This is a genomic window from Kitasatospora sp. NPDC058406 (assembly GCF_042722765.1).
In the GTDB taxonomy this organism is placed as follows: Bacteria; Actinomycetota; Actinomycetes; order Streptomycetales; family Streptomycetaceae; genus Kitasatospora.
In genome coordinates, this window is sequence record NZ_JBHXKE010000049.1 from 1 (window position 1) to 42,628 (window position 42,628).

The following is a 42,628-nucleotide window of genomic DNA, read 5'->3' on the forward strand; positions in this document are numbered from 1 at the left end:
GCGCCCACCCCCGGGACTGGGCGCCGTACCACCCGCCCCGGCTCCCCTCCCTGGTCGTCCAGGCTCAGCGGGTGATCACCCGGGCCGGGCACAGCACCAGCCTGGACACGGTCGGCCCCGACCTCGCCGCCACCCTGGACCGGGCGCGGGAGAACAACGAGGTGAGCCTGCTGCTGCTGGATCCCTGGGCCGTCGGCCGGGAGCCGTACCGGCAGGTGCTGCGCGAGTTCGACGGGCAGAACCACCCGGTGACCGGTGTCCTGCTGCCCGACGGCGCCGACGACCCGCCGGACGGACCGGCGCGCGCCCAGCTCTGGGAGGGCGTGCGCGAGGTCTTCCCGCGCAACTGGTTGCACCGGTCCGGGCCCGATCCCCTCTTCCGGGTCAGGGTGGCGCGCGAGACCTTCGAAAGAGTGCTGGTCGAGGCCCTTACCACGGCGCAGAACCGCCTGTTGGACCAGATCGACCACGACCCGGCCGCGGTGCGCACGCAGTTCGGGCTCGGGCCGGCGGCTGCGGCCCTTCCCGGGCTCACCATCCCGGCCTGGCCGCCCGTGCCCGTGCCCGCGAGCCCTGCGGGCAGCGGCGGCCCGGCCTCTGCGCCCGTGCCCCCGCGACCGGCCCCCCGGCGCTCCGGGAGCCCCGCCAAGGAGACAGCGAACGATGACCACTGAACAGGTCGCCCTCACGGACGCCGAGTCCGCGGCCCCGACCACACCCGGTACCGGAACCGGCACGGTGGTCACCTTCTACTCGTACAAGGGCGGCACCGGCCGCACCATGGCGCTCGCCAACCTGGGCTGGATCCTGGCCAGCCAGGGTCTGCGGGTCCTGGTGGTGGACTGGGATCTGGAGGCGCCGGGCCTGCACCGCTACTACCACCCGTTGCTGGTCGATCCCGAACTGCACGCCACCGACGGCCTGATCGACCTGCTCCGCGCCTATGTGGACCAGGCGCTTCCCGGCGCCGACGGTGTGCCGGGTGCCGGCCCCGGCGAGTGGCTGGCCGCCCCCGGCCGGCTGGACGGTTACCTCTGCGGCCTGGCGCTCGACCTCCCGGCCGGCGGCCGGCTCGACCTGATGCCGGCCGGGAGACAGAACGCGGCCTACTCGGCCGCCGTGACCAGCTTCAACTGGCGCACCTTCTACACCCGCCGGGACATCCGGGGCGCAGAGTTCCTGGCCATCCTCAGGGAACAGTGGACCGGCTCCTACGACTATGTGCTGATCGACAGTCGGACCGGAGTGAGCGACACCTCGGGCATCTGCACCGTCCTGATGCCCGACACCGTCGTGGACTGTTTCACCCTCGGCGCCCAGAGCATCCGCGGCGGCGTCGACGCGGCCCGGGCCATCGTCGACGCCGACGAGCGCGACATCCGGGTGCTGCCCGTCCCGATGCGGGTCGAGGACGCCGAGCGGGCCGGGCTCGCGGCCGGCCGCGACCTCGCGCACGACGCCTTCGCCCCCTACCTGGACCGATGGCTCGGCCCCGAACGCCGGGCCGAGTACTGGCGGGACGTCGAAGTGCCGTACAAACCGTTCTACGCGTACGAGGAGGTGCCGGCCACCGTCGTCGACCGGCCGCAGCAGGACCGCAGTCTGCTCGGTGCCTTCGAGCGGTTGGCCGGATGGCTCACCGACGGCCGGGTCCGTGCGCTGCGCCCCGTCCCCGACCGCGCTCGCCGCCGCCTCTACGCCGCCTATCTGCGCACCGGCCGCACCCGCTCCCGACAGGTCTGCGTCAGCTACGCGCCCGGCGACCGGATCTGGGCCGAGTGGGCCGCCGCCGTCCTGGCCGGCTTCGGCTACCTGGCCACCCTGCACAGCGCCGGCGCGCCGCTCGAGCCCGGTCCGCCGGACCGGGCTCCGCTGCCCGAGGCGGCGGGGCCGCTGGACGGCGACGGGAGGGTGCTCGTGCTGCTCTCGCCCGAGTACGCCGCCCTGCCACGCGGCCGCGAGCTCTGGCGCCGGCTCACCGGGGCCGGGGAGGAATCCGGTTCGGGCGCGCTGCTGGCCGTCCGCCTCACCGGACCGCAGGGGCCGCTGCCTGCACAGTCCCCCGCACAGACCTCCGCGCCGCTGCCCGCGCCGTTCGCCGGCCACCGGGTCGTCGAGCTGGCCCGGGGACCGGCGGCGGCCGCCGAGAACCAGCTGTTCGAACTGATCGGCCCGCCGCCCGGCGCCGGCCGATGGCTGGACACCGGTGAGGAGGCCACGGTCGTACCCGCTCGCTTCCCGGTCGACCGGCCGGTGCTGTGCGAGCTCCCGCCGCAGCTGGCGGCCTTCACAGGGCGGGGCGGCCTGTTGGAGGCCCTGCGCGACGGTCTCACGACCGGCCCGGCCGTCGAGCCGGTCCAGGTCCTGTACGGGATGGGCGGGGTCGGCAAGTCGCAGACCGCGGTCGAGTACGCGTACCGTTTCGCCCCCGGCTACGACGTCGTCTGGTGGGTCCCGGCCGAGGACCCGGCCGGCATTCCGCAGCGGCTCGCCGAACTCGCCCCGGGCCTCGGCCTGGAGAACGACGGCGACGTCGTCCGGTCTGCCCACGCGGTGCTCGACGCACTCGGCCGGGGCCGGCCGCACCGGCGATGGCTGCTGATCTTCGACAATGCCGGGGACCCGGAGCAGCTGGCCCCTTGGCTGACGGCCGCCGGCGCCGACGGGCACGTTCTGGTCACCTCGCGGGACCGGCGCTGGGCCCGGCACCGGGGCCGGACCGAGGTGGATGTCTTCGACCGCGCTGAGAGCGTCCGGCTGGTTCGGCACGTCAACACCGGGGCCACCCGCGCCGAGGCGGAGCGGATCGCCGAGCTGCTCGGCGACCTGCCGCTGGCCGTCGGACAGGCCGCCGCCTGGCTCCAGGAGACGCCGATGCCGGCGTCCACGTACGCCGACCTGTTGGACGAGGCGCTGACCGAGATCCTCGACCGGCCGGTGCCGGCCGGCACCGGGGAGCAGCCCGGATCGGGTGAGCCGGGCGGGCAAGGTACGGAGGACCGTTTCCGCCCGAACGTCACCGCTGCCACCTGGCGGATCGCCGGCCGGGACCTGCGCCGGATCAACGCCCCGGCCGCCCGGCTGCTGGAGGTCTGCGGCTTCCTCGGCCCGGACGCCATCCCCATCGGGCTGCTCTACAGCGCCCCGGTGGCCGAGGTGATCGGCCTGCCTCAGGGTGGTTCGGACGACCGGATCGCCGTCGGCGAGATCCTGCGCACCGTAGACCAGTTCAACCTGGCCCGCTACGACCGGGCTGCCGGCACACTCGGCGTGCACCGGATCGTCCAGGCGCTGCTCCGCGACCAGGTGGTCGAGGTCGACCGGGAACGGGTTCGGTCCGCGGCCCGGAGCGCGCTGGCCCTGGCCGACCCGGCCGATCCGGACGACCCCGCGACCTGGTCCCGGTACGCCGAACTCCTGCCGCACCTGCGGCCGTCCGGCGCGTCCGACTCCACCGACCCGGCGGTCCGGCAGTGGATCGTGCACACCGTCCGATACCTCTGGCACCGCAGCCTGCACACCGTCGGCCGGGACCTCGCCGAACACGCGCTCGCCCGCTGGCGGGACGCGGCCGGACCGGGCGTCGAGGACGACCTGACGACCCTCCGGCTGCGGGTCCAGCTCGGCAACATCCAGCGGAGCCTCGGCGTCGTCCGGGACGCGTACGAGACCGACCGGGACGTGCTGGTCCGGTTGCGGGCCGCACTCGGTCCGAACCACCCGTACACCGTCGCCGCGGCCGGCAGCCTCGGTGGCGACCTGCGTCACCTCGGCCGCTACCGGGAGGCCCGCGAGCTCGACCGGGAGACCCTGGCCACCGGACTGCGGGTGCTCGGACCGGACCACCCGCGGACCATGATGGCTGCCAACAACCTGGCCGTCTCCACTCTGCTCGACGGCGACGTCGCCGAGGCGCTCGACCGGCTCGCGCAGTCCCATCAGCGGGAGTACGAGGTGCTCGGCCCGCGCAGTCGCTACACGCTCAACGCGGCTGCCACACACGGCCGGATGCTCCGCGAGGCCGGCCGGTTCCCCGCCGCGCTGGAGCTTCTGGAGACCGCCGTCGCGGAGTGTCGGGAGGCCTTCGGCGAGGAGCACGACGACACCCTGCGCGCCCGCCGCTACCTCGGGGCCACCCTGCGCCGCCTGGGCCGGTACCGGGAGGCGCTGGACAACGACGAGGACGTGCACCGCCGGCTCCTCCGCCGCAACGGCGCCGGTCACCCGGACACGGCCGCGGCCGCCGGGAACCTGGCCGCCACCCTCGGCGCTCTCGGCGAGTTCGGCCGGGCCGTACCGCTCGCCGAGGAGGCCCACCTCCACCACCTCGACCGGCTCGGCCCGGCGCACCCCACCACGGCCACCACGGGCGGGAACCTTGCCGTGCTGCTTCGCCGGGCCGGACGCACCGAGGAGGCCCGGCGACTCTCCGGCGCGGCGCTGGCCACCCTGCGCGCGGCGCTGGGCGACCGGCACCCGTACGTCGGCCTCGCCCTGGTCAACCATGCCCACGACTCCGCCCTGGCGGGAGACCGGGCCGCCGCCCTGGCCCTGGCGGAGGAGGCCCACGGGTTGCTGTCCGGGCGGTTGGGCCCGGACCATCCGGACGCCCTGGCGGCGGCCGGCTGCCTGGCGCTCGCCCTGGCGGCTGCCGGGGCGGGGGAGCGGGCGGCTGTGACGGCAGAACGAGCTCTCGGACTGGCCCGGCAGGCGTTGGGCCAGGATCATCCGGTGACCCGGGCGCTCGCTGCGGGGGACCGGCTGGACGGGGAGGTCGAACCGCCGCCAGTGTGAGCCCGGCGCCGCTCCGCCGGGCGGCCGTGCGCCGGGCAGGTGTCGCGATGCGACCGCCGAGCGGGTGAACTTCGGCGCGATCTCGCGGCCTGCCGGGGGTAGCGGTGCGAACGGCGGGTCCGATGGGACGGCGCCGCCGCTGCGGTGGCACTACATTTGGGGCGAGGAGGCCGGGACTACTACCCGGCATCGGCAATCTCTAATCCCCTTCGTGGAAGAGAATCGAACATGACATCCGCACTGGACGCCCGCCCCACTGTTGAACTGACGCATCGTCAGGACACGTCCGATCGGGCCAGTCTCGCAGATCTCGCCGAGCTCGGGACGGCGGACCTCGACCGGCTGATCCGACGCGCACTGCCCGGGGCCGATTCAGGCCTCGTGCCGGTCGCTGCCTTCAACTCGTCCATCTGACCAGCCGATCCATCGTCGTCTCCGGCTGAAACCGAGCTGAACCCGAATGGCCATGACGCGCAATCCGCTGCCTTTCACGCAGTTCGTGGTGAAGGTCCACAGTCGGTGCGATCTCGCCTGCGACCACTGCTACGTCTACGAGCACGCTGACACCAGCTGGCGGTCCAGGCCGAAGACCGTCGCCGACGCCGTCCTGGCCAGGGCCGCCGAACGTGTCGGCGAGCACGCGGCCACGCATCGGCTGCCGTCCGTCCGGGTCGTCCTGCACGGGGGGGAACCCCTGCTGGCCGGCCCGGAACGGCTGCGGCGCGCCGCCGAGGAGTTCCGGGCGGCCCTGCCGCCCGGCTGTTCCCTCGACCTGCGGATCCACACCAACGGTGTGCTCCTGAGCCCCGCCTTCTGCGACCTCTTCGCCGAACTGGACGTCAGGGTCGGGATCTCGCTGGACGGCGACCGTGCCGCCAACGACCGCCACCGGCGCTACGCCGACGGCCGCTCCAGCCACCCGCAGGTGCTCCGCGCGGTGGCGCTCCTCCGCCGACCCGAGTACCGGCACCTCTACGCGGGCCTGCTCTGCACCGTCGACGTCGAGAACGACCCGGTCGCCGTCTACCGGGCGCTCGCCGAACTCGAACCCCCGGCCGTCGACTTCCTGCTCCCGCACGCCACCTGGGAGCAGCCGCCGAAGCGCCCCGCCGGACGTGGTCCGGCCCCGTACGCGGACTGGCTGCTCACCGTCTACGACCACTGGGAGGCGGACGGCCGCCCGTTCGCCGTCCGGACCTTCGACTCCGTCCACCGCACCCGGCACGGACTCTCCAGCCTCACCGAGTCGCTCGGTCTGGAACCCTCCGCCCTGGTGGTCCTGGAGACCGACGGCACCTTCGAGCAGGCCGACAGCCTGAAGACCGCGTACGACGGAGCCCCCGCCACCGGGTTGGACGTCTTCACCCACAGCCTCGACGAGGTCGCCCTCCACCCCGGGATGGCCGCCCGGCAGACCGGCCTGGCCGGACTCGGCGCGACCTGCCGGGCCTGTCCGGTGGTCCGTTCCTGCGGGGGTGGTCTGTACGCCCACCGGTACGGCGGCGGCAGCTTCGACCACCCGTCCGTCTACTGCGGGGACCTCATGAACCTGATCAACGGCATCGCCGACCGGTCCGACGGCCCCGACCGTCCGGGTGGTCCCGACCGTCCTGGCGGTCCCGGCGCCACCGTCCCCGCGGCCCTGCCGGTGCAGGCCGGCGCGCCGGAGGTGCCGGCCGGGCTCACCGGGGCGCAGCTCGACGAGCTGGCCCGCGGCCACGGCGGAGCGGACACCGTCCGCGCCCTGAACCGTTCCCAACTCGCCATCACACGCGCGATGCTGGCCGCCGTGCGGAGCACCTCCGGGCTGGCCCGCTCGGCCGCCTGGGAACTGCTCGCCGAGCTCGACTCGGCCGCGCCCGCCGCGGTGGACGCGGTGCTCGCCCACCCCTACGCCCGCGCGTGGGCCGCCCGGCGGCTGGGCGGCGACCCGGCCGCCGGGCTCGGGCCGCTGGCCGGGCTGGCCGCCGCCGCCGCGGTCCGGGCCGGGCGCGGGGACGCCGTCGCCGTCCCGCTCCGGGACGGCGCGCTGCACCTGCCCACGCTCGGCCGGCTGGACCTCGGTGCCGGGGCCCGCGAAGCGGTGGTCACCGGCGGGGCGCGGGGGTTCGCCGTCCGCGCCGACGACGGTTCGTCCGCCCGCCCCGGTGAGGGGGACCCGCGCTGGCGGCCGGTCCGCCGGGTCGCGCTGGCCGGTGGTTGGACGCTCGCCCTGGAGGACGTCGACCCGCAGCGGGACAGCCACCAGTGGCCGGTCTCCGACCGGTTGGACGATCCCGAACTCACGGCCTGGAGCTGGGCGTTGCGGGAGGCCGTCGAACTGCTGGACCGCGACCTCCCCGAGTACGCCGTCGGCCTGCGGGCCGGCCTGACCACCGTCACCCCGTTGCGTCCGGGCCCGCCCGGCAGGGACGTCAGTGCCGCCGCCCGGCAGGCCTTCGGCGCGGTCGGGATCGCCCGCCCGGCGACCGCGCCCACCCTCGCGCTCCTGCTGGCGCACGAGTTCCAGCACGTCAAGCTGGGTGCGGTGCTCGACCGGGCGGACCTCTACGACCCGGCCGACACGGGGCTGTACGACGCTCCCTGGCGGCCCGACCCGCGCCCGTTGGAGGGGCTGTTCCAGGGCACCTACGCCCATCTGGCGGTGACGGCGTACTGGGGGACGAGGGTCCGGGCCCACGACGGTCTGCCCGGTTCGGCCGCCGACCACGCCCGGGCCCAGTTCGCGCTGTGGCGCCGGTACACCGCCGAGGCGGTGGAGCGGCTGGCCGGCTCCGGCTCGCTGACCGCCCTCGGCCTGCGCTTCGCCGAGGGCATGGGAGCGACCGTAGGCCCCTGGTCGGCCGTCCCGCTGCCGCGGGCAGCCGAGGAGGCCGCCGACCGGGCCCGCCGGGACCGCTCGCCGACGGTGGCGGGCTGACCGCCCGGTCGGTACCCGGCGGTGCCCGGTGCCCGGCCTGCCGGGTGCCCGGCCCGCCCGAGGCCCAGCCCGCCCGACGCCCGGCCCGTCGGACGCCCGGCGCACGCCGGGGCCCGGACGCCGGGCGCCGGTGCCCCGTTCCCAGCCGCGCCCCCGCCCACTACCCTGGCCGCGGATCCCCCGTCCGTGGCCGTCACCCCCGGGACATGCCATGACCACCGAGACCCGCGTCGCCGTCGCCCCCGCGACCGTGACCGCCCCCACGACCGCCCCCGTGACCGCCCCACCCCCGCACGTCGTGACCGCCGGTCGCGCGGCGCCGGCCGACGCGCCGCCGCCGACCCGCGACCGGCTCGCCCGCCGGTTCGCCGCGCTCGGGGTCCGGCCGGGCGGCGTCCTGCTCGTACAGGCCTCGCTGCGGGCCCTCGGCCCGGTCGACGGCGGCGCCGCGACCGTCACCGACGCCCTGCTGGACGCCCTCGGCGGACCGTCGCACGGCACCCTCGTCGCCTACACCGCGACCCCGGAGAACTCCTCGACCTCCCGCCTGCACCTGGCCGCCGTGGCCGGACTCACCGAGGCCGAGGCCGCCGCGCACCGGGCCCGGATGCCGCGCTTCGACCCGGCCACCACGCCCTGCTCGCCGACCGTGGGCGCGCTCTCCGAGGAGATCCGGACCCGGCCGGGCGCCCGCCGCAGCGCCCACCCGCAGACCTCCTTCGCCGCGCTGGGCGCCCGGGCCGAGGAGATCGTCCGCCGTCACGACCTCACCTCCCACCTCGGGCCGGACTCCCCGCTCGGCCGGCTGTACGAGCTGGACGCCCGGGTGCTGATGATGGGTGTCCCGATGTCCCGCTTCACCGCCTTCCACCTGGCCGATCTGCGGATGCCCGGCGTCCGGCTGCGCGAGTACCGCTGTTCCGGCCCCGACGGCTGGGTCACCTTTACCGCGCCCGACCTGGACGACCTCCACTTCGCGGAGCTGGGGGCCGAAGTGCTCTCCCGTGCAGCGGGGCTGACGGAGCGCCGGATCGGCGGCGCGGACTGCCGGCTGGTCCCGGTGCGCGAGGCCGTCGACCTCGCGGTCGAAGCGCTCCGGGAACTCCGCGGCCGGTAGGCGGGGTGGCACCCGCCGGGGATTCCCGGGCAGCCACCGGGCGCGCCACCGGAAAGGCCACCGACCGAGCCCGGAGCGCCCGGAGCGCCCGGAGCGGACAGGCCGGCGAGGCGTCAGGGCGACAGGCGGTGCAGGTCGCGCGGGAAGAGGGTGCTGGACCGGATGTTGTCGGACCGGGTGAGCCGGGCGGTCCACCGTTCGAGGCCGAGGGCGAACCCCCCGTGCGGCGGCATCCCGTGGGCGAAGGCGCTGAGGTAGCCCGCGTACGGCTCCGGGGACTCGCCGCGGGCCGCGAGGGCGGCGAGGTAGTCCTCGTGCCGGTGCAGGCGCTGCCCGCCGGTGACGAGCTCCAGGCCCCGGAACACCAGGTCGAAGCTGTTGGAGTACGCGGGCCGTCCCGGCTCCGGGTGGGTGTAGAACGGGCGCTTGCGCATCGGGTAGCCCACCACGAACAGGAACTCGCTGCCGTGCTCGCGCAGCGCCCACGCGCCGAGCTCGCGCTCGTGGGCGGGGGAGAGGTCCGGCTCGTCGGCGCCCAGCACGCGCATGGCCTCCGCGAAGTGGATCTGAGGGATCTCCGCCGGGACCTCCGGGAGGTCCACCGCCAGTGCGCCGACCGCCCCGGCGGCACGCGAGGCCACGGCGGCGACCATCCCGGCGACGGCCTCGCGGACGACGGCCATCACCTCGCGGTGGTCGGCGATGAAGCCCAGCTCGGCGTCCAGGCTGGTGTACTGGGCCAGGTGGCGGGCGGTGTCGTGCGGTTCGGCCCGGAAGACGGGACCGGTCTCGTAGACCCGTTCGAAGACCCCGACCATGGTCTGTTTGAAGAACTGCGGGGACTGCGCGAGGTAGGCCCGCTCGCCGAACCAGTCCAGGGCGAAGACGTTCGCCCCGGACTCGGTGGCCGAGGCGACCACCTTCGGGGTCTGGATCTCGGTGAAGCCGAGGCCGTCCAGCGTCGACCGGAAGCCGGCCACCGAGGCGGCCGAGATCCGGTGGACGGCGCTGAGCCGCGGGTGCCGCAGGGCCACCGGCGCGTGGTCCAGGACGACCGGCAGCGTGGCCGGCACCGTCGGCCGGAACAGGCTGAACGGCGGGGGTTCGGCGAGGCTGGACAGGACCTCGATCTCCGGCGAGGTGAGTTCGACCCCGGCGGGCGCCTGGGAGTTGACGGTGACCGTCCCCCGAATGCGCAGGACGGTCTCCTCCGGGTAGTCGGCGCCGTTCCCGGCGGTCACGACCTGGGCGAGACCGGAGCGGTCCCGGAGGACGAGGAAGGTGACGGACTTGAGCCCGCGGCGGCGGTGCAGCCAGCCGCTGACTTCGACGGATTCGCCTACGCGGCCGGGTAGTTCCGCAGCCAGGACGCGGGTCGTCGGGTGGATCATCGCAGCCCTCCAGGGGCGTTGCCGTGATCCCTTCGGAGTGCGGGCGAGAAGGGGCAACTCGCGGTGCCACCGCACTTTCGCCGGCACCCCGGAGGGCGCCGGCCTCGTTCTGGCCCGGTGACGGGGGCCGGCCGACGGGGCATTTCCTCCCCGCACTCAGGAGTGTCTTCCCTCCGGGGCGTGAGGCCGCCTTCCCAGCTGCCGGCGGCTCTCTCGGCCCACGGTGACCCGGGGGTACTCGTCTCCGTCCACGTGTTCCGTCGAGGGTAGGTCGGGTCGGCCGCCCCCGGCAACGCGTTTCCCCGGCACGGCGTCTCCCCGGTGCCGACGGCCTCCCGGGCGCCGCGGCGCGCCTCCGGGCAGCGTGGCGCGTCGCCGGGGTCGTCGGGGGTGGGCGGGGTCGTCGGGGGTCGTCGGGGTCGCCGGGGGTGGGCGGGGGTTGTCCGGCGTCACCGGACGCCGGACAAGTGCTCCGGCCGCCCGCGCGTGCGTGCGACCGTGCGCCCCCGGTCGTTTCGGTCATGTCAATCCGGGTGGCCCTTCGTGCTATTCCCATGCCCCCCGGGTCGTTCCTACACTGAAGCCCCGCGAACGGGGACGCGAGGGGGAGCGGTTGCCGGGGGGCCAGGGGGAGGCGCGTGTGAACGACCATGGCTGGGACGAGGACGCGGCCCGGCCGTACTTCTTCCTCAGTTACGCGCACACCCCGAAGGCGGGCGCGCGCGGCGCCGGCGACCCCAACCACTGGGTCCGCCAACTCTACCGGGACCTCTGCGAGGCGGTGCTCCAGCTCACGGCCGTGCCCGCCGGCGTGCCGGTCGGCTTCATGGACGAGTCCATGCACCAGGGCGAGCTGTGGGCCGAACGGCTCTCCGAGGAGCTGGCCGCCTGCCGGGTGTTCGTGCCGCTCTACTCGCCGCGCTACTTCAACAGCATCCCGTGCGGCCAGGAGTGGCACTCCTTCACCCGCCGCCCGGTCTACCCGGCGACCATCGACGCCGAGCGGACCAGCGGCATCGTCCCGGTCCTCTGGGCGCCGATGAGCCGCTACAAGCTGCCCAAGGTGGCCGGCGAACTCCAGTTCAACCACGCCAGCTTCGGCCCCGACTACGCCACCGAGGGCCTGTACGCCCTGATGAAGCTCAGCTACTTCCGTTCCGCGTACGAGCTGGCCGTGCACCGGCTGGCCGCGCGGATCGTCGAGGTGGCGGAGGAGACGGTCATCCCGGTCGGGCGACCGCTCGACTTCAACGCCCAGCCAAGCGCCTTCGACGTCGCCGCGCCGACCAAACGCCTGCGGATCTCCGTCCTCTCGTACCACCGGAGCGAGGTGCCGGCCGACCGCAACCCGGACTACTACGGCACCCGCCGCACCGACTGGCACCCCTACCGGCCGGTCGCCAACCGCCCGCTCGCCGAGCACGCGGTGCGCCTGGCCCGGCAGCTGGGGTTCCAGCCGACCGTGCACGAGTTCGACGAGGAGGCCGAGGCGCTGCTCGGGGGCGGCGAGCCCACCGCCCCCGGACTGCTGCTGCTCGACCGCTGGGCCCTCTGCGACGAGCAGCGCCGCGAGCTGGTCCGGCGGTTCGACCGGTCGGACTCGGCCTGGGTGAGCGTGCTGGAACCCTGGAACGCGGACGATCCCGACTGCGTCGAACACCACCGCGACATGGCCGACCTCGCGGACCAGGTCCTGCGGTTGACCCACCGGGCGGCGCGCCCCAGCTTCCTCGGCGTGCTCGGCGGTACCCCCGGACTGGCCAGCCTGGAGGAGTTCGACGACGCGCTGCCCAGAGCCGCGATGAAGGCCAAGTACGCCTTCGAGGGCCGGACGAGGACCGAACCGGACGAGCCGCCGACCCCCCGCCCGAGCCTGCGCGGCGCGTTCCGGCCGCAGGGCGGACGGGCCGGCCCGGACCGGTACGGCGGGGACCCCTTCGGACCGGACGAGCCCTTCGGTGACGACGACCACCCAGCACGCCAGAGAGGCGACCGCCCGGACGACGGGACGCCCGGGGGAGGAACCACATGAGCGAGGACCGCACCAGGAACCTCCGCATCGGAGGGCTCACCGCCGAGGCGCTCGCCGCCCAGCGCGAGGCGGAGCGCGACCGGCACGGCCGGATCATCACGTTCTACTCGTACAAGGGCGGCACCGGCCGCACCATGGCGCTCGCCAACACCGCCTGGATCCTGGCCGCCAACGGCTTCCGCGTGCTCACCGTGGACTGGGACCTGGAGGCGCCGGGCCTGGCCAAGTTCTTCCACCCCTTCCTCGACCAGGCCGCCCTCGCCGGCACCACCGGGATGATGGACCTGATCGCCGAGTACCGGGAGGAGGCGCTGCGCCCCGTCGAGCACGCCGAGGGCTGGCACCTGGACTTCGCCCGGGTGCACCCGCACGCGCTCTCGCTCTCCTGGCCGCTCTTCCCGCCCGGCGGTAGCCTGGACTTCCTCTCCGCCGGCCAGTTCAACCGGGACTACTCCGAGGCCGTCACCCACCTCGACTGGGACATCTTCTACGACCGTTTCGACGGCGGGCAGTTCTTCGACGCCCTGCGCGCCGACATGAGCAAGCACTACGACTACGTGCTGATCGACTCCCGGACCGGCCTCTCCGACATCGCCGAGATCTGCACCGTCCAGATGCCCGACGACCTGGTCGTCTGCTTCACCCTCAGCGACCAGTCCATCGACGGCGCCTCGCGGATCGCCCAGCACATCCACGACCGCTACCGCGAGCGCGGCATCCGCATCCTGCCGGTGCCGATGCGGATCGACGAGGGCGAGAAGGAGAAGGCCGACGCCGGCCGGGCGCTCGCCCGGATCCGCTTCGACGGCCTCCCCGCCGGCCTCGACGGCGACGAACTCGCCCACTACTGGGGCTCGGTGGAGATCCCGTACCGGCCGTTCTACGCCTACGAGGAGATCCTCGCCACCTTCGGCGACCAGGGCGGCGCCCAGACCTCCATGCTGGCGGCCTGTGAGCGGCTCACCTCGGCGATCACCGAGAGCCGGGTCCGCTCGCTGCCGGCCGTCGACGAGGAGATCCGCCTCCGGTACGTGGACGCCTTCACCCGGCGCCGCCCGTCCGTCCCGGCCGACCTCTACCTCTCGTACGTCCCCGAGGACCGGATGTGGGCGGACTGGATCGAGTCGGTGCTCACCCGGGCCGGCTTCCGGGTGCTGCCCCGCGACCTCAGCGCCGGCGCCGAACCGCGCCAGGACACCGAGCGCGGCATCGACGCCGCCCACCGGACGGTCGCCGTCCTCTCGCCCGCCTACCTGCGCTCGCCGCAGGCCCGCGCGCTCTGGGAGTCGGTGGTCAGCTCCGACCCGTCCGGCACCCGCCGTCAGCTGGTCCCGGTCCGGGTCGGCGACGTCCGGCTCACCGCGCCGTTCTCCAACCGCAACCCCGTCGACCTCGTCGGGCGCGACGAGGCGCAGTCCGTACAGACCCTGCTCCGCGCGCTCGGCCGCGGCGACGTCGCCCTCGCCGAGGCCCCGGCCGGCGGCCCCCGGTTCCCCGGCAGCAAGCCCCAGGTCTGGGACGTCCCGCCCCGCAACCCCTCCTTCACCGGGCGCTCCGCCGTCCTGGAGCAGCTCCGCAACCAGCTGCGCGGCGGCATGGCGGCCGTCCTGCCCACCCCGCAGACCCTCTACGGGCTCGGCGGCGTCGGAAAGACCCAGGTCGCCCTGGAGTACGCACACCGCTTCATGTCCGACTACGACCTGGTCTGGTGGATCGACGCCGAACAGACCGAACTCGTCGCCCCCGCCCTCGCCGACCTCGCCCGCCGACTCGGCCTGCGCGTCGGCGACTCCGTCACCGAAGCCGCCGAAGCCGCCCGCGAGGCGCTGCGCCGCGGGGTGCCCACCTCGCGCTGGCTGCTGATCTTCGACAACGCCGACGAACCCACCGAGATCCGCCGCTTCTTCCCCGGCGGCTCCGGCCACATCCTGGTCACCTCCCGCAACCAGGCCTGGTCCGGCCACGCCGAGGCCCTGGAAGTGGACGTCTTCACCCGCGGCGAGAGCGTCGAACACCTCTGCCGCCGCGCCCGCGGCCTCTCCCGCCCCGACGCCGACCGCGTCGCCGAGGCGGTCGGCGACCTGCCGCTCGCCGTCGAGGTCGCCGCCGCCTGGCTCGACACCACCGGCACCCCGGTCGACACCTACGTCGCCCAGCTCCAGGCCGAAGCGGCCCGCGCCCTCGCCGGCACCCGCCCCGCCGACTACCCCACCCCCGTCGGCGCCACCTGGAACGTCTCCATCGCCCGGCTCCGCGAGCAGTCCCCGGCCGCCGTCCGGCTGCTCCAGCTCTGCGCGTTCTTCGCGCCCGAGCCGATCTCCATGAACCTCTTCTACAGCGACCAGATGATCCGTGCGCTCGTCCAGTACGACGCGGACCTGAGCGACAAGTTCATGCTCGGCAAGGTGATCCAGGCGATCGGCCGGTACGCGCTCGCCAAGGTCGACGCCGGCACCAACAGCTTCCAGGTGCACCGCCTCGTCCAGGCCGTCATCCGTGCCGAGATGACCGACGACGAGCAGGAGGTCGCCGTCCACGAGGTGCACCGCATCCTCACCGGCGCCCGGCCCTCCCTCGGCGACACCGACGACCCGGCCAACTGGCCCGCGTTCGACGAGATCTGGCCCCACCTGTCGCCCTCCAAGGCCCACAACTGCGACGAGGCCGACACCCGCCAGCTCCTCATCGACCGCGTCCGCTACCTGTGGAAGCGCGGCGAGCTCGACCGCGCCCGCGACCTCGGCCACGCCCTCGACGACGAGTGGACCCGCAAGCTCGGCGAGAACGACCGCCAGACCCTGCTGCTCCGCTTCCAGCTCGCCAACGTCCTGCGCTCGCAGGGCAACTACGCCGAGGCCCTGGCCCTGGACGAATCGACCCTGGAGCGTCAGCGGGCCCTGCTCGGCGAGCACCACCCCTACACCCTGATGACGGCGGGCTCCCTCGGCGCCGACCGCCGGGCCCTCGGCCGGTTCCAGGCCGCCCTCGACCTCGACCGCGAAATCCTGGACCAGTTCCGCGAGTTGTTCGGTGACGACAACCCGCGCACGCTCTCCATGGCGAACAACCTCGCCATCGACTACCGCCTCGTCGGGGACAGCGAAGCCGCCCGCGAACTCGACCAGGAGACCCTCGACCGGCGCACCGCGGTGCTCGGGCCGCGCCACCCGTACACCCTCTCCACCAAGTCCAACCTCGCCCGCGACCTGCGGGAACTCGGCGACTACCAGGGCTCGGTGGAACTCCTCCAGGAAGTCACCAACGACCTCGGCGGCGTCCTCGACCCGGACCTCCCGGAGAACCTGCGCAACGCCAAGTCCCTGGCCGTCTCCCTGCGCCGGATCGGACAGCTGGCCGAGGCCCGCCGGATCACCAAGGAGACCTACGAGCGCTACCTGGAGCGGTACGGCGCCGACGCCCCGGACGCGCTGGCCTGCGCGCTCAACCTGGCCGCCGACCACAGCGCGTCCGGCGACAAGGAGACCGCCCGCGACCTGTGCGCCACCGTCTACGAGGGCCACCGCCGACTGTTCGGCGACGAGCACCCGTTCTCCCTGGCCTGCGCGAACAACCTCGGCATCTACCTGCGCGGCAGCGGCGACGTGCCCGGGGCGATCGCCCGCGGCCTGGCCACCGTGGACGGCCTCACCCGCTCGGTGGGGCCGGACCACCCGTACACCCTGATCGCGATGATCAACCTGGCCAACGCCCACGGCGACGACGGTCGGACCGACCTCGCCGAGGAGCTCGGCCGCGCCGCGTACGAGGGCCTCTGCCGCCGCTACTCGGCGCGCCACCCCGACGCGGTGGCCTGCGAGGCCAACCTGGCCGTCACCCTGCGGGTGGCCGGCCGGCACACCCCGGCCGCCGAACACCGGGCCCGGGCGATCGCCGAGCTGATCCGCCAGTTCGGCGAGGAGCACCCCAACACCGTCGCGGCCCGGGGCTGGAAGCGGATCAACCGCGACCTCGAACCGCAGCCGGTGTGACCGGCCCGGGCGGTGTGCGGGTCGGCCGCACACCGCAGGGGCGCACACCGCCGGGGCCGGCCCTCGCGGAGGCCGGTCGCCGGCGTCGGCCGTCCGCGGTGCGCTCCGGCCCGCCGCGTATGCTTCGGGCCTGATGAACGAGCAGCCTCCGGTCCTGGTCACCCGCCGTCTCGCCCCCGGCGTCGTCGAACGGCTCACCGCGCACCACGCGGCCACCGTGCACGACTCCGAACTGCCGCTGCCGCGCGCCGAACTGCTGGCCGCAGTCCGCGGCCGGACGGCCGTGATCACCACCCTCGACGACGTGGTCGACGCCGAACTCCTCGACGCGGCCGGCCCCGGCCTCCGGGTGGTGGCCAACCACGCGGTCGGCCACCACAACATCGACCTCGCCGCCTGCGCCGACCGCGGGGTCCTGGTGACCAACACCCCCGGCGTGCTCACCGCCGCCACCGCCGACATGGCGTGGGCGCTGCTGCTGTCCGCCACCCGCCGGCTCGGCGAGGGCGAGCGCCTGCTGCGCTCCGGCCGGCCGTGGGCCTGGGCCCCCACCTTCATGCTCGGCCTGGAACTCGCCGGCACCCCGCTGGGCATCCTCGGCATGGGCCGGATCGGCCGGGCGGTGGCCCGCCGGGCCCGCGCGTTCGACATGCCCGTCAGCTACCACAACCGCCACCCGCTGCCGCCCGAGCAGGCCGAGGGCGCCGACTGGCTGCCGCTGGACGACCTGCTCGCCGCCTCCACCGTGCTGGTGGTCACCTGCCCGCTCGGCGACGCCACCCGGCACCTGCTGGACGCCCGCAGGCTCGCCCTGCTGCCGCCCGGCGCGGTGGTGGTGTCGATGACCGCCGGAGTCGTCGACGAGGAGGCGCTCGCCGCCGCCCTGGAGTCCGGCGCGCTGTTCGCCGCCGCCGTCGACAACTTCGAGAACGAGCCGGCCGTCCCCGCCGCGCTGCTCGCCCAGGACCGGGCCGTGCTCGCGCCGCACCTCGGCAGCGCCACCGTCCGCACCCGGCAGGCCATGGGCGGCCTCGCGGTCGACAACGTCCTCGCCGTCCTGGCCGGCGACCCCCCGGTGACGCCGGTCGCGCCGGTCACCCCCCGGTGACGCCGGTCACCCGCCGGGAGCCCGGCCCGCCGCCCAGTTGAGAGCCGTGGCCATCACCCGGAACGCGCCGAAGTGGGCGGCACCGGGTTCCAGGAACAGCTCGGAGCCGGGGATGTGGTCGGCCAGCCAGCGGGAGTGGTCGACGGGGGAGAACTGGTCGTCGGCGCCGTGCCAGAGCCAGGTCGGCACCCCGATGTCCCCGACCTGGAAGCCCCAGCCGGCGGTGAAGGCCAGCACGTCGTCGATCCAGCCGTCGGCGCCGTGCCGGAACGCCTCCCGGTAGTTGCTCTGCAGCATCCGCCGCAACCCGGTGTCGGCCACCACCTCCCGGTCGGTGGCCGGCAGTTCGGGCCGCAGCCCCTTGAGCAGGCTGACCGGGTCGGCCCGGATCTGCTGCGAGCGGAAGAGCATGCCGGCGGCGATCCGGTCGTGCCCGCGCTCGGCCTCCCGGTACGCCCGGACGTTGGACGGCGTCATCCCGCCGTACCAGTCCAGACCGGCGGCGTCGCGGGGGGCCAGGCCGACCAGGACGGCGGCCCGGGTGACCCGCTCCGGCAGCAGCGCCGCGCAGGCCAGCGCGTGCGGACCGCCGCCGGAACGGCCGAGCACCGCGAAGGCGTCGATACCGAGATCGTCGGCGATGGTCCGGACGTCCACGGCCGCGGCGGCCACCCGGCGGCCGGGCAGCCGGGTGGAGTCGCCGTACCCGGGCCGGTCGAAGGAGACCAGCCGGACGCCGAGCCGGTACAGCACGGTGCTGCGCGGGTGCGGGCCGACCCGGCTGCCGGGCATGCCGTGCAGCAGGAAGACCGGGCGACCGCGCGGGTCGCCGTGGGTCTCGACCGCGAGTGCGCGGCCGTCCGCCGCCTTGACCATCCGTAGCGCCACGCACGACCTCCTCGGCTCTCGGGGTCCGGCCGGTCGGCCGGCGGCCCCGGTCGGCGGGCCGGCCCGGATCAGGTGGGTTGATCCCCGGGCGGCCCCGGCGGGTCGATCCGGGCGCCGGGCCCGGTCGACCGCCCGTTCAGTGGTCCCGGTCGGTCGTGCCGCGGACCTCGCGGCGGGCCTGCCAGGTGGTGTGTTCGCGGGAGACGGCGTCCTCGGCGTCGCGGGCGAGCCGGGCCCAGAGCTCCTCGGCGTCGGCCGAACCCACGTCCAGCCGGGCGAGCTGGTTGCTGATCAGCTCCAGCTCGTGGGCGGCCAGGCCGTACGCGGCGGCCAGCGGCCGGTACTGGCGCAGCTGCGCCCAGGCGGCGACCGAGGCGGCGACGGCGGAGACGGTACCGAGCGCGTCGTAGGAGAACTCGCCCATCGCCCGCAGCGCCGCCAGCACCAGGCCGAGCAGCGGCAGCACCACACCGAGCACACCGGCCCAGAACCCGGCCCGGGCGCAGTACCGCGCCTTGGACCGGTACCAGTCGTGCTGGACCCGTATCCGCTCGCGCAGGTAGACGTCCCGGCGGACCGCCAGCGGCTGGTCCCGCAGCCCGCGCATCGCCTCGGTGATCTGGGTGTCGGCGGGCCGGGTGCCCAGGCCGGGGCCGACCGCGCGGCTGTCCCGGAAGGCGTTCAGCACCCGGCCCAGCTGGAAGCCGTAGAGGCCCTCGGCGTCCGGCAGGCTGCGCGGCGGCGGCTGGAAGGCGTCGGCCCGGACGGCGAACTTCCAGGCGAGGGTCTTCACCGACTCGGCGGCGGCCCGGCCCTCGTACCAGAGGCCCTGCGGGTTCTGCCGGCTGATCACCACGGCCAGGCAGATCGCCCCGAGGTAGGCCGCGGCCGCGAGCCAGGCCCAGAGGCCGCCGTCGGCGGAGCCGGCCGCGGCGGCGGCGATCAGCAGCACCAGTTCCCAGGCGGAGAGCCGGACGGCCCGCCGCTGCCCCTGCCGGGAGGCCGAGTCGGCGGCCCAGAACAGTTCGGGCAGCAACTCGCGCTCCTGCACCCGGGCCAGCGGCCCCGCACCCGACGCCATGCTCGGCCCCCACCAGTCGCTCCGGTCGCACGCTGTCCTGCCCCGGCGGCCGGGCCGGTACGCCTGCGCGGGCCCCGGCCCGTCCGCTTTGGCCGGGAAACCGCCGGAGTTTGTCCCGTATATCGGTGCTCCCGCGACCGCGCCGGCGCCCGGGAGCCGCATCTCCCGGGCCCGCGCCGGGCCCGCGCGCCGGCCGGGCCGGCGCCCCCGGGCCCGCGAGCGCCGGAGCCCCGACTCAGTAGGTGTAGAAGATCCGGTCCGTGTTGTCGGCCATCTGCTTGGCGTTCCACTCGGTCCCGCCGGGCACGTTGCCGGAGCGGAAGAGCGGCGGGGCGGCGCCGTCGCCGGCCGCCGCGGCGTCGGCCAGCCGGCCCACCGCCGAGGCGACCACGGCCTGCATCAGCGCGCTGGTGACGATGGTGGAGACCGGCCCGAAGGTGGCCTCGGCGCCCGGGTGGGTCAGCTCGCCGTCGCCCACCGCGATCTTGTTGTCCAGGACGACGTCGCAGTGGTCCTTCAGGTAGGTGCCCGACGGGTGCGCCGAGGGGACCTCGCCGGGGTAGGCGAGCGAGGTGAGCCCGATCACCCGCAGGCCCCGGCCGCGGGCGTGCTGCGCCAGCTCGACCGGCATCACCTGGCGGCCGGAGAGCGAGATCACGAAGAGCAGGTCGCCGGCGGTGGCGGGGGTCAGGTCCAGGGTGGTGGTGGCCAGTCCGGAGACCCGCTCCAGCGCGCTGGAGAGCGGTGCGGGCATCACCGTCACCCCGGCCATCCCGGGGACCTCCAGGAGGTTGATGGGAACCAGCCCGCCGGCCCGGTAGACCACGTCCTGGGCCGCCAGCGAGGAGTGGCCGGCGCCGAAGGTGAAGATTCTGCGTCCTTCGGAGATCGCCGCGGCCAGCAGGGCGGCAGCCGCCTCGATGGTGTCCGCCTCCTCCGTCCGGACCCGCTGGAGGTGGGCGATCGCGGCGTCGAAGTACCGGCCGACCAGCTCGCTCATCTGCTGCCTTCGCTCTCTGCCGGTGGGGGAGCCGGCCGGGTGGGGCGGCTCCGGAGGTCCGGGCCGCCGATGGAGAAAGCTACGGCGAGCACCGTGCTGCCTCACCGGGGCCGCTGTCAACAGCCACGAAACCCACGCCCGGGACCCTTGCGCGGGCCCGGTCGTCGGCCCGGTAGGTCAGAATTGGCGATGAGGACACCGAGGAACGGAGCCAGCGGCGATGTCTGGGCTGATCGACACCACTGAGATGTACCTTCGCACCATCCTGGAACTGGAGGAGGAGGGCATCACCCCGATGCGCGCCCGGATCGCCGAGCGCCTGGAGCAGAGCGGCCCCACCGTGAGCCAGACGGTCGGCCGGATGGAGCGCGACGGACTGCTCCAGGTCGCGGGCGACCGCCACCTCGAACTCACCGAGGAGGGACGACGGCTCGCGGTGCGGGTGATGCGCAAGCACCGCATCGCCGAGTGCCTGCTGGTCGACGTGATCGGACTGGAGTGGGAGCAGGTGCACGAGGAGGCCTGCCGCTGGGAGCACGTGATGAGCGAGACGGTCGAGCGCAAGGTGCTCGCCATGCTCGGCCACCCCACCCAGTCCCCGTACGGCAACCCGATCCCGGGTCTGGAGGAGCTGGGCGACGCCAAGGCCGAGGGCGAGGGCTTCGACGCCGGGCTCGTCCCGCTCGACTCGGTGAAGCCCGGGGACGACGGCGCCAGCGTGATCGTCCGCCGGATCGGCGAGCCGATCCAGATGGACGGCGACCTCATGCGCACGCTGCGCCGGGCCGGGGTCCGGCCGGGCTCCACGGTGCGGGTCACCGCCGGGGTCGGCGGGGTGCTCGTGGGCTCCGGGGAGAACGCCGCGGAGCTGGGCAAGGAGATCGCCGCGCACGTGTTCGTCGCGCAGCCCTGACGGGGCGCCCCGGCGGGGCGTGCGTCAGCCCGGGCCCTGTCGGCCCCGTCCCGGTTGGTCCGGGACGGCCGACAGGGCCCGGTGCTTTCCCCGAGCACCGGGCCCTGCTGGTCCCTCCCTCACCTGCCCTCCGTGCCACCGGCCTCCCCGAACCCGGCCGGTGACACGGCCCCCGCCTCCCTCCCGTCCCCTCCGTCCCTCCCGCTCCGCCTCGCCCGGCTTCCCCGTCCGAGCGCCCCGTCCTGCGGCCCCTCACAGGTGGATTCCTCCCCTCGGTCGATCATGGCAATCCTTGAGCGTTGTCACTCGTACGAGGGGCTTTCGCCTGTGACCAGCGGGTACACCGAAGCCTTATCCGGACATGCGTATGACGGGCCCCGACTCCGGTGGGAGACAAGGCCCGTCACTCGCGCGCGGGGTCTCGCGCATCGCGCGCCCTCACCCGATAGGCGTAGGGCGGCCGTTCGGGGGCGACCGGCGGGCGGCTCGGCCGGTCGGCTCAGCGGACCGCCGCCGGCTGGGCCGAGCGGTCCGGGAGCGAGGGCGCCTCGCGGCCGCACGCGTACGCCAGCGGACTGATCAGCTCGGCGGCGTCCGGCAGCCAGCGGTTCAGCGCGGAGGGCGAGCGGGCCCACTGGGCGAACCCGGTCGGGCCGACCCGGGACGGCGGGGCGACCGTCCAGTCCCCCTCGCCGCGGGCCACCAGGTCCAGCCGGCCGGTCGGCCAGCCGAGCTTGCGGAGCATCTCCGGCAGCTTGGCCGCCACGCCCGGCAGGACCAGGAAGTGCAGCCGCCGACCGTACCGCCCCGACGAGGCCGGGGCGACGACCACCGGGCCGAGCTGGAGGCCCATCCGCTCCATCCGGGCCAGCGCCAGGCAGCCCGCCACCTCCGGCACGTCCAGCACGTCGAAGGACCGGCCGGTGGGCAGCAGGATCGACGCCTCCGGCCGCTCCGTCCACCAGCGCCGCACCGCGCCCGGCCCGGCGCTCGCCTTGCGCGCCCAGTCCGAGTCGATCGGGTGGGCGCCGGGCAGCGGGCAGCGCGGGTCCGCGCAGGAGCAGCGGGCCGGTCCGTCACCGTCGATCAGCCAGGCGCCCGGCGCGACCTCCCAGTGACGGTTCTCGGCGTAGCCGACGGCTTCGATGAGCAGCGGGGGCAGTCCGGCGTTGCCGCCCTGGTCGGGGGAGTCGGGGGTGTCTTCCACGGGCTGCTCAACTACCGTGCGTGAGGCTGGTTACGGTCCGGTGCGGGACGTTCCGCCGGGCGGGGGCAATTCACCCGAACCGGTGAGGCGAACCGTGTGGAAGAGCGCCGGGGGGAGGCGAGGTGGGCGCAGTGGGGGCGCACGGGAGCATATTCCCGGGCGCGTGGGGGGTGGGGATCGTCACCGTGGGTATCCCGCTGGCGTTGCTGATCGCTAACCTGATGTCAGATTCCTTTGACGGTCGGACAGTCGGCAACAGAGATCAGCAGAAAGCGTCGCCCGCCGGCCGGACCGGAGGGTGTGGGGAGGCGAAGCCAATGGCCGCGAGACCACTTGTCGCACGACAGCCCAACGAGCGTCTGCAGCAGCTGATCCAGGAGGCCAGCTGCTCCAACGCCGGTCTGGCACGGAGAGTCAACCTCTGCGGTGCCGAACACGGCCTGGACCTGCGCTACGACAAGACCTCCGTCGCGCGCTGGCTCCGCGGCCAGCAGCCGCGGGGGCAGGCACCGGCGGTGATCGCCGAGGCGCTCGGCCGCAAGCTGGGGCGGAGCGTGTCGGTCGAGGAGATCGGCATGGCCGACGGCAAGAACCTCAGCTCCGGGATCGGGTTGCAGTTCGCGCCGACGCTGGGTGCCGCACTGGAGCAGGTCTGCGAGCTGTGGCGCAGCGACGTCGGCCGCCGGGACTTCCTGACCGGGGCGACGGTGGCGGCCTCCGCCCTGGTCGAGCCCAGCCGGGACTGGCTGATCACCCCGCCCGACCCGGTGGTGGCGCGGACCGGCGGCACGCGGGTCGGCCCGACCGACGTCGCGGCCATCAAGGCGACCACCGCGATGCTGGTCGACCTGGACCACAGGTTCGGCAGCGGCCACGTCCGCCCGGTGGTGGTGCACTACCTCAACAGCGTGGTCTCCGGCCTGCTCGGCGGTGCCTACCGCGAGGAGACCGGACGCCAACTCTTCGCCGCGGTAGCGCGGTTGACGGAGCTGGCGGGCTACATGGCGGTGGACACCGGCCAGCCCGGCCTGGCCCAGCGCTACTACATCCAGGCGCTGCGGCTGGCGCAGGCCGCCGACGACCGCGGCTACGGCGGGTACGTGCTGGCGGCCTCGATGAGCCACCTGGCGGCGACCCTCGGCAACCCGCGGGAGATCGCCCAGCTCGCCCGCGCCGCCCAGGAGGGCGCCCGTTCGGTGGCCACTCCGACGGCGATGGCGATGTTCCTCGCGGCGGAGGCGCGCGGGCACGCCCTGCTCGGCGACGCCCGGGCCTGCGAGGCGGTGGCCGCCAAGGCGCTGGAGATGATGGAGAAGCGCCGCCCGGAGGACGACCCGGACTGGATCGTCCACTTCGACGACGCCTACCTCGCGGACGAGCTGGCCCACTGCCACCGCGACCTCGAACAGGCCGGCCAGGCCGAGCACTACGCCCGCCGGGCGCTCGACCTGCACCCGCCGACCCGGGTCCGGCGCCGCGCGGTGGACCTGGTCCTGCTGGCGACGGCGCAGCTGCAGCAGCGGGACGTCGAACGGGCCTGCGAGACCGGGGCCCAGGCGGTCCGGCTGCTGAGCGGGCTGCGGTCCAACCGGGGCGTGGAGTACCTGGACGAGTTCCGGCGCAGGCTGGAGCCGTTCCGGGAGCAGCGGGTGGTCCGCGAGTTCCAGGCCCGGGCCGAGGCGGAGGCCGCCTGAGCGGAAGGTCGGCGGGGCGCGTGCAGGGTCGGTGAGGGACGGACCGCCCACGTGGTCGGCCGGTTCGTCGAACCGGTAGCGTGGGCGCGACGTCCAAGGAACTGTGATGCTCCCAAGAACCGACGAGATGTGGTCCGCCGTCAGCGCGCGGTCCTGCACAGGTGAGGAATCGCGTTGAGCCAGCGCCGCTCGTACCCCAACTCGGGTGACTTCAACCTGGACGACCTGTTCCGCCCGGAGCCCGGCCAGCAGCAGGGGCAGCAACAGGGCCAGCCGGGGCAGCCGCAGGGCCAGCCGCAGGGCCAACCCCCGGTGCCCCCGGGCCAGCTCGCCGGCCCCCCGCAGGGCCACCCGCAGCCGGGCCGGCCCTCCGGGCAGCCCGAGTACCTCGGCGACAGCGCGTTGCCGACCCAGGCCATCCCCGCGCAGTCGGGCACCTGGGGCGGTGCGCCGCAGCCCGGTTACCCCGGCACGCCGCAGCCCGATCCGGCCCCGGCGACGCAGTACCTGCCGCCGTACCCGACCGGCGGCCCGCCGGCGCCGGGCGGCTACCCGGCCGCCGGGCCCGGCTACGCCCCGCCGGCGCAGGCGTACCCGCACCAGCCCGAGCCGGGCTACCAGGGCTACCCGCCGGCCGCGCAGGACTACCCGGGGCAGGAGTACCGGGAGCACCCGACCCAGGAGGCCCCGGGGGGCCCGGGCGGCGGCCGTGGCGGGCGTTCGTCCACCAAGCTGATCGTCGGCGCGGTGGTGGCCGGTTGCCTGGCGGCGGCCGTCCTGGTCGCCGTGCTGATGGACAAGGACGAGCCGACCGGCCAGGAGCCGAAGGCCACCCCCGTGGCCACCGGCGGCGCCGCCGCCGGCAGCGCGGGCCCCACCCCGACCGCCGGTCCGTCGACGGCCACCGTCAGCCCCGAGGTCAAGGCCCAGGCGCAGGCGCTCTCCGACCTGCTGGGCACCGCCAACGACAGCCGCCAGGCGGTGGTGAGCGCGGTCGGTTCGGTGCAGAAGTGCGAGAAGCTGCCCGAGTCGCAGCAGGCGCTGACGGCCGCCGCCGGCCAGCGGCGGGAGCTGCAGACCAAGCTCGCCGCGCTGAAGACGGACAAGCTGCCCGGTGGTCAGCAGCTGGTCGAGCAGCTCAACGCGGCCTGGCAGGCCTCGGCGGGTGCCGACGACGAGTACGCGGCCTGGGCCGGGGACGCGCAGGGCGGCTGCGAGCCCAAGAAGACCGACAACCAGCACTACAAGAACGCCGTGCAGGCCAGTGGCACCGCCACCACCGCCAAGAAGCAGGCGGCCGGGCTCTGGAACACCGTCGCCGGTCAGACCGGCCTGCCGACCCGCACCGACGGCGACCTCTGAGCCGTCCGCGGCCGGACCGCCCCCGCCGGACCGCCCCCGTCGGCCCGCCCCGCGGCGCCCGGGCACGCCGGAGGGCCCGGACCGGGCGGTCCGGGCCCTCCGGGACGGGCGTGGGTCAGGCCGGCGGCTTGCCCCCGGTGAGGACCCAGCGCACGTCCACGAAGCCGGGCCGCTGCAGGGTCATCTGGCCGCCCTTGACCACCTGGTAGGTGACCCAGGTGTTCACCAGCCGGGGGGACTCGGTGCTGGGCAGCATGTTGGTGGTGCCCCAGTTCAGCGGCGGGGTGAGCCCGACGTCGATCTGCTCGCCGCTGTCCAGCAGCGCGGAGACGGCCTTGCTGCCGATCGGCCGGCCGGCCGCGTTCAGCCGCTCGGCGATCTGCCTGAACACCTGGTAGGCGACCCAGGTGGTCTGCACCCCGGGGTCGGCGGCGTCGATGGTCCGGCCGTTGGCGGTGTCGGCCTGGATCACGGCACGCAGGCCGTCCCAGACCTTGGCCGACTCCGGCGGGTACCAGCCGGTCACGAAGGCGCCGGACAGCGGGCCGGAGTCGCCGCCGGTGGAGTTGACCACCGACTGCTGCACGCTCCCGATCACCGAGGCGATCCGGGTGTTCTTCGGACCGACCCGGCGGTAGGCGTCGAGCAGGTTGCCGGTCGGCTCGGCGCCCAGCGCGCTGGTGACGCAGTTGCCCGGCTGGTCGGTGCCGATCGCCTTGCGAACGGTCGGGCTGTAGTCGTTGGACTTCTCCGGCGCCTTGACGTCCAGCAGCTTGATCCCGGCCGGCTTGAGCGCGTTGCCCAGGTACCCGAGCAGGTTGTCACCGGCCGGGGTGTCCGGACGGATCAGGGCGACCGCCTTGCAGCCGGCCTCCACCAGCTGGCGGCCGCTGCCGCCGATCAGGGCCGGCATGCCGCCGCCCACCGGGTAGGAGAGCGGGCTGCTGAACTCCGGCTGGGAGAGCCCGTAGCCGCCGATCAGCGGGATGCCGGCCCGCTCCAGGGCGGGCATGAAGTCGTCGCCGTACTGGCTGTAGGAGCCGATCACCGCGACCGCCTTGGCGTCCACCGCCTGCTGCGCGCAGGCCTTGGCCCCGTCGGAGCTGTTGTGCTCGTTGCAGGTGATCACACGGAGCCGGCGGCCGTGGAGGCCGCCCTTGAGGTTGATGTCCCGGCCGATCGCCTCGGCCAGGGCGGTCATCCCGGGGCGGTCGGCCGCGCCGGTGTCGGCCGGGGCCCACGTCATCACGGTGAGTTCGCCGCTGCCGGTGGCGGCGTCGGCCGGTCCGCCGCACGCGGAGGCCGAGAAGAGGGTTGGGAGCAGCGCCGCGGTGGTGGCGGCGGCAGCGATCGGGCGCCGGCGGCGCCGTCCCGCGTTCGGGTGCATGTCCTGGGACGAGCCTCGTCGGCCGGTCATCGGTCTTCCCTCCCTGGGCGCCGTACTGCGCACGGGGACCAGCCAAGCCTTGACGCCGCAAGCCGAGAGGGCCGAAAAGCGAACGGACGGGAAACGACAGCAGAACTCGGGGCACGGACGCGTGTAGAGCGGGAGTGGAGTACGAACGGTGGGGGAACGTACGATCGTCGTTCATGTCCGCCAGCACAGATTCTTCGTATCGGTCTGCCCGAAACCCTTCTCGTCCGGGCCACCGCTCCAGCACGATGGGCGGCATGTCGCTCAACGACCTGCCCTGGTGGCGCTGGCGGGCCCGCCTCCGCTCGGCGCTCCACATGCTTTCCGACCCCGGGTTCCAGCAGGACACCTGGCTGACCGGCCGGGAGGGGTACGGCGACGTGACCGACGCCGTCTACCGGCTGGTCGAGGACACCTGGCTGGACCGCTGGTCGGCCGAGAAGTACGTCGGAACGATCTTCCGGGACTCCGCCGAGGCCGCGCTGGTCGACGTGGCGGTGCTGCGGGTGGTGCAGATCCTGCACCAGGTCGGTGCGGACGCCCCGACCTCCGCGTACCTGGCGCACCAGGACTGGCCGGAGGCGGTCCGGGCGGCCCGCGAGGCGCACGTCAGGCTCGCGGCCGGCGACGGCGACGACCCGGACGCCCCGCCGCGTTCGCTGGACGTGCTGCGGATCCTGACCCAGGTCTGAGGCCCGTCCGGGGAGCGGTCCGCGCCCCGTCGGGCCGGGTCCGGGGCCCGTCGCGCAGGCCCGTCTTGGAGTGCGGGCAGCCGGACCGGGCCCGTCCCGGAGTGTGAAACGCTGGACCATTCACACTCGCACGAGCTCAGGACGGGACACCACCACCGTGGAACAGCAGCCGGCCAGCGCCCAGTACGTCCTCACGCTGTCCTGCCCCGACAAGCAGGGCATCGTCCACGCGGTCTCCAGTTACCTCTTCATGACCGGGTGCAACATCATCGACAGCCAGCAGTTCGGTGACGGGGACAGCGGTCTGTTCTTCATGCGGGTGCACTTCTCCGCCGTCGAGCCGGTGACGGCCGACAAGCTCCGGGCCAGTTTCGCCGCGATCGGGGCCTCGTTCGGGATGGACTGGCAGATCCACCCGAGCGAGGACAGGCTCCGGATCGTCCTGATGGTCAGCAAGTTCGGGCACTGCCTCAACGACCTGCTGTTCCGCACCCGGATCGGCGCGCTGCCGGTGGAGATCGCCGCGGTGGTCTCCAACCACACCGACTTCCAGGACCTGACCGAGGGCTACGGCATCCCGTTCCACCACATCCCGGTCACCCGGGACACCAAGGACGACGCCGAGCAGCAGCTGCTGGACCTGGTCGCCAAGGAGAACGTCGAACTGGTCGTGCTCGCCCGCTACATGCAGGTGCTCTCGGACCGCCTCTGCACGGAGCTCTCCGGCAAGGTGATCAACATCCACCACTCCTTCCTGCCGAGCTTCAAGGGCGCCAAGCCGTACCACCAGGCGCACGCCCGGGGCGTGAAGCTGATCGGCGCCACGGCGCACTACGTGACCGCCGACCTCGACGAGGGCCCGATCATCGAGCAGGAGGTGGCCCGGGTGACCCACGACGTCACCCCGGACCAGCTGGTCGCGCTCGGCCGGGACGTCGAGTGCCAGGCGCTGGCCCGAGCGGTGAAGTGGCACAGCGAGCGCCGGGTGCTGCTGAACGGGACGCGCACCGTCGTCTTCACCTGATCCTCCGGGGTACCGGCCCCCGGCGGTCCGGTACCGCCGGGGTCGTTCGCGGTCAGGGCCGCGAGAGCAGCGGCGTCGCGCGCAGCACCTCACGGATCGCGGCCCGGTCGCCGTGCTCGCCGACCGGTACCCGGTCCGGGTCGCGGTGCGCGGCGGCCAGCTGGCAGAACTCCAGCCCGTCCAGCACCAGGGCGGCCACCGGCTCGCCCCCGGGCGGACCGGACTCCGGTCCGTCCAGCGGTATCAGCCACTCGCCGGCGGCCGGGCCGTCGATCACCAGCCTGACCCGTCGTCCGGTCCGCTCGTCGCCGGTCCGGCCCTCCGCCCGGCTCTCGGGCGCTCCCGCGGGCGCCCCGGCGTGCTCGGGGCGGGCCGCGCGCTGCCCGGCCAGGGCGAACGGCAGCATCCGGACGGCCAGGTCGATCATCTGCCGCAGGTGCTGCGGGGCCGGCGGGTCGTACGGGTAGGCGACCGCCCGGGCCACGTCCTCGCCGTGCACGTAGCACTCGAAGGCCCGGTCGACGAAGGCGTCCCGCAGCGGGACGGTCGCGAAGCCGAAGTCGACCGGGGTGTTGCCCTGCGGGGCGAGCGCGGCGGAGCGGACCAGCTCGTGGCAGTGCCGGCGCCACCTGGCGCGCACCCGCTGCGGCGGCTGCCCGGCCTGCTCGGCGGTCAGCCGGGCGGTCCGCTCGGTGATCCCGGCCCAGCGCGGGACGCCCTGCGGCGGCACCCGGGGGAGCGGCGGGACGGCCTCCTGCGGCGGCACCCGCCGGGCGACGGCCGGTGCGACGCCGCCCGGGACGGGGTCGGGCAGGCCGAGGGCGACGGCCAGGTAGCCGTCCACGGCGGCGAGGTGGCAGAGCACCTCGGCCGGCCGCAGGTACTCGGTGCCGCCGTGCCAGGGGAGTTCGGCCACCTCCTGCCACTCCTCCGGGCCGAGGTCGCGGAGCAGCGCGTCGAGCTTGGCGGTCTCGGCCGTGTAGGGCGCGCCCCAGACCGGGACGGGCAGGTCGGCCGGGCGGCGGGCGAGGCACCAGTCGAGCACCTGCTGGCGCAGCGGGCCGGGCTGGTCGAGGGGCTCCTCCACGCCGAGCCAGCCGGCCGCCTCGCGCAGCCGGGCCGCCTCCGCGGCGCACCCCGGGCAGGCCCGCAGGTGCTCTTCCAGTTCGGCGGCCTCGCGGTGCGGGACGGCGCCGAGGGCCCAGGCACCGAGCAGGGAGCGCAGGGCCTCGTGCCGGTCGTCGGCGATCGTCACGCCTCCCCGCCCTCCTTCCGCTGCCCGTTGCCGCAGTCCCGGCCGTCCGTGCCGCCATGGTCCCCCGGCGCCGGGGTGCGCCGGTGGCGGGAGCGTTCCTCTTCGAGTTCGGTGGCCAGGAGCTCCAGACCGAGCCGCATCCGCTGTTTGGCGGTCTGTTCGCTGATGCCGAGCCGGTGGGCGGTCTCCTGGTAGGTGCGGCCGTCGTAGTAGGACTCGGCGATGGTCTCACGCAGGGGTTGCGGCAGGGAGGCGACCACGTACTGGACGCGGGCGGCGGTGGCCACCGTCCGGATCTCCTCCTCGGCGGCTCCGTCCTCACCGGCTGCGGCCGGTCCGGCCTCGGCGGCGCGGCGGGCCCGCAGCCGGTCCACGGCGCGGCGGTGGGTGAGTGCGCCGAGCCAGGAGCGGAGCGAGCCGCGGGCCGGGTCGAAGGCCTCGGGGTGCTCCCAGACGTGGGCGAATATCTCGCGCGTGAGCTGGGCGGCGGCCGTCTGGTCGGCGAGTATCCGGCCGGCCAACCCGTGGACCATCGGCGCGAGTTGGTCGTACAGCTCGCCGAGGGCGGTCTCCTCGCCGCGGGCCAGGCGCCGCTGGAGCTGTTCGTCCCAGCGAGGGGCGCCGTCGGTGGTGGCCATCGGTCACCACCCCTCCTGCCGTGCGGACCGCTGACGTGCCCCACGGTATCCCGCGCCGTTCGGGCGGTGGAGGGATTCGGTGAAGAACGGAGGAGCCGGTTTCGGATGGTCGGATCGTGGGATCTGCCGTCGATCCGGCCGTCGCGCCGGGCCTGTTCGAAGGTGGCTGGACATATGTTGCACGGGTGGTTCGCGAGTGGCGGGAGCGGCGGCGGGGGCGGGCGGCGGTAGGTTCACCACTGCATCCCCGGCCGGTCGGGCCGGGCCGAGCGATCGCCGGTCCGAGGCTCGCCAGAGTGAGCGGGACAGTATGCCCTGCGCTGTCCCCCGATCGCTGGAATATGCCCGAAGCGCTTGCTGCGGCCGGTCCGCCGAATCATCCTGAGGCGTGTTCGTGTCGCGGCCGGTGCGCGACGGACGAGGTGACGCGGGTGCGTCGTACCGGGTGTGACGTGCGGCGGCCCGACGGGCGGCTGCCGACCCGGGGGACGGCGACCCGATGGGCGGCCCGGTGTGTGCCCGGGCAGGCCGGGTGATCAGGCCAGGCCGGGACGATGGCCGAACTGCGAGTGCAGGTGGTGGAGCAGTGCAGGTTCTACAGGTACAGCTGGCGGTGCAGGCGGACCCCGCCGAGGTCGGCCGGGCCCGCCGGTGGGTGCGCTCACGGCTGCTCAACCACGGCGTCGACCCGGACGCGCCCATCGCCGAGACGGTCGTGCTGGTGGTCTCCGAACTGGTGACCAACGCGGTGGTGCACACCGGCTGTCCGGCCGTGCTGAGGCTCTGCTTCCCGATCGGCGGGGGCCCGGCCGAGGCCGCACCGGCCGCCGGGGTGCGTGAGGCGGCGACGGTCGGCCCGCTGCGGGTCGAGGTCGCCGACGCCAGCCAGGCCGCCCCCGCCCCCCGGCACGCCGGGCCGGACGTGGACGCCACCAACGGCCGGGGCCTGGAGCTGGTCGAGCTGCTCTGCGACCGCTGGGGCTGGTACCCGGACGGGGCCGGCAAACGGGTCTGGTGCGAGATCAGCCCGGACTCCCGGCCGACGGACCCGCTGGCCGCCGTGGACTGGGCCGCGCTGGTCCAGTAGTGACGGGTGCTCACCCGGCACCCGGCCGTCGTGCACGGCTGCGGAGCCCCGACGGAGCCCCGCCGGAGCCCCGACGGAGCGTCCGAACGGGGCGCGCGGCGGCCCGGTGATCGTCGGGCCGAAAGCTGACGCAACCATTCCGAATTTCGGACAACCCATTGACGTGACGTATCCGACTGATCACGCTTGGGTGCAGCTCTTCGTTGCGAGGGGACGCCGAGGGAACACCCGAACGCCGCTGCGGTGCTGCTGTCCAGGGGGATCACGTCAGCAGGGGGGCCGCGGTCTGTCGGTCGTGTGCTGGCTCCTTGGCGAGTGCGGAGGGTGCGGCGCGGGTTCAGGGCCCGTGCGTCGAGGTTGGATGGCGGCCGGCCGTGCCGTGCTCGGGGTGCGTGCGGCCCGCCGTCATCCGATCTGCCCGTGGGGGCGGTTGTTTTCGGCCACCGGGGCCGCCGGCCGAACGACCGGTTCCGGTCGGCCGGTTCCTGCCCCTCACTGGCCCGATTCCGACGAAATTCGGCAGTCCCGCCCCTCGTCGCCCGCCGGTCCCTTCGGGAGACTCTGGCGGGTGAACGAACCGCCCGCCCCCGCCCGCCCCACCGCCCCCGGTTCCGCCCGGGTGCTCCCCGCCGCCCGTGCGCCCCGGGTGCACTACGCCTGGGTGGTGGCCGCCGTCTCGCTGGTGGTGCTGCTCGGCTCGGCCGGATTCCGCTCCACGCCCAGCCTGATGATGGATGCGCTGCACCACGAGTTCGGCTGGTCGACGGGCACGATATCCAGCGCCACCTCGGTCAACCTCACCCTCTACGGACTCACCGCCCCCTTCGCCGCCGCGCTGATGGACCGGTTCGGCGTGCGGCTGGTGGTGGTCTGCGCGCTGCTGACCATCTCGGTCGGCGCCGGTCTGACCATGCTGATGCGCGAGCCCTGGCAACTGGTGCTCTGCTGGGGAGTGCTGGTGGGTCTCGGCAGCGGCTCGATGGCCGGCGCGTTCGCCACCACGATCACCGGCCGCTGGTTCCAGGCCCGGCAGGGGCTGGTCACCGGGGTGCTGACGGCCGCCGGCGCGGCGGGCAACCTGGTCTTCCTGCCGGTCGGCGCCTGGCTGGTCGAGCAGCACGGCTGGCGTTCGGCCGTCGTGGTGGTCTCGCTGGCGGCGACCGCCGTCGCCGTCCCGGTGCTGCTCCTGATGCGTGAGCGGCCCGCCGACCTGGGCCTGCTCCCGTACGGCGCGACCGAGGAGCCCCCCGCCCCGGCGACCGACGGGCGGGCGCTGGCCCGTTCGCTGCGGGTGCTCCGCACGGCGTCCCGGAGCCGGGCGTTCTGGCTGCTGGCCTCCTCCTTCGCGATCTGCGGCGCGACCACCGCCGGCCTGGTCGGCACCCACTTCATCCCGGCCGCCCACGACCACGGACTGCCGGTCACCACGGCGGCGAGCCTGCTGGCGCTGATCGGCGTCTTCGACGTGGTCGGCACCGTCGCCAGCGGCTGGTTCACCGACCGCTTCGACGCCGGCCGGCTGCTGGTCGTCTACTACGCGCTGCGCGGGCTCTCGCTGCTCCTGCTGCCGCAGTTGTTCGCGGGTACGCCGGAGCCGCCGATCCTGGCCTTCGTGATCTTCTACGGGCTGGACTGGGTGGCCACCGTGCCGCCGACCGTCGCGCTCTGCCGTCACCACTTCGGCGCCGACGCACCGATCGTGTTCGGCTGGGTGCTGGCCTGCCACCAGATCGGCGCGGCCGTGGTCGCCGGGCTGGCCGGGCTCTCCCGGGACGCGTTCGGCGACTACGACCTCGCCTGGTACGCGGCCGGGGGACTCTGCGCGATCGCCGTCGTCCTCTGCCTGGCGCTCCGGGAGGCCCGGCCGGATCGGATCGACCCGGCGCTGTCGTGAGGGGCCCACCCTGAGCACGGCCCACCCTGAGCACGGCCCACCCTGAGCACGGCCCACCCTGAGCACGGCCCACCCTGAGCACGGCCCACCCTGAGCACGGCCCACCGTGAGGGCGGACTGCCGGGGGTTGCCGGGGGCTGCCGGGGTGTCCTCCCGGAGGGTGGCGGCCTGTCGCCGGGGTCATGTCGTAAGGGGCGACTAGGCTTCGCGCCCATGACGCTCATCTTCACCCTCGACCCCGACCTCGACCCCGGTCTGCGCGGCGAGATCACCCGGCTGTGGACCGAGGCCAGCAACGCCGGCGGCGCGGTGGGCTTCGTGCCCCCGGTCACCGAGGACGAGGTCTGGGTCACCGCCGAGAAGCAGTTCGCCGGAATCGCGCCGGCCGGGCCGGACCGGCTGCTGGTGGCCCGGGAGGCCGGGACGGGACGGCTGGCCGGTCTGCTGGTCTTCGAGTCGATGCGCTTCGAACTGATGGAGCACTGGCGGGTGCTCTCCCGGGTGATGGTGCACCCCGAGCTCCAGGGGCGCGGCTACGGCGCGGTGCTGATGGCCGAGGCCGAACGGATCGCCCGGGAGTGGGGCCTGGCAGGTCTGCGGCTCCACCTGCGCGGCGGGCTCGGCCTGGAGTCGTTCTACGGGCGCAGCGGCTACACCGAGGCCGGCCGGGTCCCGGGTGCCATCCGGATCGCGCCCGGTGACGACCGCGACGAGGTCACCATGTGGCTCGACCTGCGCTGACCGCACCCCCGGCGGAGCGCCGTCCGCCCGGGGACGGCGGACCCGTTCCCCGGCGGGCCGCCCGGGCATGCTTCACTGGGAGACCGGCCAGCCCCCGCGCAGAGAAGGACGTGTCCCCGGTGAGCAGCACTGTGAGCAAGAAGTCGCACGCCACACTCCGCTACACCTCCATGCGGGTCTCCATCTTCCTCGGCTGCCTGCTGGTCGCCCTGCTGCTGGGGCACTTCCAGGTGATCCCGGTCAAGGGCCAGTCCGGCACGGTCTTCCTGTTCCTGCTGGCCGCCCTCGTCTCGGCGCCGCTCAGCTACGTGCTGCTGCACAGGCAGCGCGACGACATGTCGGCCGAGATCTCCGGCCGGGTGGACGGCATCCGGACGCGGACGGCGCAGAAGATCGCCGCCCAGAACGCCGAGGAGGACGCGGCCGACGACGCCGCCCGCTCGGCGGCGGCCACGTCCGCCCGGACCGCCGCCGCGCCGAACTGACCAGCGCCGCCGACGTGCCCCGCTCCGGTCCCGCCACGCCCGGCGCCGTCCCCGACGACGCCGGGCCCGGTGACGTCGTACCGCCGGGGACGCCGGCCGGTGCGACGGGTCCGCCCGGTGCCGCCGGGGACGGGTCCCCGGAGCACGCGGTCGGGGGCGACGGGCCCGCGGCCGGTACCTGGCCGGCCCCCGTCCGGCGGCCCACCGGCCGGGACGTGGCACGGCTCGCCGGGGTCTCCCAGGCCACCGTCTCGCTGGTGTTCTCCGGCTCGGAGGCGGGCCGCCGGGTCTCCGACGCCACCCGGGAACGGGTCCGCGAGGCCGCACGCGGGCTCGGCTACCGCCCGCAGGCGGCCGGCCGGCAGCTGCGCCTCGGCCGCAGCGGCATGATCCTGCTGGCCGTGCCGAACATCCTCGGCCCGTTCTTCGGCCGGGTGCTGGAGGGCGTCCACGAGGAGGCGGGCAAGCACGGCCTGGCCGTCGTGGTCAGCTCCGGCTGGGGGAGCGCGACCCTCGCCGAGGCCGCCACCACCAGCCGGTTCGACGGCCTGCTGATCTGCTCCCCGGACGACAGCCAGCTCGGCGAACTGCCCGCCGACACCCCCGCGGTCTTCCTGGACGCAGACCCGGGCACCGACCGCGCCCGCCCGACGGTCGAGCTGGACGTGGCCGGCGGCATGCGCGCCGCCGTCGAGCACCTGGCGGCCCTGGGCCACCGCCGGATCGGCCGGCTCCGCTCCACCCACTCCGCCTACACCTTCCGGGTCCGCCAGGCCGCCTTCGAGGAGGCCGTCCGGTCGCTCGGCCTGGACGTGCTCGAACTGGGCGTCAGTCTGAACGAGGGCCAGTCCGCGGCGCGCGTCGCCGCCCACCGGCTGCTGGAGCACCCGGCCCGCCCGCGGGCGGTGATCTGCGACGACGACGTGGTCGCCTCGGGCGTCTACCAGGCCGCCGCCGAACTCGGCCTGCGGGTGCCCGCCGACCTCTCGGTGGTCGGTATCGACAACGTCCCGGTGGCCGCGCTGCTCGCCCCGCCGCTCACCACCGTCGACCTGCCGGGCGAGGAACTGGGCCGGGCCGGTGTCGCGGCGCTCGCCCGGCTGCTCCGCGGCGAGCCGGTGGCGCCGGTGGCGCCGCTCGCCACCTCGCTGGTGCTGCGGTCCTCCACCGCTCCGGGGCGGACGGACTGACCGTCCGTTCCGGAGCGGTGGACCGCTCGACCGGGCTGGGCCCGACGGGTGAAATATCGTCATACGGACTCGCGCCGACGCCGTGGTCGGCTGGGCGGGCGATGAGATTCCGATATGTGGACGTTTCGACCTAAACCCTCACGCCTGCCACTCCTGGCCGCATCCCTGGGCCTGATCGGTGGCACCCTGCTGACCGGCACCCTGACCGCCCCGCCCGCCGAGGCCGCCGTCACCTTCACGAAGTCGGTGGACAAGCCCAACCCGGTACCCGGCGAGAACGTCACCTACACACTGCGCTACACCTGCTCGGTCAGCGACTGCGTCAACGGGCAGATCGTCGACACGCTCCCGGCCGGGATGGAGTTCGTCGGCTGGACTCCGGACGCCTCCACCGTCGACGTCCCCAACTCCACCGTCCCGGCGCCCGGCACCGTGGGCGGCACCCTCACGGCCAAGCTGCAGGACCTCACCCCGGGGACCACCGCCACCATCAACGTGGTCCTGAGGTACCCCAACTTCACCACCGCCAACGGCACCCAGAGCACCAACTCGGCCACCCTCACCGCCGACGGGGAACAGCCCCAGACCGGTACGGCCGGCACCACCGCCGTGGTCCAGCCCAGCTACACCACCACCAAGGGTGTCCAGGGCAGCAGCCAGGACGGCCGCTCGGTCACCTACCAGTTCAGCGCCTGCTCGACCGCCAACGTGCCCAACGTCGACCTGGACGGCAGCCGGCTGGTCGACACCCTGCCGCCCGGTGCGGTGGTGGACACCGGCCGCTCCCCGGGCTGGGTCAACGACCCGGCGGGCTCGACCACCTGGGTGTACGACATCGGCGCCTTCCGGGCCGGCAACGGCCAGGCCGGCTGCCGGATCCCCGGCGTCCTGGTGGTCAACTACCCCGACCCGACGTTCCCCAGCGGCACCACCTCCACCAACACCGTGACGCTCCAGGGCGACCCGCTCGGCCCCGAACCGCAGCGGGACCTCTCCACCGCCACCGCCGAGACCCCGGTCTTCCAGCCGCCCGTCACCGGCATCCAGGTCGGCGCCTCCAAGGTGTGGCAGACGACCTCGGTCTCCGGCGACCTCACCTCCTTCAGCCTGCGCCCCAGCAACGTCGCCGGTCCGATCACCGGCCTGGTGGTGACCGACCCGGGCACCGGCACCACCGCCAACCTGTACAACTGGCTGATCCCGCAGTCCATCCAGCTGGAGGCGTGGAACCCGACCTCGATCGGTCTCGCCCTGGAGTACCGGCTGGACGGCGACCCCGCCTGGCAGACCTTCACCCCGGGCACCCCGCTGAACGGGTCCGGCACCCGCCGGATCACCTTCGCCACGGGCGCCGGCGACCCGGCCAACGACGTGATCGGCATCCCGGCCGGCCGCTACCTCGACGGCCTGCGGTTCACCTGGACCGGCCCGATCCCGACCGGCTGGAGCCCCGGCAACTCCGTCCAGCTGCTCGCCCAGACCATCACCCCCGGCCACGACGGGCGCCCCGCGCCCGTCCCGCTGCGCAACTGCGTCGACGTGGTCGGCACCGACGCGGCCGGCGACACCTCGGCCGCCAACGACTGCGCCGACTCCACCGTCACCGCCGCCACCAACCTGGGTGCCGCCAAGACCACCGTGGCCGGCGCCGTGCTCTCCCCCGGCGGGGTGGCCACCTTCCAGATCACCCCGTACAACCGGACCGGCCGCACCCTCGACCGTCCGCTCGTCCTCTACGACCTGCTGCCGCCCGGCATGGTCTACGTCGAGGGCAGCGCGCGCCCTGACCCCGCCTACGCGGAGTCGGTCGCCCCGGAGTCCGTCGCGGTGCTGCCCGGTCCCGACGGGCGGCAGCTGCTCAAGCTGACCTGGCCGGCCGGAAGCCCCGACATGATGTACCTGAACGACCACCGGGCCTACCGGACCCTGATCGACGTCCAGGTGGCCGGCAGCGCCCGCCCCGGCACCCTGACCAACGACGTGTACGTCACCACCGAGGGCAGCGGCCCCCCGGTCGCCTGCTTCTACTTCGGCAGTGACAGCGGGGTGCCGGACGCCCAGGACCTCGACAAGGACGGCGACGCCACCGAGACCCTGTGCCACGCCTCCTCGCAGGTCGAGGTGCAGGTGCCGGCCGTGCTGCGGTCCTACAAGGAGGTCAGGGGCGACCTCGACCCCGACTACACCACCACCGGAACCACCCGGCCCGGCGGCGGCATCTCCTACCGGCTGACCGTCCGCAACGACTCCGCCGACCCGGTCACCGAGTTCGTCGCGTACGACAAGCTGCCCACCCCCGGCGACGGGTACGTGCTGCGGCCGGACACCCCGCGCAGCTCGGCCTGGACACCCTCCCTGGTGGAGCCGCTGACCTCCAGCGACCCGACCGTGGTGATCGAGTACACCACCTCGTCCGACCCTTGCCTGCCCGCCGACTTCGCGGTGCCCGGCCCGTGCGACGCCGGCGCGCAGTGGAGCACGGCCTTCCCCGGCCCCGGCACCGCCACCTGGTTCCGGGTGGCCCGCCCCGGCACGCTCGCCCCCGGCGCACTGTTCACCCTGACCTGGCCCATGGTCGCCTCGTTCGACGCGGGCGCGGACGAGTTCGCCTGGAACAGCTTCGCCTACTCCGCCACCGACGCCTCCGGCCGTCCGTTCCTGCCCGCCGAACCGGCCAAGGTCGGGGTCGGCGTCGAGCAGGCCGTCCCGCCGGCCAACGCGCTCGGCGACTTCGTCTGGAACGACCTCAACGGCGACGGCATCCAGCAGCCCGGTGAACCCGGCGTCCCCGGCGTGCGGGTCGAGCTGCTGGACGGCGAGGGCCGGGCGGTCCGGGACAAGAGCGGCCGGCCGGTCGCCGCGGTCACGGACGCGAGCGGGCACTACCTGTTCGAGCAGCTGCCGGACGGGGTGTACGCGGTGCGGTTCGACCTGACCACGCTGCCCGAGGGGGCCACGGTGACCCGGCGGGCCGCCGGGGCGGACCGGGAGCTGGACTCGGACGCGGACCCGACGACCGGAGTGACCCAGACGGGCACGCTGGCCGGCGGGACGCGGGACCTCGGCCTGGACCTGGGACTGGTGCTTCCCACACCGTCGCCCTCGCCCTCGCCGTCCCCGTCGGTCTCCCCGTCGCCGACCGTCTCGCCGTCCCCGACCGTCTCGCCGTCCCCGACCGTCTCGCCGTCGCCGACCGCCTCCCCGTCTCCGACGGTCTCCCCGTCCCCGACGGTGTCGCCCACCTCGTCGACGTCCACGGCCGTTCCCTCGCCGTCGCCGACGGTCGAGCCCTCGTCGCCGACGCACTCGCCGACGCACCGGCCCACGACCCACCACCCCACGACCCACCACCCGAAGCCGACGCACTCGTCCGGCCACGGCGGTGAGCTGCCCGACACCGGCGGCGGACCGGGCACCCTGATCGGCATCCTCGCGGCCGCCGTGCTCGGTACCGGCCTGCTGCTCGCCCTGATCGTCTGGGGAGGCCGAGGCCGCCACAGCTGAGGCACCGGCCAGGAGAAAGTGACTGCGCCCGTCGGCCGGACCACCGGCCCGACGGGCGCAGCCACGTCTTCGGGGCGGGCTCAGCCCACCGGCACCGGCACCGGTCCGGCGTCGGCGGGCGCGCCGGAGCCCGCCGGGCCGGCGGCGGGGACGACCCGGAACCAGCGGCGGGCGCCGAACAGCAGCAGCCCGCCCAGGCCGATGCCGCCCGCCGCGCAGAGCGCCACCGAGCGCAGCGATCCCTCGGCGAGGTGGCCCGAGACCGCGTAGCCGAGCGAGTTGCCGGTCGCGAAGAGCGTGACCAGCCAGGCGAAGGCCTCGGTCACGGTGCCGACCGGGGCCAGCTCGGCGACCAGGACGAACGCCGCCGCCAGCAGCGGGGCGAGGGCGATCCCGGAGACGAACGCCAGTCCGGCCATCGCGGCCGGTCCCGGAACCAGGAGCAGCGGCAGGTAGGAGGCGGCCATGCCGAGCGCCATCAGCCCGGTGCGGGTGGCGGTGGAGCTGCGCCACTTCACTGCGCCGTAGGCGAGCGCCCCGAGCAGCCCGCCGAGCGCGGCCAGCGCCAGCAGGGTGCCCGCGCCGCCCGGGAGCCCGTCCGTCCGCTCGTGGGCCTCCGCGTAGGCGATGAACAGCACGTTCTGCGCACCGACCGCCCAGCCGGCGCCGGCCAGGCCGACCAGCAGCAGCACCAGTCCGGGGGAGCGGAGCGGTCCGAGCAGGCCCGCCGAGTGCTCGCGCGGCGGCGCCTGCCAGGCCCGGGCCGGTGCGGTGGTGGCCACGATCAGGGCCCCGGCCAGCCCCAGCCCGGCCGCCACCCAGAGTGCCGCGACCGGGCTGACCGCACCGGCGATCCCGGCCACCGCGAGCGGACCGGCGACGTAGAGGATCTGCTGGGCGGCGGAGTCGAACGCGTAAGCGGTGTCGAGCTGTTCGTCCTCGACGACGTCCGGCCAGAGCGAGCGGAGGCAGGGTTCGAGCGGCGGCATGGCCAGGCCGGCGATCGCGGCGCCGACCGGCGCGGCCAGGGCCGATCCGGGAGCCAGCGCGAGCAGGGTGTACCCGCCGCCGGCGACCACGGCGGAGAGGAGCAGGACGCGGGGCTGCCCCGTCCGGTCCACGATCCGGCCGAGCACCGGTCCGCCGACCGCCGCCGCGATCGCGTACGCGGCGGTGGCCAGGCCGATCCGGCTGTACGGCGCGCCGGCCTCGCGCAGGGCGAGCGCGATCACCAGGGCGGTCATGCCGGCCGGGAGGCGGCCGAGCAGGGTACCGAGGAGCAGGCGGCCGACGTGCGGGGCGCGGAGCAGGGCGAGGTAGCCCATGGGCGGGGTTCTCCGGTCTGGGCGGTGGGCGTGGAGGGGGCGCCACCCAAGTTATACGTATAACCGGCAGGCGGTCAATCGGGGCGGGCGGTCGATCTGATGGGGCGTCAGCTTCGTTCGTGTCCGGACTCCGACCGGGCCGCGAGTGGGCGCATGTCCGGAACTCAAACAACTACTTTGAACATCTCAAACCTTTACTGCTAACGTATCGGCCATGACCACCTCAGACGCACTCCGGATGCACGGCCTGGGCTCGCAGCCCGGCGCCGCCCGCGGGTGCCGTCTGCCCGGTGCTGTGGACAGCCCGCGCCGTTGTCGCGCGATGAGCTGTATTCCGGCGGCACGCCCCTGACCGGGGCCGGTCCTCCTCCCCCGGCCCCCGCCGTGTCGCCTTCCCCGCCCCGCCTCACCGTCAGCAACGCCTCCCCCGGAGCCGCACCGTCATGTCCACAGCGCCCGAGGCGACCTCGTCGCCGTCCGTGCTCGCCAGAATCCGCAAGACCCCCTTCTGGGTCCAGATCGTTGCCGGCCTCGTGCTCGGCATCGGGCTCGGTTACCTGGCCCGCGCGGCCGACATCTCCTGGCTGGCCACCACCCTGGAGACGATCGGCAAGATCTTCGTCCAGCTGCTGAAGCTCGCCGTCCCCCCGCTGGTCTTCACCGCGATCCTGGTGAGCGTCGCCAACCTGCGCAACGTGACCAACGCGGCCCGCCTGGCCGTCCGCACGCTGCTCTGGTTCCTGATCACCTCGCTGATCGCGGTGGCCATCGGCCTCGGCCTCGGCCTGCTGACCAACCCGGGCGAGGGCACCGACCTCAAGACCGAGGGCCTCAAGGCGCCGAAGTCCACCGGCAGCTGGATCGACTTCCTGACCGGGATCTTCCCGACCAACATCGTCACCGCGTTCACCGAGGTCGAGGTCCTGCAGATCGTCTTCCTGGCGGTCGTGGCCGGCGCGGCGATCCTCAAGCTCGGCGCGAAGGCCGAGCCGGTCCTCAAGCTCAGCGAGTCCGTCCTGGAGCTGATCCAGACCGCCCTGTGGTGGGTCATCCGGCTCTCGCCGCTCGGCACCCTCGGCCTCATCGGCAAGTCCGTCGCCAAGTACGGCTGGGACCTGCTGAAGCCCTTCACCGTCCTGACCGTCGACATCTACGTCGGTTGCGCGCTGGTGCTGTTCGTCGTCTACTCCCTGCTGCTGAAGTTCGCCGCCGGCCTCAACCCGCTGAACTTCTTCAAGGGCGCCTGGCCCGCCATCCAGCTGGCCTTCGTCTCCCGCTCCTCGGTCGGCACCCTGCCGGTCACCCGTCGCGTCACCGAGCGCCTCGGCGTGCCGAGCGAGTACGCCTCGTTCGCGGTGCCGTTCGGTGCCACCACGAAGATGGACGGCTGCGCCGCGATCTACCCGTCGCTGGCCGCGATCTTCGTCGCCCAGGTCTACGGCATCGACCTCGGCATCAAGGACTACCTGCTGATCGCCTTCGTCTCGGTCGTCGGCTCGGCCGCCACGGCCGGTCTCACCGGCGCGATCGTGATGCTGACCCTGACCCTCTCCACCCTGGGCCTGCCCCTGGAGGGCGTCGGCCTGCTGCTGGCGATCGACCCGATCCTCGACATGATCCGCACCGCGACCAACGTCGCCGGCCAGGCCCTCGTGCCGATCGTGGTCGCCGCCCGGGAGAAGACCCTCGACCTGGTGGCCTACAACAACCCCACCGGCGACCTCTACGCGGACGCCCCGGCGGCCGTCGTCCCGGCGCAGTCCGGCCCGAAGGCCGCGGCCACGGCCTGACCGGTTCCGCGCAGGGCCCCCTCCCCGCCGGGGAGGGGGGCCGGGGCAAGGCCGCGGGGGGGGCGCCGCGCCGCCCCCGGGGCCGGGCGGGGC

The 42,628-nt window shown here is 74.5% G+C and carries 29 protein-coding genes; 20 read left to right on the forward strand and 9 right to left on the reverse strand.

Translation table 11 applies throughout. The annotated features are described in order from the left end of the window. The 5 genes from fsxC to ACFWOG_RS12500 form a co-directional block, all read left to right on the forward strand. A partial coding sequence (gene fsxC / locus ACFWOG_RS12480; protein ID WP_380357503.1) for an FxsC protein occupies positions 1-674 on the forward strand: 674 nt, incomplete at its 5' end. After that, a complete protein-coding gene (fxsT, locus tag ACFWOG_RS12485) occupies positions 664-4,794 on the forward strand; it encodes an FxSxx-COOH system tetratricopeptide repeat protein (RefSeq protein WP_380357506.1) in 4,131 nt (1,376 codons plus the stop codon). The genes fsxC and fxsT (ACFWOG_RS12485), both read left to right, overlap by 11 nt. Positions 4,795-5,022: 228 nt before the next feature. Beyond that, the gene (locus tag ACFWOG_RS12490; protein ID WP_329883259.1) at positions 5,023-5,208 is read left to right on the forward strand and encodes a hypothetical protein; all 186 of its coding nucleotides are present in this window, start codon (positions 5,023-5,025) and stop codon (positions 5,206-5,208) included. Positions 5,209-5,260: 52 nt separating this feature from the next. After that, positions 5,261-7,714 (forward strand): FxsB family cyclophane-forming radical SAM/SPASM peptide maturase, encoded by a 2,454-nt coding sequence (locus ACFWOG_RS12495; protein ID WP_380357509.1) that lies wholly within the window; start codon positions 5,261-5,263, stop codon positions 7,712-7,714. A gap of 211 nt (positions 7,715-7,925) precedes the next feature. After that, positions 7,926-8,831, forward strand: a complete 906-nt coding sequence (locus ACFWOG_RS12500; protein ID WP_329952949.1) for an AAC(3) family N-acetyltransferase — start codon at positions 7,926-7,928, stop codon at positions 8,829-8,831. Positions 8,832-8,944: 113 nt separating this feature from the next. On the opposite strand, the gene aspS is transcribed toward ACFWOG_RS12500, so the two are convergent. Then, positions 8,945-10,222, reverse strand: a complete 1,278-nt coding sequence (aspS, locus tag ACFWOG_RS12505; protein WP_329952950.1) for an aspartate--tRNA(Asn) ligase — start codon at positions 10,220-10,222, stop codon at positions 8,945-8,947. 640 nt (positions 10,223-10,862) lie between these two features. Here aspS and ACFWOG_RS12510 point away from each other — a divergent pair. From ACFWOG_RS12510 to ACFWOG_RS12520, 3 genes are all read left to right on the forward strand, one after another. Next, positions 10,863-12,254 (forward strand): TIR-like protein FxsC, encoded by a 1,392-nt coding sequence (locus ACFWOG_RS12510; protein ID WP_329952951.1) that lies wholly within the window; start codon positions 10,863-10,865, stop codon positions 12,252-12,254. Beyond that, a complete protein-coding gene (fxsT, locus tag ACFWOG_RS12515) occupies positions 12,251-16,243 on the forward strand; it encodes an FxSxx-COOH system tetratricopeptide repeat protein (protein WP_380357513.1) in 3,993 nt (1,330 codons plus the stop codon). The genes ACFWOG_RS12510 and fxsT (ACFWOG_RS12515) overlap by 4 nt, the downstream gene beginning before the upstream one ends. Before the next feature lie 133 nt (positions 16,244-16,376). Further along, on the forward strand, positions 16,377-17,351 hold the full coding sequence (locus tag ACFWOG_RS12520; RefSeq protein ID WP_329952952.1) for a D-glycerate dehydrogenase: 975 nt from the start codon (positions 16,377-16,379) through the stop codon (positions 17,349-17,351). A 6-nt stretch (positions 17,352-17,357) separates the two neighbouring features. Here ACFWOG_RS12520 and ACFWOG_RS12525 read toward each other — a convergent pair whose 3' ends face one another. From ACFWOG_RS12525 to ACFWOG_RS12535, 3 genes are all read right to left on the reverse strand, one after another. Further along, positions 17,358-18,227, reverse strand: a complete 870-nt coding sequence (locus ACFWOG_RS12525) for an alpha/beta fold hydrolase (RefSeq protein ID WP_329953014.1) — start codon at positions 18,225-18,227, stop codon at positions 17,358-17,360. A 148-nt stretch (positions 18,228-18,375) separates the two neighbouring features. Further along, the gene (locus tag ACFWOG_RS12530) at positions 18,376-19,320 is read right to left on the reverse strand and encodes a DUF4231 domain-containing protein (RefSeq protein WP_380357515.1); all 945 of its coding nucleotides are present in this window, start codon (positions 19,318-19,320) and stop codon (positions 18,376-18,378) included. Positions 19,321-19,555: 235 nt separating this feature from the next. Continuing rightward, complete coding sequence (locus ACFWOG_RS12535) at positions 19,556-20,320, reverse strand: SIS domain-containing protein (RefSeq protein ID WP_329952954.1); 765 nt, start codon at positions 20,318-20,320, stop codon at positions 19,556-19,558. A 220-nt stretch (positions 20,321-20,540) separates the two neighbouring features. Between ACFWOG_RS12535 and ACFWOG_RS12540 the strand changes: the two genes are divergently transcribed. Next, positions 20,541-21,233, forward strand: a complete 693-nt coding sequence (locus tag ACFWOG_RS12540; RefSeq protein WP_329883267.1) for a metal-dependent transcriptional regulator — start codon at positions 20,541-20,543, stop codon at positions 21,231-21,233. Between the two features lie 499 nt (positions 21,234-21,732). Here the strand turns inward: ACFWOG_RS12540 and ACFWOG_RS12545 are convergent, their stop codons facing one another. Further along, a complete protein-coding gene (locus ACFWOG_RS12545) occupies positions 21,733-22,440 on the reverse strand; it encodes a bifunctional DNA primase/polymerase (protein WP_329883268.1) in 708 nt (235 codons plus the stop codon). A 317-nt stretch (positions 22,441-22,757) separates the two neighbouring features. On the opposite strand from ACFWOG_RS12545, the gene ACFWOG_RS12550 reads away from it, so the two are divergent. Both ACFWOG_RS12550 and ACFWOG_RS12555 read left to right on the forward strand, forming a co-directional pair. Further along, on the forward strand, positions 22,758-24,134 hold the full coding sequence (locus ACFWOG_RS12550; RefSeq protein WP_329952955.1) for a transcriptional regulator: 1,377 nt from the start codon (positions 22,758-22,760) through the stop codon (positions 24,132-24,134). Between the two features lie 174 nt (positions 24,135-24,308). Next, positions 24,309-25,496 carry a hypothetical protein gene (locus ACFWOG_RS12555; protein ID WP_380357519.1) on the forward strand — a complete coding sequence of 396 codons (1,188 nt, stop codon included), beginning with the start codon at positions 24,309-24,311 and terminating at the stop codon, positions 25,494-25,496. Positions 25,497-25,611: 115 nt separating this feature from the next. Here the strand turns inward: ACFWOG_RS12555 and ACFWOG_RS12560 are convergent, their stop codons facing one another. Further along, entirely contained in the window at positions 25,612-26,913 is a 1,302-nt protein-coding gene (locus tag ACFWOG_RS12560; protein ID WP_329952957.1) for an ABC transporter substrate-binding protein, read from the reverse strand. A gap of 173 nt (positions 26,914-27,086) precedes the next feature. Here ACFWOG_RS12560 and ACFWOG_RS12565 point away from each other — a divergent pair, with 173 nt between their 5' ends. Together ACFWOG_RS12565 and purU are read left to right on the forward strand one after the other, a co-directional pair. Further along, positions 27,087-27,602, forward strand: coding sequence for a hypothetical protein (locus ACFWOG_RS12565; protein ID WP_329883271.1), 516 nt, complete (start codon positions 27,087-27,089; stop codon positions 27,600-27,602). Between the two features lie 157 nt (positions 27,603-27,759). Further along, positions 27,760-28,626 (forward strand): formyltetrahydrofolate deformylase, encoded by an 867-nt coding sequence (gene purU / locus ACFWOG_RS12570; RefSeq protein WP_329883272.1) that lies wholly within the window; start codon positions 27,760-27,762, stop codon positions 28,624-28,626. 52 nt (positions 28,627-28,678) lie between these two features. On the opposite strand, the gene ACFWOG_RS12575 is transcribed toward purU, so the two are convergent. Together ACFWOG_RS12575 and ACFWOG_RS12580 are read right to left on the reverse strand one after the other, a co-directional pair. After that, positions 28,679-29,881, reverse strand: a complete 1,203-nt coding sequence (locus tag ACFWOG_RS12575) for a zf-HC2 domain-containing protein (RefSeq protein ID WP_329952958.1) — start codon at positions 29,879-29,881, stop codon at positions 28,679-28,681. Beyond that, complete coding sequence (locus ACFWOG_RS12580; RefSeq protein ID WP_329952959.1) at positions 29,878-30,519, reverse strand: sigma-70 family RNA polymerase sigma factor; 642 nt, start codon at positions 30,517-30,519, stop codon at positions 29,878-29,880. The genes ACFWOG_RS12575 and ACFWOG_RS12580 overlap by 4 nt, the downstream gene beginning before the upstream one ends. A 586-nt stretch (positions 30,520-31,105) precedes the next feature. Here ACFWOG_RS12580 and ACFWOG_RS12585 point away from each other — a divergent pair. The 6 genes from ACFWOG_RS12585 to ACFWOG_RS12610 all read left to right on the forward strand — a co-directional run bounded on the left by ACFWOG_RS12585 (position 31,106) and on the right by ACFWOG_RS12610 (position 39,420). After that, entirely contained in the window at positions 31,106-31,606 is a 501-nt protein-coding gene (locus tag ACFWOG_RS12585) for an ATP-binding protein (RefSeq protein ID WP_329952960.1), read from the forward strand. 568 nt (positions 31,607-32,174) lie between these two features. Continuing rightward, complete coding sequence (locus ACFWOG_RS12590) at positions 32,175-33,500, forward strand: MFS transporter (protein WP_380357525.1); 1,326 nt, start codon at positions 32,175-32,177, stop codon at positions 33,498-33,500. Between the two features lie 213 nt (positions 33,501-33,713). Continuing rightward, entirely contained in the window at positions 33,714-34,241 is a 528-nt protein-coding gene (locus tag ACFWOG_RS12595) for a GNAT family N-acetyltransferase (protein WP_329883276.1), read from the forward strand. A gap of 119 nt (positions 34,242-34,360) precedes the next feature. Next, complete coding sequence (locus ACFWOG_RS12600) at positions 34,361-34,726, forward strand: DUF4229 domain-containing protein (RefSeq protein WP_329883277.1); 366 nt, start codon at positions 34,361-34,363, stop codon at positions 34,724-34,726. 215 nt (positions 34,727-34,941) lie between these two features. Then, positions 34,942-35,916 (forward strand): LacI family DNA-binding transcriptional regulator, encoded by a 975-nt coding sequence (locus tag ACFWOG_RS12605; RefSeq protein ID WP_380357529.1) that lies wholly within the window; start codon positions 34,942-34,944, stop codon positions 35,914-35,916. A gap of 114 nt (positions 35,917-36,030) precedes the next feature. After that, positions 36,031-39,420 carry an SdrD B-like domain-containing protein gene (locus ACFWOG_RS12610; RefSeq protein WP_380357531.1) on the forward strand — a complete coding sequence of 1,130 codons (3,390 nt, stop codon included), beginning with the start codon at positions 36,031-36,033 and terminating at the stop codon, positions 39,418-39,420. An 80-nt stretch (positions 39,421-39,500) separates the two neighbouring features. Here ACFWOG_RS12610 and ACFWOG_RS12615 read toward each other — a convergent pair whose 3' ends face one another. Beyond that, a complete protein-coding gene (locus ACFWOG_RS12615) occupies positions 39,501-40,745 on the reverse strand; it encodes an MFS transporter (protein WP_329952963.1) in 1,245 nt (414 codons plus the stop codon). Between the two features lie 443 nt (positions 40,746-41,188). On the opposite strand from ACFWOG_RS12615, the gene ACFWOG_RS12620 reads away from it, so the two are divergent. After that, positions 41,189-42,535 carry a dicarboxylate/amino acid:cation symporter gene (locus ACFWOG_RS12620; RefSeq protein WP_329952964.1) on the forward strand — a complete coding sequence of 449 codons (1,347 nt, stop codon included), beginning with the start codon at positions 41,189-41,191 and terminating at the stop codon, positions 42,533-42,535. The last annotated feature ends 93 nt before the right edge of the window (positions 42,536-42,628 follow it).

Bases quoted from the DNA above. Each gene is read 5' to 3' on its own strand.
- fxsT (WP_380357506.1), top strand. From the start codon at position 664: ATGACCACTGAACAGGTCGCCCTCACGGACGCCGAGTCCGCGGCCCCG.
- ACFWOG_RS12490 (WP_329883259.1), top strand. From the start codon at position 5,023: ATGACATCCGCACTGGACGCCCGCCCCACTGTTGAACTGACGCATCGT.
- ACFWOG_RS12495 (WP_380357509.1), top strand. From the start codon at position 5,261: ATGACGCGCAATCCGCTGCCTTTCACGCAGTTCGTGGTGAAGGTCCAC.
- ACFWOG_RS12500 (WP_329952949.1), top strand. From the start codon at position 7,926: ATGACCACCGAGACCCGCGTCGCCGTCGCCCCCGCGACCGTGACCGCC.
- aspS (WP_329952950.1), bottom strand. From the start codon at position 10,222: ATGATCCACCCGACGACCCGCGTCCTGGCTGCGGAACTACCCGGCCGC.
- fxsT (WP_380357513.1), top strand. From the start codon at position 12,251: ATGAGCGAGGACCGCACCAGGAACCTCCGCATCGGAGGGCTCACCGCC.
- ACFWOG_RS12520 (WP_329952952.1), top strand. From the start codon at position 16,377: ATGAACGAGCAGCCTCCGGTCCTGGTCACCCGCCGTCTCGCCCCCGGC.
- ACFWOG_RS12525 (WP_329953014.1), bottom strand. From the start codon at position 18,227: ATGGTCAAGGCGGCGGACGGCCGCGCACTCGCGGTCGAGACCCACGGC.
- ACFWOG_RS12530 (WP_380357515.1), bottom strand. From the start codon at position 19,320: ATGGCGTCGGGTGCGGGGCCGCTGGCCCGGGTGCAGGAGCGCGAGTTG.
- ACFWOG_RS12535 (WP_329952954.1), bottom strand. From the start codon at position 20,320: ATGAGCGAGCTGGTCGGCCGGTACTTCGACGCCGCGATCGCCCACCTC.
- ACFWOG_RS12540 (WP_329883267.1), top strand. From the start codon at position 20,541: ATGTCTGGGCTGATCGACACCACTGAGATGTACCTTCGCACCATCCTG.
- ACFWOG_RS12550 (WP_329952955.1), top strand. From the start codon at position 22,758: ATGGCCGCGAGACCACTTGTCGCACGACAGCCCAACGAGCGTCTGCAG.
- ACFWOG_RS12560 (WP_329952957.1), bottom strand. From the start codon at position 26,913: ATGACCGGCCGACGAGGCTCGTCCCAGGACATGCACCCGAACGCGGGA.
- ACFWOG_RS12565 (WP_329883271.1), top strand. From the start codon at position 27,087: ATGTCCGCCAGCACAGATTCTTCGTATCGGTCTGCCCGAAACCCTTCT.
- ACFWOG_RS12580 (WP_329952959.1), bottom strand. From the start codon at position 30,519: ATGGCCACCACCGACGGCGCCCCTCGCTGGGACGAACAGCTCCAGCGG.
- ACFWOG_RS12595 (WP_329883276.1), top strand. From the start codon at position 33,714: ATGACGCTCATCTTCACCCTCGACCCCGACCTCGACCCCGGTCTGCGC.
- ACFWOG_RS12610 (WP_380357531.1), top strand. From the start codon at position 36,031: ATGTGGACGTTTCGACCTAAACCCTCACGCCTGCCACTCCTGGCCGCA.
- ACFWOG_RS12615 (WP_329952963.1), bottom strand. From the start codon at position 40,745: ATGGGCTACCTCGCCCTGCTCCGCGCCCCGCACGTCGGCCGCCTGCTC.
- ACFWOG_RS12620 (WP_329952964.1), top strand. From the start codon at position 41,189: ATGTCCACAGCGCCCGAGGCGACCTCGTCGCCGTCCGTGCTCGCCAGA.